General features: G+C 45.5%; 51 protein-coding genes and 1 pseudogene (1 of these 52 cut by a window edge). 35 read left to right on the top strand and 17 right to left on the bottom strand.

Annotation, left to right across the window (positions count from 1 at the left end):
- On the bottom strand, nucleotides 1–1,207 hold a 1,207-nt coding region (locus QUB26_RS08435; protein WP_333317485.1), incomplete at its 3' end, for a class I SAM-dependent methyltransferase.
- Nucleotides 1,208–1,864: 657 nt separating this feature from the next.
- Here QUB26_RS08435 and QUB26_RS08430 point away from each other — a divergent pair.
- Complete coding sequence (locus tag QUB26_RS08430; RefSeq protein ID WP_333317483.1) at nucleotides 1,865–4,642, top strand: phycobilisome rod-core linker polypeptide; 2,778 nt, start codon at nucleotides 1,865–1,867, stop codon at nucleotides 4,640–4,642.
- 26 nt (nucleotides 4,643–4,668) lie between these two features.
- Here the strand turns inward: QUB26_RS08430 and QUB26_RS08425 are convergent, their stop codons facing one another.
- Nucleotides 4,669–4,875 (bottom strand): hypothetical protein, encoded by a 207-nt coding sequence (locus tag QUB26_RS08425; RefSeq protein WP_333317481.1) that lies wholly within the window; start codon nucleotides 4,873–4,875, stop codon nucleotides 4,669–4,671.
- Nucleotides 4,876–5,867: 992 nt separating this feature from the next.
- Here QUB26_RS08425 and QUB26_RS08420 point away from each other — a divergent pair.
- The 3 genes from QUB26_RS08420 to QUB26_RS08410 all read left to right on the top strand — a co-directional run bounded on the left by QUB26_RS08420 (nucleotide 5,868) and on the right by QUB26_RS08410 (nucleotide 8,946).
- On the top strand, nucleotides 5,868–7,232 hold the full coding sequence (locus QUB26_RS08420; protein WP_333317479.1) for a P-loop NTPase fold protein: 1,365 nt from the start codon (nucleotides 5,868–5,870) through the stop codon (nucleotides 7,230–7,232).
- Nucleotides 7,233–7,328: 96 nt separating this feature from the next.
- Entirely contained in the window at nucleotides 7,329–8,408 is a 1,080-nt protein-coding gene (locus tag QUB26_RS08415) for a shikimate dehydrogenase (protein ID WP_333236663.1), read from the top strand.
- Between the two features lie 106 nt (nucleotides 8,409–8,514).
- On the top strand, nucleotides 8,515–8,946 hold the full coding sequence (locus tag QUB26_RS08410) for a hypothetical protein (RefSeq protein ID WP_333236665.1): 432 nt from the start codon (nucleotides 8,515–8,517) through the stop codon (nucleotides 8,944–8,946).
- Between the two features lie 224 nt (nucleotides 8,947–9,170).
- Here QUB26_RS08410 and QUB26_RS08405 read toward each other — a convergent pair whose 3' ends face one another.
- The 3 genes from QUB26_RS08405 to QUB26_RS08395 form a co-directional block, all read right to left on the bottom strand.
- A complete protein-coding gene (locus QUB26_RS08405; RefSeq protein WP_333236668.1) occupies nucleotides 9,171–9,458 on the bottom strand; it encodes a YggT family protein in 288 nt (95 codons plus the stop codon).
- Nucleotides 9,459–9,688: 230 nt separating this feature from the next.
- A complete protein-coding gene (locus QUB26_RS08400; RefSeq protein ID WP_333054510.1) occupies nucleotides 9,689–10,012 on the bottom strand; it encodes a hypothetical protein in 324 nt (107 codons plus the stop codon).
- A gap of 172 nt (nucleotides 10,013–10,184) precedes the next feature.
- Entirely contained in the window at nucleotides 10,185–10,553 is a 369-nt protein-coding gene (locus tag QUB26_RS08395) for a YkgJ family cysteine cluster protein (RefSeq protein WP_333236670.1), read from the bottom strand.
- A 380-nt stretch (nucleotides 10,554–10,933) separates the two neighbouring features.
- Between QUB26_RS08395 and psb30 the strand changes: the two genes are divergently transcribed.
- Nucleotides 10,934–11,044, top strand: a complete 111-nt coding sequence (psb30, locus tag QUB26_RS08390) for a photosystem II reaction center protein Ycf12/Psb30 (RefSeq protein WP_445251452.1) — start codon at nucleotides 10,934–10,936, stop codon at nucleotides 11,042–11,044.
- A 106-nt stretch (nucleotides 11,045–11,150) separates the two neighbouring features.
- Here the strand turns inward: psb30 and QUB26_RS08385 are convergent, their stop codons facing one another.
- Nucleotides 11,151–13,271, bottom strand: coding sequence for a DHH family phosphoesterase (locus tag QUB26_RS08385; protein ID WP_333236673.1), 2,121 nt, complete (start codon nucleotides 13,269–13,271; stop codon nucleotides 11,151–11,153).
- Between the two features lie 375 nt (nucleotides 13,272–13,646).
- On the opposite strand from QUB26_RS08385, the gene QUB26_RS08380 reads away from it, so the two are divergent.
- Nucleotides 13,647–14,552, top strand: a complete 906-nt coding sequence (locus tag QUB26_RS08380) for a bestrophin family ion channel (protein WP_333236675.1) — start codon at nucleotides 13,647–13,649, stop codon at nucleotides 14,550–14,552.
- Between the two features lie 73 nt (nucleotides 14,553–14,625).
- On the opposite strand, the gene lnt is transcribed toward QUB26_RS08380, so the two are convergent.
- The 3 genes from lnt to QUB26_RS08365 form a co-directional block, all read right to left on the bottom strand.
- The gene (gene lnt / locus QUB26_RS08375; protein ID WP_333236845.1) at nucleotides 14,626–16,341 is read right to left on the bottom strand and encodes an apolipoprotein N-acyltransferase; all 1,716 of its coding nucleotides are present in this window, start codon (nucleotides 16,339–16,341) and stop codon (nucleotides 14,626–14,628) included.
- A 281-nt stretch (nucleotides 16,342–16,622) separates the two neighbouring features.
- Complete coding sequence (psbA, locus tag QUB26_RS08370) at nucleotides 16,623–17,705, bottom strand: photosystem II q(b) protein (protein WP_333236677.1); 1,083 nt, start codon at nucleotides 17,703–17,705, stop codon at nucleotides 16,623–16,625.
- Between the two features lie 674 nt (nucleotides 17,706–18,379).
- Nucleotides 18,380–18,727 carry a histidine triad nucleotide-binding protein gene (locus QUB26_RS08365; protein ID WP_172188364.1) on the bottom strand — a complete coding sequence of 116 codons (348 nt, stop codon included), beginning with the start codon at nucleotides 18,725–18,727 and terminating at the stop codon, nucleotides 18,380–18,382.
- A gap of 219 nt (nucleotides 18,728–18,946) precedes the next feature.
- Between QUB26_RS08365 and QUB26_RS08360 the strand changes: the two genes are divergently transcribed.
- Nucleotides 18,947–20,476: a YifB family Mg chelatase-like AAA ATPase gene (locus tag QUB26_RS08360; RefSeq protein ID WP_333236679.1), complete on the top strand. Its 1,530-nt coding sequence runs from the start codon at nucleotides 18,947–18,949 to the stop codon at nucleotides 20,474–20,476.
- A gap of 1,095 nt (nucleotides 20,477–21,571) precedes the next feature.
- The gene (locus tag QUB26_RS08355) at nucleotides 21,572–22,957 is read left to right on the top strand and encodes a hypothetical protein (protein WP_333236681.1); all 1,386 of its coding nucleotides are present in this window, start codon (nucleotides 21,572–21,574) and stop codon (nucleotides 22,955–22,957) included.
- Between the two features lie 431 nt (nucleotides 22,958–23,388).
- Here QUB26_RS08355 and QUB26_RS08350 read toward each other — a convergent pair whose 3' ends face one another.
- Nucleotides 23,389–24,225, bottom strand: coding sequence for a hypothetical protein (locus tag QUB26_RS08350; protein ID WP_333236683.1), 837 nt, complete (start codon nucleotides 24,223–24,225; stop codon nucleotides 23,389–23,391).
- Nucleotides 24,226–24,752: 527 nt separating this feature from the next.
- Nucleotides 24,753–25,742, bottom strand: a complete 990-nt coding sequence (gene moaA / locus QUB26_RS08345; protein WP_333236686.1) for a GTP 3',8-cyclase MoaA — start codon at nucleotides 25,740–25,742, stop codon at nucleotides 24,753–24,755.
- A gap of 172 nt (nucleotides 25,743–25,914) precedes the next feature.
- Between moaA and QUB26_RS08340 the strand changes: the two genes are divergently transcribed.
- From QUB26_RS08340 to QUB26_RS08300, 9 genes are all read left to right on the top strand, one after another.
- Nucleotides 25,915–26,364: a nitrate reductase associated protein gene (locus QUB26_RS08340; RefSeq protein ID WP_333236688.1), complete on the top strand. Its 450-nt coding sequence runs from the start codon at nucleotides 25,915–25,917 to the stop codon at nucleotides 26,362–26,364.
- 328 nt (nucleotides 26,365–26,692) lie between these two features.
- The gene (locus tag QUB26_RS08335; protein WP_333102792.1) at nucleotides 26,693–27,154 is read left to right on the top strand and encodes an ATP synthase subunit I; all 462 of its coding nucleotides are present in this window, start codon (nucleotides 26,693–26,695) and stop codon (nucleotides 27,152–27,154) included.
- 55 nt (nucleotides 27,155–27,209) lie between these two features.
- Nucleotides 27,210–27,968, top strand: a complete 759-nt coding sequence (gene atpB / locus QUB26_RS08330; protein WP_242717111.1) for a F0F1 ATP synthase subunit A — start codon at nucleotides 27,210–27,212, stop codon at nucleotides 27,966–27,968.
- A 128-nt stretch (nucleotides 27,969–28,096) separates the two neighbouring features.
- On the top strand, nucleotides 28,097–28,342 hold the full coding sequence (gene atpE, locus QUB26_RS08325) for an ATP synthase F0 subunit C (protein ID WP_242717122.1): 246 nt from the start codon (nucleotides 28,097–28,099) through the stop codon (nucleotides 28,340–28,342).
- A 97-nt stretch (nucleotides 28,343–28,439) separates the two neighbouring features.
- A complete protein-coding gene (locus QUB26_RS08320) occupies nucleotides 28,440–28,925 on the top strand; it encodes a F0F1 ATP synthase subunit B' (RefSeq protein WP_006631106.1) in 486 nt (161 codons plus the stop codon).
- An 87-nt stretch (nucleotides 28,926–29,012) separates the two neighbouring features.
- A complete protein-coding gene (locus QUB26_RS08315) occupies nucleotides 29,013–29,540 on the top strand; it encodes a F0F1 ATP synthase subunit B (RefSeq protein ID WP_333317476.1) in 528 nt (175 codons plus the stop codon).
- A 3-nt stretch (nucleotides 29,541–29,543) separates the two neighbouring features.
- On the top strand, nucleotides 29,544–30,089 hold the full coding sequence (gene atpH / locus QUB26_RS08310) for an ATP synthase F1 subunit delta (RefSeq protein ID WP_333037345.1): 546 nt from the start codon (nucleotides 29,544–29,546) through the stop codon (nucleotides 30,087–30,089).
- A 136-nt stretch (nucleotides 30,090–30,225) separates the two neighbouring features.
- Nucleotides 30,226–31,743: a F0F1 ATP synthase subunit alpha gene (gene atpA / locus QUB26_RS08305; protein ID WP_333317474.1), complete on the top strand. Its 1,518-nt coding sequence runs from the start codon at nucleotides 30,226–30,228 to the stop codon at nucleotides 31,741–31,743.
- A 302-nt stretch (nucleotides 31,744–32,045) separates the two neighbouring features.
- The gene (locus QUB26_RS08300; RefSeq protein WP_006631110.1) at nucleotides 32,046–32,996 is read left to right on the top strand and encodes a F0F1 ATP synthase subunit gamma; all 951 of its coding nucleotides are present in this window, start codon (nucleotides 32,046–32,048) and stop codon (nucleotides 32,994–32,996) included.
- A 293-nt stretch (nucleotides 32,997–33,289) separates the two neighbouring features.
- On the opposite strand, the gene QUB26_RS08295 is transcribed toward QUB26_RS08300, so the two are convergent.
- The gene (locus tag QUB26_RS08295; RefSeq protein WP_333317471.1) at nucleotides 33,290–33,601 is read right to left on the bottom strand and encodes a DUF2442 domain-containing protein; all 312 of its coding nucleotides are present in this window, start codon (nucleotides 33,599–33,601) and stop codon (nucleotides 33,290–33,292) included.
- A pseudogene (locus QUB26_RS08290) lies at nucleotides 33,582–33,665 on the bottom strand (hypothetical protein); the annotation flags it as partial. The gene QUB26_RS08295 and the pseudogene QUB26_RS08290, both read right to left, overlap by 20 nt.
- 261 nt (nucleotides 33,666–33,926) lie before the next feature.
- Between QUB26_RS08290 and QUB26_RS08285 the strand changes: the two are divergent.
- A complete protein-coding gene (locus tag QUB26_RS08285) occupies nucleotides 33,927–34,301 on the top strand; it encodes a hypothetical protein (RefSeq protein WP_333317469.1) in 375 nt (124 codons plus the stop codon).
- 65 nt (nucleotides 34,302–34,366) lie between these two features.
- Here the strand turns inward: QUB26_RS08285 and QUB26_RS08280 are convergent, their stop codons facing one another.
- The gene (locus tag QUB26_RS08280) at nucleotides 34,367–34,579 is read right to left on the bottom strand and encodes a helix-turn-helix domain-containing protein (RefSeq protein ID WP_194009260.1); all 213 of its coding nucleotides are present in this window, start codon (nucleotides 34,577–34,579) and stop codon (nucleotides 34,367–34,369) included.
- A 52-nt stretch (nucleotides 34,580–34,631) separates the two neighbouring features.
- Nucleotides 34,632–34,844 carry a helix-turn-helix domain-containing protein gene (locus QUB26_RS08275; RefSeq protein WP_333268841.1) on the bottom strand — a complete coding sequence of 71 codons (213 nt, stop codon included), beginning with the start codon at nucleotides 34,842–34,844 and terminating at the stop codon, nucleotides 34,632–34,634.
- Nucleotides 34,845–35,043: 199 nt separating this feature from the next.
- On the opposite strand from QUB26_RS08275, the gene QUB26_RS08270 reads away from it, so the two are divergent.
- The 17 genes from QUB26_RS08270 (at nucleotide 35,044) to QUB26_RS08190 (ending at nucleotide 48,660) form a co-directional block, all read left to right on the top strand.
- Complete coding sequence (locus QUB26_RS08270) at nucleotides 35,044–35,487, top strand: hypothetical protein (protein WP_333317467.1); 444 nt, start codon at nucleotides 35,044–35,046, stop codon at nucleotides 35,485–35,487.
- Nucleotides 35,488–35,561: 74 nt separating this feature from the next.
- A complete protein-coding gene (locus QUB26_RS08265) occupies nucleotides 35,562–35,834 on the top strand; it encodes a hypothetical protein (RefSeq protein ID WP_333317465.1) in 273 nt (90 codons plus the stop codon).
- Nucleotides 35,835–36,162: 328 nt separating this feature from the next.
- Nucleotides 36,163–38,265, top strand: coding sequence for a hypothetical protein (locus QUB26_RS08260; RefSeq protein WP_333317463.1), 2,103 nt, complete (start codon nucleotides 36,163–36,165; stop codon nucleotides 38,263–38,265).
- Nucleotides 38,253–40,322, top strand: coding sequence for an FtsK/SpoIIIE domain-containing protein (locus QUB26_RS08255; protein WP_333317461.1), 2,070 nt, complete (start codon nucleotides 38,253–38,255; stop codon nucleotides 40,320–40,322). Before QUB26_RS08260 ends, QUB26_RS08255 begins: the two co-directional genes overlap by 13 nt.
- Before the next feature lie 30 nt (nucleotides 40,323–40,352).
- A complete protein-coding gene (locus QUB26_RS08250; protein WP_333317459.1) occupies nucleotides 40,353–40,571 on the top strand; it encodes a hypothetical protein in 219 nt (72 codons plus the stop codon).
- 10 nt (nucleotides 40,572–40,581) lie between these two features.
- Nucleotides 40,582–41,523, top strand: coding sequence for a hypothetical protein (locus tag QUB26_RS08245; protein WP_333317457.1), 942 nt, complete (start codon nucleotides 40,582–40,584; stop codon nucleotides 41,521–41,523).
- A gap of 8 nt (nucleotides 41,524–41,531) precedes the next feature.
- The gene (locus tag QUB26_RS08240; RefSeq protein WP_333317454.1) at nucleotides 41,532–41,921 is read left to right on the top strand and encodes an EndoU domain-containing protein; all 390 of its coding nucleotides are present in this window, start codon (nucleotides 41,532–41,534) and stop codon (nucleotides 41,919–41,921) included.
- A gap of 19 nt (nucleotides 41,922–41,940) precedes the next feature.
- The gene (locus QUB26_RS08235) at nucleotides 41,941–42,207 is read left to right on the top strand and encodes a MafI family immunity protein (RefSeq protein ID WP_333317452.1); all 267 of its coding nucleotides are present in this window, start codon (nucleotides 41,941–41,943) and stop codon (nucleotides 42,205–42,207) included.
- Nucleotides 42,208–42,234: 27 nt separating this feature from the next.
- A complete protein-coding gene (locus QUB26_RS08230) occupies nucleotides 42,235–42,618 on the top strand; it encodes a hypothetical protein (RefSeq protein WP_333317450.1) in 384 nt (127 codons plus the stop codon).
- Nucleotides 42,619–42,673: 55 nt separating this feature from the next.
- The gene (locus QUB26_RS08225; protein WP_333317448.1) at nucleotides 42,674–43,213 is read left to right on the top strand and encodes a Uma2 family endonuclease; all 540 of its coding nucleotides are present in this window, start codon (nucleotides 42,674–42,676) and stop codon (nucleotides 43,211–43,213) included.
- 230 nt (nucleotides 43,214–43,443) lie between these two features.
- On the top strand, nucleotides 43,444–43,941 hold the full coding sequence (locus QUB26_RS08220; RefSeq protein ID WP_333317446.1) for a DUF29 domain-containing protein: 498 nt from the start codon (nucleotides 43,444–43,446) through the stop codon (nucleotides 43,939–43,941).
- 163 nt (nucleotides 43,942–44,104) lie between these two features.
- Nucleotides 44,105–45,286, top strand: coding sequence for a GTPase (locus QUB26_RS08215; RefSeq protein WP_333317444.1), 1,182 nt, complete (start codon nucleotides 44,105–44,107; stop codon nucleotides 45,284–45,286).
- Between the two features lie 154 nt (nucleotides 45,287–45,440).
- On the top strand, nucleotides 45,441–45,986 hold the full coding sequence (locus tag QUB26_RS08210; RefSeq protein WP_333317442.1) for a Uma2 family endonuclease: 546 nt from the start codon (nucleotides 45,441–45,443) through the stop codon (nucleotides 45,984–45,986).
- Between the two features lie 244 nt (nucleotides 45,987–46,230).
- A complete protein-coding gene (locus tag QUB26_RS08205) occupies nucleotides 46,231–46,548 on the top strand; it encodes a 2Fe-2S iron-sulfur cluster-binding protein (RefSeq protein WP_333069026.1) in 318 nt (105 codons plus the stop codon).
- A gap of 57 nt (nucleotides 46,549–46,605) precedes the next feature.
- Nucleotides 46,606–46,797, top strand: a complete 192-nt coding sequence (locus QUB26_RS08200; RefSeq protein WP_333145037.1) for a hypothetical protein — start codon at nucleotides 46,606–46,608, stop codon at nucleotides 46,795–46,797.
- On the top strand, nucleotides 46,794–48,035 hold the full coding sequence (locus tag QUB26_RS08195; protein WP_333317440.1) for a DUF3326 domain-containing protein: 1,242 nt from the start codon (nucleotides 46,794–46,796) through the stop codon (nucleotides 48,033–48,035). The genes QUB26_RS08200 and QUB26_RS08195 overlap by 4 nt, the downstream gene beginning before the upstream one ends.
- 31 nt (nucleotides 48,036–48,066) lie before the next feature.
- Nucleotides 48,067–48,660: a CPBP family intramembrane glutamic endopeptidase gene (locus QUB26_RS08190; RefSeq protein WP_333317438.1), complete on the top strand. Its 594-nt coding sequence runs from the start codon at nucleotides 48,067–48,069 to the stop codon at nucleotides 48,658–48,660.
- Nucleotides 48,661–48,883: 223 nt separating this feature from the next.
- On the opposite strand, the gene QUB26_RS08185 is transcribed toward QUB26_RS08190, so the two are convergent.
- Entirely contained in the window at nucleotides 48,884–49,288 is a 405-nt protein-coding gene (locus QUB26_RS08185) for a TIGR02588 family protein (RefSeq protein ID WP_333317436.1), read from the bottom strand.
- Nucleotides 49,285–49,428 carry the 3' end of a TIGR02587 family membrane protein gene (locus tag QUB26_RS08180; protein ID WP_333317434.1) on the bottom strand. Its footprint extends 714 nt past the window's final position, so the window shows 144 of its 858 coding nt (coding positions 715–858); its start codon lies off the right edge, out of view; its stop codon occupies nucleotides 49,285–49,287. Before QUB26_RS08180 ends, QUB26_RS08185 begins: the two co-directional genes overlap by 4 nt.

Below are 49,428 nucleotides of genomic sequence, written 5' to 3'. Positions count from 1 at the left end.
TCGATCGCACTTCATCCAATCCCATCTCCACATTCCCCAAAATCTCCCCAACAGTCTTCTCTCCTTTACCTTGCCCAGGCGAGGTTCCCTCTTTCTCCCCCCCTTGGCAAGGGGGGGCTGGGGGGGGTACACAACCTTGCAAAAACTCAAATTCCCCACTTGACAAATTGAGCAATTGGTAATTGCAATCAAACACTTGTTGACTAGGCCAACCGTGCATACAACCACTCAACTCTGGAATTGCCGCCAAAAGTGCCCGATCGTCCGACCAATCAATTTTATTAACAGGCTTTTTGCCCAAGAAAAACTCGTAATGAGTGATTTCCGTATCCAACAATTCAATTAATCGATAAAGCTCCCGTTCCGTCAAACCCTGAGCTCTTTCTATCAATTCCGGTGCTTTGCCCAAAAGTCTTTCTAACTGCCAATATCCCGGATTTGAAAAACCGATAAATTCCAATCCCGAAGCATCAATTAACTCGAACAAAGTCTCTATATTGTAGTCAATTTCCTGCGGGTGAACGTACATATCAGCAAAACATTCGTCCCGCTGATTTTCTCCTGCCCAACGCTGTTTTTCGTACTTGACAATACGGTTGTTTTCTGGTAAAGAAGCAAAGATTTGACGACCGACTTTCACACCATCGGGATAGTCACCTTTTTTCGGGCCTTGAAGAAGTGCGATCGCCCTTTGCATCAATTGAATTTCCCAGCGTCCGAGCTCAGCATACACAAAAATGTGCATCAAACCGCCCTGGGCCAACTTCGCCGCCAGCGCTTGAATGCCCCGGATCGGATCGGGTAAGTGGTGCAGCACGCCCACGCAGTTAATCAAATCAAACTCGCCCTCTAACTCGGCGGCATCGTACAAGCTGAGGTGGCGAAAATCAGCTTCGCGCGCTCCTGAGCGCCGACAGCGTTCTTGTGCTACTTTCAAAGCACCTTCACTCAGGTCGATCGCCGTTACCGAAGCTTCGGGATTGAGGTGAATCAGATAATCGGTGCTCGAACCTGTGCCGCAGCCAGCATCTAAAATCCGAATATCGAGTTTTCGCGGCTTTTGGCCGGTGCAAAAATTGTAAGCATCAGGCCAACTCCAGCGCCAGTTGTACCCAGGGGGCGGTTCATCTGACAAAGGATCGGGCGGGAAAGGGAAAGTATCGTACAGCCGCCGCACGGCAGCACTGATATCGGGTGTAGTATCCATAGGTGACATTTGTTGGGCTTGGGGATTCGGGATTGGACTGACAACTGACCGCTGACCACTGACCGACAGCAATTTGATCCGCGCCCCCCGGATTTATCGGTGGGGTCGATTCTTCAATCTAAAATCTAAAATCTAAAATCTAAAATCGGTTGACAGCTTCTGCGTAATAAAACTTATCATTTTTTCTCATATAAGCTCTCTTAAATCTATACAATAAATCTCGACAGGCTTTTTAACAAACGAGGACTGTCAATAGCCCACCGCTGAACTGTCGGGTAAAGCGGAGGCGTCTTTCCGTAGAAAGTCAAAAGCCCCGAAACAGGCAGAAGAAAATTTTTGATTTTCTTTTCCTTTAATTCAAGGCACTGGCTGCAATCGCCCAAAGGCAACTCTCCTGCCGAGTCTTTTTTTCCACGGGTATACCGACGGATCGCAGCGGAGGGAGTACCCCGTGCCTGCCTTCGGATCGGACATTTACCCGCAGGCAGAAAGATGAAACCAAAACATTTTAATCTAAGAAAGTAAGCGCGCCCGAACCTCGTGACAGGTAAAGGCAAAAAGTAAACAAAGCAAAAATACCTACTTTGACCTGCATGAGAAGGCAAGGTTAGTCTGGTTAAATGCTGCAACGATTTAGATAGGGAGCGAAAGAGTCTAATGACTGTAAAAGCAAGTGGTGGAAGCTCGGTTGCGCGTCCGCAACTATATCAAACTGTACCGGTCGCAACAATTTCGCAAGCAGAACAGCAAGACCGCTTTCTACAGCGGGGCGAACTCAGCGAACTGGCAAGTTATTTCAGTTCCGGGGCTCTTCGGATCGATATCTCTGCGACGCTGACCCAAAACTCGGAACTGATAGTATCCCGCGCAGCCAACCGGATTTTTACCGGCGGTTCCCCGCTGGCATTTTTGGAAAGACCACAAGAACCTGCGATGGCTGTAGCAGGCGCGGCTCGCGGCGGATCGGGCAATGTCTCTGAAGGCATGAAACTGGGAACTGTTACCTACGTTGAAGGTCGCGCAGGCGGCGGCAACGGCGGTGGCGGTGGCGGTGGTTTCTTGGGGCTAGGAAATCTATTTTCTGGCAACGGTGGCGGCTACAGCGGCCCAATCCCAGCAGGATTTCAGCCGATCAATGTCTCGCGCTACGGCCCGGGCAACATGACCAAATCTCTGCGGGATTTGAGCTGGTTTTTGCGTTACATCACCTACGCAATTGTCGCTGGCGACCCGAACATTATTTCGGTGAACGTGCGCGGATTGCGGGAAATCATCGAAAATGCTTGCTCTTCAGCGGCCACAATTGTGGCAATGCAGGAAATGAAGGCTGCATCTTTGGGATATTTCAAAAACAATGCAGAGGCCGCTGCGATCGTCGGACAGTATTTCGACGTAGCAATTACCGAATTCAAAGCTCCCACACCTTCAGACAAGGTGCGGCAGCGCGAAAGCAACGACCAGCAAGGCTTGCAACTGCCCCAAATCTACTTCAACGCAGCCGAGCGGCGATCGAAATTCGTCATGAAAACCGGTCTGTCTTCGGCAGAAAAGCTAGAAGTAATCAAAGCAGCTTACCGCCAAGTATTCGAGCGCGACATTAGCCGCGCATACAGCCAAAGCATTTCTGACTTGGAATCCAAGGTCAAAAATGGCGAAATCTCGATGAAAGAGTTTATTCGCCGCCTTGGCAAATCTCCTCTGTACCGTCAGCAATTCTACGAGCCGTTTGTCAACAGCCGCGCTGTAGAACTTGCCGCCCGCCACTTCTTGGGCCGCGGTTTGAGCTCGCGGGAGGAATTTAGCAAGTATTTTGCGATCGTCAGCAAAGGCGGCCTGCCAGCCCTCGTAGACGCGATGGTCTATTCGCAAGAATATTCCGATTACTTCGGCGAAGAAACAGTGCCTTACCTACGCGGTTTGGGCCAAGAAGCTCAGGAGTGTCGCAACTGGGGCCCGCAAATTGATTTGTTCAATTTCAGCGCTCCGTTCCGCAAGGTTCCTCAGTTCATCACCTTGTTTGCTGGCTACACCCAGCCTCTGCCAGACCAGCACGTTTACGGTGTTGGCAATGACCCCTTAGAAATTCAGTTCGGCGCGATTTTCCCGAAAGAAACTCGCAACCCCAAGAGCCGTCCGGCTCCCTTCGGCAAAGACACCCGCCGTATCCTGATCCGTCAAGGTGCGGGGATTGACAATCAGTTGAGCAATCCGGCGGCTCGCGGTGCTGCTCCTGGTTCTCTGGGCCCCAAGGTCTTTAAATTAGACCAGTTACCGAGCAACTATGTTGCTTCCAAGAAAACTGCCCGCGGTGCCTCCAGCAGCTACAGCAATGCTTCCAGTGTCAAATTTACCGAAAGTTCCACCCAAGCGGTGATTCGGGCTGCTTACCTGCAAGTGTTCGGTCGCGACGTGTTCGACGGCCAGCGCCAAAAGGTGGCGGAAATTAAGCTGGAAAACGGCGAGATTCCGATGCGCGAGTTTATTCGGATGTTGGCGAAGTCTGATGTGTTCCGCAATATGTACTGGAGCAAGCTCTACGTTTGTAAGGCGATCGAGTACATTCACCGCCGACTCCTGGGACGCCCTACCTATGGCCGCCAGGAAATGAACGCTTACTTTGACATTTGCGCTAAGAAGGGTTTCTACGCGCTAGTCGATAGCATCATGGACAGCATGGAGTACAACGAAGCTTTCGGGGAAGATACAGTGCCCTACGAGCGCTATGTGACTCCCGGTGGTTTGTCGATGCGGACGATGCGATCGGGTTCCGTCGCTGAGCAAAATGTCCAAGCTAAGACTCCTGAAACTCCTCGATTTATTGAACTCGGCACTGCGCTCGATCGGGGCGATTTCGAGTTACAAAATAGCCTCGCTCAAGGTGTCAGCAAGCGGCGCGAACAAACTAAGGTGTTCAAGCTGACGACTACTTCGGACAAAGTAGCTTTGAAAACTTTAATTCAAGCTGCTTACCGTCAAGTTTTTGAACGCGACTTGAATCCCTACGTTGTGAAGAATGAATTCACGGCGCTGGAAAGCAAACTGGGCAACAATGAAATCAATCTCAAGGAGTTCATTGAGGCTTTGGGCTGCTCGTCGCTGTACGTCAAACAGTTCTACGCACCTTATCCCAATACTAAGGTAATTGAGTTGGGAACCAAGCACTTCTTGGGCCGTGCTCCCCGCAATCAAGCGGAGATTCGGACGTACAACCAAATCTTGGCAAGTAAAGGGATTAAGGGCTTTATCAACGCGATGTTGAACAGCGTTGAATATGCTGAGGCTTTTGGTGAGGATACTGTTCCTTACCGCCGCTTCCCGACTCTACCGGCTGCTAATTTCCCGAATACTGAAAGACTGTACAACCAGTTGACTAAGCAGAATGGTGAAATTGTGGTTCCGAGTTTTGAGCCTGTGGCTGCTACTGACAGAAGCTAACAACAAACTGCAAGAAAGTTGATTTTCTAGGTTGACAAAAATCCCTCGCTATGGTAATGCTGTAGCGGGGGATTTTTGGTGATGTTACGCTGTTGATCGATCTGCGAGTCCCATAGTCCGAGAGGGATTGAAATCCCCGGCGGACTGAAAGCAAAACCCGATCGCCCCAAAAGTGCGATCGGGGTCGATCGATGAGTCCGAGAATCCGACAGGGATTTCAATCCCTGTCTCATAGCTGAAGTCCACTTAAGTGGACTAAATTGAACCACAGTTTGATGAGACTGAGAAATTTGATAACGGGCAGGCAAGCGTGAGAAATGGTTGGCAATTCAGTATGGTCTCTGACTGTACTGAGTATATTTAGGATTTGAATAATCAAACTAACTGCCACTCAAGAATACCAAACTACAAAGTATAGGACGAAAAGAATATGGGTTTGTTGATCTAAGCTGTTGTGCATTTAATTTGTATGTTAACGGCGGGCTTTCGGCCCCAACCCCTACTCCCCACAAGAAAAAAATTTTATTTTACTATGCAATTTAAATGCGGATTAGCTGATTGATTTCGCTAATCTTAGGATTAGTAATTACAGCCATGATTAATCGGTTAATGGGGATATAGCAACCGCCTTGGCGGTTTCTATACTAGCGTGTTTTTTTTATTCAAACTGACAACAAGTATTTTTTGTATCCGAGGCGGAATATAGATAATTTATCGGACAATTCAGCATAGAAAACACAATATATTGGTTTATGAAGTCGGGGCGGGAACTTGCACCCGCCCTTTATATATTCGGTTAACCGTACTCAAATAGCCACTTTAACGCGAGAACATTACCGCCCACTCTTCGTCGTTGATTTCAATATACAAAATTGCGATCGGCACAGACAGAGCGATTGCCTAGTTATCGGGTATTAGTGATTTCCCTTCATTCCCTATAGGCAAAAATTAGGTATAATTGGTTAGCGCGTATTATGATAAAAGTTTAAAAAAAGAATAGCCAGGGAGGGAAGAACCCAAACCCGATAGTGATGAGTCATTACCCATCTAAAATCTAAAATCTAAAATCTAAAATCTAAAATCTAAAATCTAAAATTGTATGAGCTACATCAAGATATTGACCGCAAAATAAAACAGCACAATAAACGGGCCACTTGTTCGGATTAGTAAAGTAGCGAAACGAATAAGGAATTAGGGCATAATGTTGTGAAAGATGGAACAGGGTATGGAACTAAATTTACAGAAATTTTATAGCGCCTGCAATCCCAGCTACACCCTGGCAGTAGCAAATCAACAAGACCGACAATACTATATCGATTTCTCTTCAGTGCGGGGCGGCACGATCGTAGAACAATTGGAGCGCACCATCAGCCGTCTGTCCCCGGATGCACCTACCTGTCAATTATTCACCGGTCACATCGGCTCTGGTAAATCAACTGAATTGCTGCGGCTACAAGCTCAATTGCAGCAACAAGGATTTCATGTTGTTTATTTTGAGTCGAGTAAAGACTTAGACATGGCAGATGTAGATATCACTGACATTTTGTTGAGCGTTGCTCGTCAGGTGAGCGAAAGCATTGAGAAAATGAAAATCAAGCTGCAACCGAGGGGTTTTAAAGCTTTGCTCAAAGGGGTTGCTGATGTTTTTCAAACTCAAATAGACTTGAGCGCTGAAGCTAATGTCCCTGGTTTTGGGGAAATAAATGCCAGCACGGAGGGAGAATTTTCTCTGTCTTTGGGAATTGGGAAAATTACTGCTAAGGCGAAAGATGCTCCGAATCTGCGATCGGAGTTGAGGCAATATTTGGAGCCCCGAACTAACGTAATTTTAGATGCGCTTAATAAGGAGTTGCTGGAGCCGGCTAATCAAGAACTCAAACGCCAAGGGAAACAAGGACTTGTAGTAATTATCGACAATCTCGATCGCATACACCTGTGCGCGAAACCGACGGGGCGACTGCAGCCGGAATATCTGTTTGTCGATCGCGGCGAACAGTTGGCAAGACTAAATTGCCACGTCGTGTATACAATTCCTTTGGTGCTGATTTTCTCTAACGATTTGGGCCAGTTGACCAATCGATTTGGGGTAGATCCGAAGGTTTTGCCGATGGTGCCGGTGCAGTTTAGCGACGGTTCTGAGTGCTCTGAGGGTGTGGAATTGCTGCGGCAAATGGTTCTGGCGCGGGCTTTTCCCACCGTGCATCCTTCACAGCGCTATGCTTTGGTGGGCAAAGTTTTCGACTCTGCGGAAACTCTCGATCGCCTGTGTCGAGTTAGCGGTGGTCATGTCCGCAATTTGCTGCAACTACTGTATGGCTGTCTGCAGAAACAAGACCCTCCTCTGTCGCGGGAAACTTTGGAAAATGTGATCGTCCAGCGCCGCCACCAGCTTACTTTGGCGATCGAACCTGATGAGTGGCAATTGCTGCGCCAAGTATCCGTTACCAAAACTGTGAACGGGGAAACTAAATACCAAATATTGCTGCGGAGTCTCTGGGTTTTTGAATACCGTTACGGCGAAGATTATTGGTTTGATGTCAATCCGATTTTGGCTGACGCCAAAGAGTTTCGGGAAACAGTTGAGAGTTGAGAGTTGACAGTTGACAGTTGATGGTTGAGAGTTGATGGTTGATGGTTGAGAGTTATCTCCGCCTAATCATAAACAGTCAACAGTCAACTAACAAAAATGATTAAAGGCACGACTAAACTGTTAGGAGTAATTGGTCATCCCGTCGAACATTCTTTGTCGCCGGCGATGCACAATGCTGCTATTTCCCACTTGGGAGTCGATTTTGTTTACTTGCCGTTTCCGGTAAAACCAGGGGATTTAAAAGCTGCTCTTGCAGGATTTGCGGCGATCGGCGTTCGGGGATTTAGCATCACGATTCCCCACAAACAAGCAATCTTACCGCTGTTGTCAGAAGTTTCCCCGATCGCCCGATCGATCGGCGCAGTCAATACCGTATACCTGACTGACAAAGGTTGGTGCGGTACAAATACAGACGTTGAAGGCTTTCTCGCGCCCCTGCAAACCCCCCCAACCCCCCCTTGCCAAGGGGGGGCTAAAGACGCGATTTCTCCCTTAGAAACGGGAAATAGGGCTGTCGAATCCTGTCCCCCCCCTTACCAAGGGGGGGCTAGGGGGGGTTCCGATGGGAGTCAGAAAGTAGAAGCGATTTCTCCCTTAGAAACGGGAAATAGGGCTGTCGAATCCTGTCCCCCCCCTTACCAAGGGGGGGCTAGGGGGGCTTCCGATTGGAGTCAGAAAGTAGCGGTAATTTTGGGGAATGGCGGGGCGGCGAGAGCTGTTGTGGCTGGATGCGCTCAATTGGGATGTGCAGAGATTCACGTTGTCGGCCGCAACGAACAAAATTTAGCGGAATTTCAGCAGAGTTGGGTCAATTCTCCGATGCCCGTGCAGAATTTGCAGGTGCATACTTGGGATAATTTGTCAAGCTTAATCTCGCAGGCAGATTTGCTGGTGAACACGACGCCTGTGGGGATGTATCCGCAGGGGGAAAAGTCGCCGGTTGCGGCTGGTGAGATCGATCGAATTTCCGCAGGTGCGATCGTCTATGATTTAATTTACACCCCTAATCCTACCCAGTTTCTCAAAGATGCACAGCTTCGGGGAGCGCGAGCTATTGACGGACTTGAAATGCTAGTTCAACAAGGAGCAGCCGCCTTAAAAATTTGGCTAGATAAAGAATCCGTCCCAGTGGATGTGATGCGCCAAGCTTTGCGACAGCATTTAGGTCTAGACTAATGCCATTGCTTCAAAAAGTGCTGTAGTTTTCCGAATTCATATAAGTAGAAATTTGAGGCTGAATTCGCGCTAAGCTGAGAATTAAAATATACTTACCCCGCCATTTATGAAATTTCGAGCTATCAGCCTTTTTTTTGCTACTTGCCTAATCGGAATTTTTAGTTTGGTATTCACTCCACCTGCTTGGGCTCTGACCCCGATTAAACTTTCCGACCTTTCTTATCGCGAATGTCCAGCCGAAATGGGAGAAGGAACAGTCACCAGTGGCAGTTCTATGGAAGCTACCTGCTTTTTGATTACTGGGAAAGCTGAAAATAGCACCGGCAAACCAGTTGTCAATGCCGATATTTTCGGCCGCATTTATGATGCTGACGACAATCCGGTGATGCAAAACCGGACTCGCTTGGGTTCTATAGAAGAAGTTCCTCCCGGAGTTAGCGATTTTCAGCTCAGAATTTCGGTTGCCGCCAATCAACGAACACCTTTGAAGCTCAAGCAATTTAAAGCTACAGGTTTTACTGGCGTGGTTCGCCGCTAACGAAACTATTTGAGATTTTAGATTGGCTGCCCGTGAAATTGCGATGCAGTTTTCGATTTTCGATTGTTGAGTGGCCGGCAATTTCTCATTTCTAATTTACGATTAACTCCCCAGCTTTTCAACCGGGGAGTTAATCTAAAAATGTCAAATCTAAAATTTAGTTGCCGGCAGCTAGGTCGGCCAAACAATTTACGCTCGATGCTTAAAAACTTAAGCTTTTCAAACTACAAGGATGTTTGCAAGCTGGTCAAAAGACCAATCAAAAATTCCGAGCCGAACTGAAGTACAAAAAACGCAATCAGCGGGGAAAAGTCAATCCCTCCCAAGGGGGGGATAATCGAGCGGAATAGATTGAGGTAAGGGTCTGTTAACTGACTCAAAATTGAAAACGGGGGGTCGTACCAATTGATGTTAGGGAACCAACTTAACAGCACCCGAATAATCATCAGGGCTACATAGATTTGCAGAAATGTGGACAGCGTGGTTGCCAAAAGGCCTATGGAATAACTCATATATTCTCGTTGAAGTTTGAGTAAAGTTTACAGACACTTTAACTTAAAGTTTAGCATAGGTGGGGGAGAGGGGGAGCATGAGGCTGTTTACGGGCGGGCTAGAAGAGTAACGGCCCACAATAAAATTCACTCTTGGCTTCACAGGCCCGAAAGGCCTGTTAAGCGAGAATGGTGCAAGATGTCAGTAGCCCCCATCGATCGGCCAGACTAATCTAAAATTTTAAAGGGATTCAGGAGTCTTGGGCGATCGAACCCTCGCTGCCCGACGCCGGCGCGTTGCCGTTTACGTCGCCGAGTTGCAGCCGCACGTCATCTATTGCCTGATTGAGCTGGGCAATTTTATCTTCTAAACTCAGCCTTGCTACTTCCATCCCTTCGGCTTCGAGTTGGCTGGCTTTCCTCTGGCGGATCTTTCTTGTCTTTGCTTCTGAAGGTTCACTCAGCAAAGCTTCAGCAGCGCGCCGCGACAGCACCGCGCCCAAAACGGCACCCACCAAGCCGCCAACTGCGGCTCCGGCAATAAATCCCCCCGTAAAACCCTCTCGATTGCTCATGGCTCAACTCAACAGCGCGATATTTCTTTGATTTGTTTATTTTGACACTCTCCCGGTGAGAAACCGGCAGACCATCGTTCGATTTTAGAATTTAGACTTTTGATTAAAGAATTGAGATGGCGATATCGAAAATGAGCCGAAGGGACAAAAGCCCAAAGGCGCATCAAGTTCGTTAGTTGTCAGGTAAGGCGAGAATTCCGACTTCCGAGTTAAAGCGGATCATTTCCAAAGATCGATCGCCATACAAATCTTCAATGTGTTCCAAGCAGCACTCGATCGCGAAATCGTTCAATTCCGTCGGCTCAACGCCGTACATTTCCTCAAACACCTCTGAGTCTACCCGACAAAAGCGCGGTCGATCGGCATAAATTCCGCATTCTCGCGTCGTTCTGTCAAAATTGATACACCAACCGTCATCTCCGACTAAGCTCAAATAGAGCGCTAATTCGTCTTCAGATAAATACTCGTCTAAGTCAGGGCGCTCTGTTGGGTCGAGGTAACAACAAGCACCGCACTGCTTTACACAACGCCAAGTAGCCATAGTTTGATTTTAGATTTTAGATTTTAGATTTTAGATTTTAGATTCGGAGCATTATGTAGAAAATGCCAAACTTTAGGAGATTTGCGCTCTTCAAGTATATCAATTGCCAGCGCCGGAGGCCCATATCCCGAAGGGGCGGTTGGATTTGAGATTTGAGATTTGAGATTGGGGGGAGTTTCCGGGAAGGGGCATCAAGTCCCTGGTTTGCTGTCACTGAGAGGTCGATCGTAGTTTACATTTTGTTGAATTTTGTAAAGTTCCTTAAAAAATATGGTCGATCGCCCGGTAAAATCAGAAGCGGATTTTCTAATGCAACAATCTAGACTTAATCACTACAGTCAGGAGGACAAATGGACTTTATAACCGATCTTTTCAGTGGTATGGGTGGTGTAGACTACCAACTCATTGTTCAGGTAGCTTTACTCGCAGCCGTCGTGCTTTCTGGCCCGATCGTGATTTTTCTCTTGGCAGCTAAAGGCGGCGACCTGTAATTATAGCACGCTAGGCGGCGATCGATAGTTGGGAGTTTTGAGTTTCACATTATGCAAAATTCACAACGCTCGATCGCCAAATTTCCCAGCAGCACGAGCTTTCTTATCAAATACCAAGGGCGTGTTTAGCAGTTTGAATCAAATTCTCAAAAAAAGGTAGAGATACATCGACTTCTCTAGCATCTTTGCGGGAGTTACCTAACAAACCGATGTTTTGTCCGGGTGCAACAGCCAAAACTTGTCCTTGAGAGTTGCGAATTCTCAATTCCTCGATCGAGCCGGCGGGAGACAGACTGCAAGAATAAGTGCGATCGCAATAATCAAACTCAACTTTTCCGAACCTCGGCGGCCTGGAACTAGCAGCATTTGCCGGTAGCCGAACGCCCAACAATTCTAACTCAACCGATGTCTTGCCATTAAAACTATTTTCCCGCAATCGGTAAGCAATATCAACCCGCCGAGGCAAAGGAAAATATTCCCCCCAACGCCAAGCAATCGCCTTCACACTAGCCGATACATTTCCATCTTGACTTGCAGTTAGTTTAACGTGACCTCCTTTACCAACAATTTTCTGTTCAGTTATGCAAACATTAGGCGTCCAAAATACAGGAGCCTTATTTTCAATCCCGCAAGGTTCCAGAGCATCAATTTGTCGGTAAAGGTCAAGATTAATCTCAGCCAAATCTGCTCGCACGTCAACTGAAACCAGCGGTTTTAAGTGTTCCGGCTGCAAACATTGATTGGCAAAAATTGACAGTTGATTGCGGAATTCTTCGAGATTATCAGCCGGCATAGAAAAACCGCCAGCCGCTTTGTGTCCGCCAAATTTAGTTAATAAATCCGCGCAAAAATTCAGCCCGTCAAATACATTAAACTCAGGAATTCCCCTCGCCGAACCTCTGATAATTTTATGGGCAACCGCCCCTACAGCCTCGTTTTCGCCAGCCTCATCCTCAAAAGTACCGATAAACACAGGCACGCCGTAGCGTTCCACTAACCGAGAAGCCACAATCCCGATCACACCGTGGTGCCAACCGGGTTGCACGACAACTAAAACTCGTTCTTGCTGCAAGTCAATCGCCATTTCCTCGCACCAAGCAATTGCTTCCTGCTCAATTTCCTGGCACAACTCCTGCCTGCGCTGATTGATTTGTTCGCACTGCATCGCGTTTTTGAGAGCCAATTCGCGATCGTCCGTAGTCAGCAACTCTATCACAATTTGAGGGTCAGCCAGCCGCCCCACAGCATTAATCCGGGGGCCAAGCCTAAAACCAATATCTTCAGGCTTTAACGAATTTTGAGTAGGGGCGGTGCCCCCGTGCCCGCCCTTGAGTTTTGAGTTGAGAATAGATGAACTTTCCGCACTTCCAGGCTGCACTCCCGCCACCTGAATCAAAGCCTGAATACCCGCCAATTGCGAGTGAGGCAACAGCCGCAAACCCCGCTTTACCCAGCGCCGATTAACTCCAGTCAAAGGTGCTAAATCCGCAATAGTTCCCAAGGTAAATAACTCCAGCAGCGGATTCACCAACCCCCCAACTTTCTGCATATCCTGAGCCAAAGTAATAGCCAAAACATAAGCCACGCCTACCCCAGCCAAACCGCGATAAGGTGAAGATTCCGCGATTAATTTCGGGTTGAGAATAGCATCAGCCGGCGGCAGTTTTGGCGGCAAATCATGGTGGTCTGTAATAATAACTTTGACACCGAGTTCTCGTGCTCTGGCAACCGGGCCGTAGGCTGCAATTCCGTTGTCAACCGTGAGAATGAGAGCGACACCTTCCGAGTGAAATTCTTCTACAATGCGATCGTTAATCCCATAGCCTTCTCGCATCCGGCTCGGAATAGCATAATCCACATTCGCGCCCAGCAGCCTCAGAGCTCGTAGCAACAAAGCCGTGCTCGTCATCCCGTCAGCATCGTAGTCGCCGCAAATCGCAATTTTTTGCCCTCCCGAAATCGCCTCCCGCAACAATTTGACACTCGCAGCCAAATCGGGAAACTCATCCATTGGCGCGGGCAAAACCAGAGATTCCGGTTCGATAAACCCTTGCACTTCTTTCAGAGAATCGATGCCCCGGTTAATCAGCACCTGTGCCAGCAAAGGCGACAAACCAATTTCGGCGGCAAACTGTTCGGCTTGCTGCGCTTGAGGCGAATAAATTTGCCACCGTTGGTTTGGCAATCGGTGAAAATGCGGGGGCACAGATGTCGGTAGCTCTTGCACGGAAGCTGAGGTTTAAAGATACATGATTAATCTTACCGAATTAAGTGCCTCAGTCAATCAATTTTAGATTTTAGGTTTTAGGTTTTAGATTTTAGATTGATGCTGATGAGTTTTTTGGGTAAAATCCAAAGGTTGTTTGTAGGAAAGCTTTTTTCGGAAGCTCTCACCGCACCCAAATAGGGATCAAAGCCCTGCCCACAGTCATGGAGACCAAAAAATTTTAGACCAAAGTTTAAACGCCCCAGATTTATCTGTGGAGTCAATCTAAAATCTCGAATCTCAAATCGACTGGTGGGAGCCGAAGAAATAAGTGTAGCAGGCAGTTGTGCCGCCCGTGCTAGGGCGAGGCTAATTTAATTTAATGAGGAGACTTGCATGAGTGACGATCGACCACCTTGGTTTAAAATGGCATTACAGGTTCGGGGGTCTGTCATTCTCTCAATTTTGCCCCGCGTTTTGCTGTGCGGCGGCTTTGGAGTTTTTATTTCCCTACTGCACTTTTTTAAGTGGCCAGTTTCCTTACCAATTTTGTCGAGTATTGTACCCAGTATAGTCCTGGGTCTACTATTAGTTTTTCGTACAAATACAGCCTACGAAAGATTTTGGGACGGTCGAAAAATGTGGGGAACTTTAGTCAACAACGTCCGCAATTTGGCGCGCCAAATCTGGGTAGCAATTGAGGAAAAAGACCCGCAGGATATCGAACTCAAAAAGTCAGTCCTGCGCCTGTTACCCGCCTTTGCAGTGGCCCTAAAACTGCACTTGCGGCAAGAATCAGTCAATCCAGAGTTGGAGCCGTTAATGTCCCCAGCGCACTACCAAAAGCTCAAATCAATGAACAATCCGCCTCTAGAAATTGCCTTTTGGATTGAGGATTACTTGCACGAGCAGTACGAGCGCAATTGCCTCGATGTTTATCAGTTAACTGGTATGAATGAGTTGCTCAACTCTATGATTGATGTATTAGGTGGCTGCGAGCGGATTTTGAAGACGCCTATCCCTTTGGCTTACGCGATTCACCTGAAACAACTATTGTTGCTTTACTGTTTAGCCCTCCCCTTTCAAATGGTGAAAGATTTGGGTTGGGGAACCGGCTTAGTTGTGGCTTTAATTAGTTTTACTTTGTTCGGCATCGAAGAAATCGGCATTGAAATAGAAAATCCCTTCGGGCACGATGACAATGATTTGCCTTTGGACAATATTTGTGCTGCCATGCAGCGCAATATCGACGATTTAATTTCTTTATCTCCTAGCGTTCACGAACACGTGAAAGATAAGTAGAGTCATTCGATTTTAGATTTTAGATTTTAGATTTTAGATTGGTACATAAAATCTAAAATCTAAAAGCTTCGGATTAATTTTTTTTAACAATCAACCGCATTAACCCCGCTAATACTAACAATACAGGTGTCAGCCAATCTCCCCACCGCACGTAAAAAGTCCGAGTTTGCCGCCGATAAATAGTAGCATCTCGGACTTCATAGGTATTAATCCCAGACTTCCAAACCGTCTCGCCGCGAGGATTTACAAAAGCAGAGTAACCCGTATTAGTTGCGATAACTGCCCATCTATCCGTCTCAATGGCCCGCATCACATCTAGAGCATGATGTTGATCCAACATGGGCGGTTTGTAGTGGGCATTGTTGGAAGCTGTGAGCATAAATTCGCCTCCATTCGCCGCCTGATATCGGAAAATTTCCGCAAAGGCCGAATCGTAACAAATTCCGACAATGGCGCGGCCAAACGGCGTATCAAACAATTGTTGAGAATTGCCGGGTACTAAATGAGCATCTAAGGGCGAAAGTCGATTAATAATCCCGCCTAAGATTTCGTAAAAAGGGATATATTCGCCTAAAGGCACTAGCTTTAGTTTATCGTAGCGACCGACAATTTCTCCAGTGCGATCGATCGCCAATAAGCTGTTAGTGATACTATTGTCTTGCTGGCCGAAGCCTCCCACCCAAGCCACAACGCCGCGTTCGAGAATAGCTTGGTAAAAAGAAAGAGTAGAACGTTGATACTCGTTTGTCCAGATAAAAGGCAAAGCTGTCTCTGGAATTAACACAGCATCGACTTTCCTGTCTGCTAACTGTTTGTACCCAGTGGTGTAACCTTCCAAAGCGCGCCCCCAACCCGCTGAGTCAAACTTAATCTCGTTAGGAATATTGCCTTGAATAATGCCAATTTTTAATGAGGTTCCCGCCTCTTGATACAAAGGGCGATTGTACAAACTCCAGCCTGCAATATGCAAAATTAAACACAAACTCGCAGGCAAAATATAAGCAATCCAATTCTTCCTTGTTCCTTGTTCCTTGTTCCTTCTTCCTTCAATAAAAGCTTCTGCGATTAAGCCATTTACTGCTACAATAGCGGCTGTTACTGCGCTGGGCCCGGAGAGTTGACCGAGGTGCAATATTGCTAAATTGTGGGGGCTTTGCGTGTAAGATAGTGATGTCCACCACAGCGAACCTGTACTCCAAATACTTTCTAAGGCACACCACAAAGCTGTGCCAATTAAAACGCGAGTTAATGCTGAAAATTTAGAGCTACCCCCCCCAGCCCCCCCTTGTAAAGGGGGGGAGTTAAGAAGAATAAGATCGGAGCTACCCCCCCCAGCCCCCCCTTGTAAAGGGGGGGAGTTAAGAATAAGATCGGAGCTACCCCCCCCAGCCCCCCCTTGTAAAGGGGGGGAGTTAAGAATAAGATTTTGATTTTTTCGGGGTAAAGTTAGGGAGTTGAGAATTACAAATAGCCACGCCCAAACGGCGACTAAGGCTGCTCCCCAGAGGGTGATGAATGCCCAGCAAAAAAGTGCGATCGCCAGACTCGGCCACCAAGGAACTCCCAACCAAGTCATCGGGTGAATTCCCATAATCCAAGATAAAGCTAATCCGTGATAGCCAATTCCCCACAGTGAAGGAAGAAGGAAGAAGGAAGAAGGAAGAAGGAAGAATTTTTGTTTTTGTTCTTCTATTTTTGGCTTTTGATAACTGACAACCAAAATCCACAGGGGAGCTAATGCTACCCAAGCTAATAGCCAAGCATTTACTGGTGCGGTTGTCAATGCCATCAAAATGCCGCTGAAAAGTGCGATCGCCCAGGCTAATGTTTTGGATTTATGAACCACGAGTTTTTCAAATTTGTGCCTGTTAAATATCGCCACTTTGATGATTGCCAAAAATAATAATTCTTAATCAATATATCAGATCGATCGGGAAGTTCGGCAAGGCGCAGTTTATGGGATTTAACGGATTTAACGAATTTAACAGAAAAAAAGCTCTCAAATTCTACTTGCCAAAACAAAAAGCGCCCCTATTTCTAGGAGCGCTTTTTGTGAATCAAAAGCTAAATTTAGCCGTTGATGGAAGGAGCAACCATTGCTACTGGGGTGACTTCACCGGCGGCCAAGTCGAGGGGGAAGTTGTGAGCGTTGCGCTCGTGCATTACTTCCATACCCAGGTTAGCGCGGTTGATGACATCAGCCCAAGTATTGATCACGCGACCTTGCGAGTCGATAATCGATTGGTTGAAGTTGAAACCGTTGAGGTTAAACGCCATCGTGGAAATACCCAAAGCGGTAAACCAGATGCCGACAACTGGCCATGCACCTAACAAGAAGTGCAGAGAACGGCTGTTGTTAAAGCTGGCGTATTGGAAGATTAACCGACCGAAGTAGCCGTGGGCTGCAACGATGTTGTAGGTTTCTTCTTCTTGACCGAATTTGTAACCGTAGTTCAAAGATTCAGTTTCGGTTGTTTCGCGAACCAAGCTAGAGGTAACAAGAGAACCGTGCATGGCGGAGAACAGAGCACCGCCGAAGACACCAGCAACTCCCAGCATATGGAAGGGGTGCATCAGGATGTTGTGCTCGGCTTGGAACACGATCATGAAGTTGAATGTACCGGAGATACCCAAGGGCATACCGTCAGAAAAGCTGCCTTGTCCGATCGGGTAAATCAAGAATACTGCGGTTGCTGCTGCAACAGGTGCAGAGTAAGCGACGCATATCCAAGGACGCATACCTAAACGGTAGGACAATTCCCATTCACGACCCATGTAGCAGAAAATGCCAATCAGGAAGTGAAATACTACCAATTGGTAGGGGCCGCCGTTGTACAACCATTCGTCTAAGGAAGCTGCTTCCCAGATGGGATAGAAGTGCAAGCCTATAGCATTCGATGAAGGAACAACAGCACCAGTAATGATGTTGTTGCCGTACATCAAGGAACCTGCTACTGGTTCGCGGATGCCGTCGATGTCCACAGGAGGAGCAGCGATGAAGGCGATGATGTAGCAGATGGTGGCACTCAGCAAGGTAGGAATCATCAAGACGCCGAACCAACCCACATAAATGCGGTTTTCAGTGCTTGTGACCCATTCACAAAAGCGTTCCCAAACGTTGCCGCTTTCGCGACGCTGTACGGTTGTTGTCATTTGGTTTATGATGGCTTAATTGAATTTTCAAGGTTCATTGTGGGGATGTCCCACGCTTATATTAGTAACACCATTCACTAAAGTTTGCCAAGGGATTTTTGCTGACAATTTAAATATTTTACAAACATTTACAAAAATTGGATTCTTGGTAAATATTTGTAGTTTTTTACAAAGCAATATTACCCACATAACAGGTTAAATATAGCGACCTGAAGAACTGAATCTCTTGTCTGTAGCTTGGTTCAGCAGTTCGATCTAATTATTTTTGTTCAGGTCGATTTTCTTTCTCTTTAAATATCTGTTAATTAGGTCGTGAAGAGATGATTTTTAATATTTATTTACATATCATCGGTGGATTCTGCGAGGGTAAATTTGTATCGGGAGAATACTGAAAATCTGGTTTTTAGTGCGATCGGGCTGCATTAGACAAGATTGCAACAGTTCTTTTAATTAAATTTTAGGACGGGCTAGAAGCCCATCCCACAAGAAAAAAAATTTGTGGGATGGGCTTCTAGCCCGTCCTAATTATTTTTGCAATTCAAGTCTATTCTCAATAATCTCCAATCAACCGGGTTTATTGACGAAAAAAGAAACCCGGTTTCTGAGGCGCTTGGCAATAGACATCAACCGGGTTTCTGAGGACAAGTCCGCAAGTTCTGCGTCAAAATTAGGCTTTAGCCTGGGGGCCACTTCATCTGGCGACCGCCGAGAATGTGAAGGTGCAGGTGGTCTACAGTTTGGCCGCCGTCGCTGCCGCTATTAATGACGACGCGATAGCCGTTGCTAAGTCCGAGTTGTTCTGCTACCCGTTTGACAGTCAGCAGCAAGTGTCCCATGAGAGCATGATCTTCTGACTCGGCATCGGCTAATTTGGCAATAGGCTGTTTGGGAATGACGAGGATGTGGACGGGTGCTTGCGGATGGATATCTCGGAACGCGAGGGCCAAGTCGTCTTCATAAACGATGTCTGCGGGAATCTCTTTGCGGATGATTTTGCTGAAAAGCGTTTCTTGAGTTGTCATGGGTGTTAACGAGGGAAGTTCGGCAACGGATTCTGTAACGGATGTAACGGATGTAACGGATGTTGGGAAGAGGTTCGAGGGAAGACCCAGCAGGAGAGAAGGAAGAGGAGAAAAAGAAGAGGCAAGGAAAAGTTTTTCTTGCCTCTCCCGATATTCATTAGTCATTGTTAATCATAATAGATCATGAATCAAGGACAGGCAAATTAAGGATAAAGAAAAATGCTTGCTAGGGTTTGGAGTGCATCGATCGTTGGAATTGACGCGGTAAAGGTGGGTGTTGAGGCTGATGTGTCAGGGGGGCTACCGAAAATTGTGGTTGTGGGGTTGCCCGATTCTGCGGTGCAAGAAGCTAAAGAAAGGGTTAAGGCTACGCTGAAAAATTCGGGATATGCTTTTCCGATGCGGAGTATTGTGATTAATTTGACTCCGGCGGATTTGCGGAAGGAGGGGCCGAGTTTTGATTTGCCGATCGCCATTGGGATTTTGGCAGCATCCGAACAAGTCAGCGCTGAACTTTTGGGAGATTATTTGTTTTTAGGGGAACTTTCTTTAGATGGGAGTTTGCGGCCTGTGGCTGGGGTTTTGCCGATCGCCGCTGCTGCTAAAAAAATGGGTATTTCAGGATTGGTTGTACCGGCTGGTAACGCGCAGGAAGCGGCTTTGGTGCACGGAATATCTGTTTATGGTTTTGAAAATATTTTTGCAGTTACTGATTTTTTGAACAATCCTGAAGTTTATTCGCCTGTAGAAGTAAACGGTCGAGAAGAGTTAGCAAAAACGCGGTTTTCGGGTCTAGATTTAAAGGATGTAAAGGGGCAAATTCACGCGCGGCGGGCTTTGGAAATTGCGGCTGCGGGGGGACACAATTTAATTTTTGTGGGGCCGCCAGGGAGCGGTAAGACGATGTTGGCGAGGCGTTTGCCGGGTATTTTGCCGCCGCTGACTTTTGATGAAGCTTTGGATGTGACTCAAATTCATTCGGTGGCTGGGTTATTGAAGGATAAGGGAAGCTTGGTGGGCGATCGACCTTTTCGCAGTCCTCACCATTCGGCATCTGGCCCTTCTCTTGTCGGTGGCGGCAGTTTTCCGCGTCCGGGTGAAATTTCTTTAGCACATCGCGGCATACTTTTTCTGGATGAATTAACTGAGTTTAAAAGAGATGTTTTGGAGTTTTTGCGGCAACCGCTGGAAGATGGTTATGTGACCATTTCTAGAACTAGACAATCGGTGATGTTTCCGGCTCAATTCACTTTAGTTGCGAGTACGAATCCTTGCGCTTGCGGTTATTACGGCGACTCGATTCAACAGTGTACTTGTTCGCCGCAAAAGAGGGAGCAATATTGGGCAAAACTTTCCGGGCCTTTGATGGATCGGATTGATTTGCAAGTGGCCGTTAATCGTTTGAAACCGGAAGAAATTACGCGACAGCCGACGGGGGAAGAGTCGGAACCGGTGCGGGTGAGGGTGCAGCGGGCGCGAGAGCTCGCAACTCGCCGTTTTCAGTCGGAATCTAGTTTGCGCTGCAATGCGGAAATGCAAAGCAGTCACATTAACACATGGTGTCAGTTGGATGATGCTTCTCGGAATTTATTGGAGATGGCGATTCGGAAGTTGGGGCTGTCGGCGAGGGCTAGCGATCGCATTTTGAAGGTTGCTAGAACTATTGCTGATTTGTCGGGGGATGAAAGCTTGAAAACGAATCATGTGGCGGAGGCGGTGCAGTATCGGACGATCGATCGAATGCAGTAAGTCAATCGATTTTAGATTTTAGATTTTAGATTTTAGAGGCGACCCCACGGATAAATGCTCTTTCTTGAGGATTTTCGATTTTCGATTTGGGATTGATTCCACGGATAAATCACGTGGCGGGTACCACCTTTGAAATTCGCTTGTCAGCAGCGGCTCAAAAGACACAATCCCCCGATCCCCGACTTCTTAAAAAAGTTGGGTATTTAACAGTTGATTCGGCGATTTAAATTGCTTCTAAACATACGAAGTCGCAGCAGAGGGGGACGAAGGGATTAAGGGGGTATTGAAGCTCGATTGATGTTGTCCCATTATTTAATTGAGCCACTGAAACGCCCCGATGTTCCCATGTTTATTGTCTGATTTTGTGCTGCATGGTGCCAGTATCACTTGTGACCGAAAGCATCCAGGATACCCGCCACGTGATTCATCCGTGGAGAAATCAAAAACGTGTATCCGATAAGCAAGCCCCCGAATTTATCTCGCGCAAGTCAATGCTTCAATCTAAAATCTAAAATCTAAAATCTAAAATCGATTGACAGTTGCGTAAGTTCTGTTAGTGTTAGATTGGGGGAGGTCACAGCAAACCAAGGCAGCAGTTAAAGTGGCGAGCGAGGAAGCTTTAGACCAACTGCCCGAAAGCTAATCAACTGAAGTGTATCAGCGCAAATATCAAGAGGTTTATCAGCACGTCTAGGACTCTTATTCTGAGGCCACACGCAGTATTTAGACCACCGCAGCTTGAAGCTGGTGTCAATGCCACCCACCCACAGCTTTTGTCAAAAACCCCTCATAATTTCATCAAAAATTCATCAAGTTTATACCCCCTTTTTGTCATTTTTACTGTAATTTATGATACCGATCGCCCAAGTTGCCCGAATCTCCACAACGGCCGAATTTTTAATATTTAATTTCTCGCTCTCCCTCTCCCTCCTTCTCCCTCGCTCTTCCTCCTTCTTTCTCTTTCCCTCGCCCCCTCTCTCTGTTTCACCCTAAAATTTGAAATTTTTGAGTGACGAATTATGGCACGATCGCAGCGCGTTTTGATACCATGCAATCAAGCGCAAGACAATCAGGGAATGCACTGGAGGTGTGTAAATGGAGCTTTTGGCAGAACAAAAACGGTGCTTGGATTGCTTGGTAAGCTCGATCGAGCAATTGGGAGGTCGAGTAGACATTCCAAAGCTGGAGCAGATAGCTGAGCTAATTATTCAAACGATGAGAGGGCCTTGGCGCTACTTTCACACGTCGGAACACATTTTTGAGGTCGGGGGGTCAGTCGATCCGATCGAGGTGCTGGCTGCACTGTTTCACGACCTCGTGTACGTGCAAGTCGATCAGGGCGTTAGTTTCAATATTAGCAGCGCCCTTTGTCCTTTTGTCAAAGAGGTGCGATCGCAGTTAGTTATTAGAGATGAAACCGAACTGCCCGACGATGCCATGTATCACCTAGTGGCCTCAGTATTTGGGTTTATTCCCGGCAAGACTCTCTCTCCGTTTGCCGGTCAAAACGAATTTTTGAGTGCCGTTATTGCTGCCAAATCTTTGGAGCCTTTTTTGCCAGCTAGTACGATCGCTGAGATCACAGCTTGCATCGAAGCTACTATCCCTTTTCGTCCCGTTTCGCCCAGTGGTTTGAGCGCGATCGAACTTTTGTACCAGCGTTTAGCAAGTGCAAATCGCGATTTTAACTTGGGATGGAGCGATGCCCAAACCTTAGAAATTGTCAAGCGTGCAGTCAGGTTAGCAAATAGAGATGTCGAGAATTTTGCATCTCCAAATTCCTCTAATTTCTTAGACAATACCTGGAATTTGATGCCAGAAACCAACCACGAATTGACCAATGTTAATTCCTATACTGTTGCCGGATATCGCAGGTCTCTGCAAAAAATGGAAGGATTTTTGAACTTCCTCAAACCCGAGCTGGTTTTCCAGCAGTTTATGCAAGAGCCGGACGATGCAACCTACGCTAACCTGATTGCCCGAACTCGCAAAAATATCGAAGTTGCTAAACTTTATCTGGGTATCAAGCTAATTACCATCGCCATTTTAGAAGCTCTTTCCTACCGCTTGGGGCGCGATATTCCGCTTTCTACTATGATGGGAGAATTGCGCGCACCCGGATTTAAGACCTCAGTTTTGGAGGATTACTTGCCCAACAAACAGATTGCCTACCCATTAGAAACTCAGTTGGAAAAAGAGGTTTTAAATTTGTTAGCAATAGGACGAAATCAAGAATCTCCCTATGATATTAAAAACTCTCCCGTAGCTACGTTTATTATCAAATCTATCGGTTTTGCTGAAACTGAAAACTTTTTGAAGAAAGCTCAAGAGTTTTTTGCCGGTCATATTTCCTCGGAAGAGTTTCTCTCTTACTGTTCTCCCGATGTCATCGAGACCATCTCCTCCGGGGTGATGAAACTATTTGACAGCAGAAAGACGGCTTTAGGGAAAGTTAAATTAGTTCACCAAACAGTTTCTTAGGATAGCTTGGCAAAATCTTAAAACGTTTTCCATCGCAGAAACCTGGTTTCTTGAGTTCAGCCACAATGTGCGGTTAGTCTGAGATGTTGCATTATTCTCGCTTAACAGGCTTTCGAGCCTGTTCCACAACAAGTGCATTTTCTTGTGGGGAGTAGGGGTTGGGCAGGATATCCCGCCTATAGCAGGCTTATTGATAATGGTGCAAGATTTCACTTTAAACCCTAAAAAAAGTCCTCTTTAACTAATATGTTGCACCATTCTCAATAAGCCTTTTATGAACAGGCTTTTCGGCCTGTTCCACAAGAAAATTTATATTTTGTGGAACAGGCATCTTGCCTGTTCTTGAGAATGGTGCCAGATATCAGCTTTAAAGGACTTTAGCTATGAGTCTGGGGTTTGAACCCCTGGCGGACTAATTCGACATCAAACTTTTATTGTGGTGAACCAGTCGCACCCTCTGCGCCGGAGTTGCTATCAGGTACAGCCGTATCTGTCGGATTAGAATCGCTCCGGCTTTCGGTATTAGTTTCGCCGCTGGTACCTGCTCCAGAAGCACCATCATTTTGAGTTGGAGATGGAGTAGCTGAACTCTCAGGTGCTGGAGTTGTTGGAGTGGAATCTGGCTCATTCTGCGGAGTCGGAACCGTAGTATTGGTATTATTTGACGGCGAAGATGGAGACGGCGCTGCTTCCTGAGCGGGTGCATCTTGCTGCTGTGAATTTGGAATTGTAATATTGATATTGGGAGCCGGACTTGCTTGAGGAGCCGGACTTGCCTGTTGAGCTGGACTTGGTTGAGGATCAGGCGTAGCGTTTTGAGCTGGACTTGGTTGAACCGGAACAACCCTTTCAATGATCGTTTTTTCTCTCTCTATAGTCCGAGTCGGAGCAGGTGTTGCTGAAGGTTGATTCGCTTTCGGTACAACAATCACAGGAGCAGAAGCAGGAGTAGGAGCCTCCTCACTCCGATTGAAGTAATATACACTGCCCAGAACTAAGCCTGCCAAAGAAGCAAGAAGAATTCCTAACAGTAACCCGCGACCAGCATTCTCATTATCGCGGACTTCTTGGACTCCAACTTGGCGGTGATTTTCCGCCATTTGACCCTGTACATAACCTTGGTGATGAGCTGCTTCTTTAGAAGCCTTCCCCGTTGTACTCGGAACACTTGTAGTGGTTCGCGTTGTACTGACGTGACCGTTAGTTGCATCAGTGTGAACTTCTTGATGAATTTCACGGCTAGAGCTATTTTCTTCGTTAGGTTTCATAATTATCTTCGCCACAACTATTCAAAAAGTATTTGTCTGTAGGAGATGCTCTGGTTGGAAAACTTGAGCTAAGCTGTTGAGCATTTAAATCACTTATTTCGATTTACTGTCAAGATTCAGGTGTAAGCGTTGGGTGTTTGGCTCATGAGTTTAAATGCTTAACAGCTTTTAGCTTAGGGAGTTTAGAGAACTTTTGGTTTTTCCTTCATTTGTATCCAATGTAACTCGTTAAGGTATTAACCAGGCTCTACCCTCAGAGTGATTTCCAAGTCCCCAAAGGCATAGAATTAGCCGTACTTCAACAAAGAATATCGGCTAAATGAGTTATTTATAATGCTTACTGTGCAAGCATATAGCCATCCTAAATGAGTAGTTATTTTTTACGACTCCTGCAAGGATTGCTATAGTAGTTGTAGGTTGAGTTGAGGAACGAAACCCAAGTTGTTACTTTCAGAGAGAGTTAGGTTTTGCTTCGCTCAACCCAACCTACGAATAAGTATATAAATGACCGATCGCACTAAAGATAATTAGCCACCGATTTGAGACATGGTGCGGCTGTAATTTCCTTGAGTAGTTCCCGAATCCCGCTGCTTGAAATTAATCTCCGGTTTCATCTCTAATATGTGCCGCACTCGATCGCGCAATTCAACCGTAGACACCCCATTCCGCAAAGCAGTTTTCAAGTCAATTTGCCCGGTTTCGTTCAGCAGACAAGGCCGCAGCCACCCGTCAGCAGACAAACGCATCCGGTTGCAGCGATCGCAAAAACACTCGGACATTTGGCTGATAAATCCTAAAGTGCCCTTCGCCCCCGGAATTTGAAACACATCCGCCGGCCCATTTCCGCGAACACCCGACTCCGCTAACCCGTATTTGTCGCTAATTTGTTGCCGCAATTCGGCTGAGGCTACCCAACCCTTATCGCCAAATAAATCCCCATTGCCAATTGGCATAAACTCAATAAATCGAACGTGCCAATTCCGGTTAATTGTTAACGCCGCTAAATCCAATATTTCGCCGTCATTCACACCGGGAATTACCACAACATTCAGTTTCAGCGGGTCAAATCCAGCTTGATAAGCCGCTTGAATTCCCTCCCAAACCTGCGTCCATCGCGATCGTCCCCGACTACCAATTATCTTATCAAAAGTCTCTGGTTCCAAGGAATCCAAACTAATATTAATCCGGCGCAAACCAGCATTGTAGAGATTTTCCGCCATTCCCGCCAGCAAAAAGCCATTAGTTGTCATTGACAAATCTCGCGTTTCCGGCATCGAGGCGATCGACCTTACCAAATCCACCACCCCAGGCCGCAGCAGCGGTTCCCCACCTGTCAAGCGAAACTTGGTAAATCCCACGGGTATAAAAACTTCGCGCAGCAGAGTTAGCAATTCCGAGTGAGTTAACAACTGCTGCTGCAATACATAGTCCAACTCGCTACCTTCTGGCATACAGTAGAGACAGCGGAAGTTGCAGCGGTCTATCAAGCTAATCCGAAGGTAGTCTACGGTATCCATGTCAATAGTTTGTAATATTATTTAATTATAAATGCTGACTCGATTTTCTGCAATTATTGAGGACAATGCACCTGCATCAAATTCTTTTCACCTTCCCCATCCTCTCTTACTCTGCGCCCTCTGTGGCCTCTGCGGTTAATAAAAAAAATCTCATTCACAAATTTGTATATCTATGTTCTTTGAATTTGAAGCTGACTTTGTAGAAGCCCTGCGCTGCATTCCGATGCAAGTACGTCTCAAATTAGATACTTGCGGCATTAAATTGAAGTTGCAGGATTGGAATCACTTTACTCAAGCAGAACGTCAAACTCTTGTAGATAAACCTTGCTCGACAAGTGCAGAAATTCAAGATTACCGAGAACAGCTAAACCAAGTATTAATTCAACAGACAGGCAAACCGGGAACTGATTTGGCTGTTGATGAAAATCCCCCCTGGATGGATGCTGCAACTGTACCGGAGTCTGTTTCTGCAAAAGCGCAAGAGTTCGGCGTGACAATTTCTTTGGCACAGTGGGCGAGTTTGCAGCCTCTACAGCGATTTGCTTTGATTAAGCTTAGTCGATCGAGCCACGAGAATAAAAATTTCATTCCGGCGCTTCAAGAGTTTAAGGTTATTGAATGAGATCAAGTTTTAATTGACTTTGAGGGCGCAGAGGCAGACAAGGGAGAGTTACCTCATCGATTCGGGCGATCGTCCTCTGTCCATATCTCACTTAGTGAGACTTACTTAGTGAGACAAGTGAGAACAAAGTATAAAAAAGTGGGCCTGGCGGTGGGAAAGGTAGCGTGAGGTCGATCGGACATTTAACGGCTTGAGGTTTCCGAAGCGCCCGACACCAAATTCCGACAAGTATGATTAATTTAATTTTAAGTATTGTTACCGCAGCGTGGTATTATTTTTCTGAGTTTGCAAAGCACTCGCCTGCTACCTGCATTAGTTTCTGAGCTTCGTGAACACGCAAAACACACCCACCGAACCCACACCAGCAACGGAGGATATTCCTCAAGCTGGCACAGTCTCAACAGTCTCGACAGTCTCGTCCGAGACAACGAATCCCATGCAAGACTTTTATCGCCTCCAACAAGAGTTGTTGGCGTACACCCTTGCGTTTACGGCGATTATTTTTATCTCCGTTTGGATTTTTTACTCGCTCAATATTGCCCTGAATTATTTGCTTGGGGCGAGCACAGGTGTGGTTTACTTAAAGATGTTGGCTAGAGACGTTGAACGAATCGGCAGCCAAAATCAACGCATCAGCAAGACAAGGCTCGGTTTGTTTTTCGCGGTGATGATAGTAGGAACACAGTGGAATCAGCTACAGATTTTACCGATATTTTTGGGATTTCTGACTTACAAAGCTGCGCTGATGGTTTACGTGATCCGAAGTGCATTAGCACTAGACTACAGGTAAGTCAGGCAATTCGAGCAAAACTCAACTCATCGATTTGTATGGGGAAGCCCGTTGAATGGCAATGCTTGACGTTCTAAACACCTTTAATCGTTTCCCCCTCGCCAAATTGGAAGTTGGCCAGCAGTTGTACTGGCAACTCGGCAATCTGAAAGTGCACGGGCAGGTTTTTCTAACCTCGTGGTTTGTAATTGCCGTTTTAGTCGTAGTTTCGATTTTAGGAACCAGCAAAATCCAGCGAATTCCCAGCGGAATGCAAAATTTTATGGAGTATGCGCTGGAATTTATTCGGGACTTGGCTAAAAACCAAATTGGGGAAAAAGAATATCGCCCTTGGGTACCGTTTATTGGTACATTATTTCTGTTCATCTTTGTGTCAAACTGGTCTGGCGCTCTAATTCCTTGGAAGCTGATTAAGCTGCCATCAGGTGAATTGGGAGCTCCTACCGCTGACATCAACACCACGGTAGCATTTGCACTGCTGACTTCTCTAGCATATTTTTATGCAGGTCTCAGCAAAAGCGGCTTGGGGTATTTCGCCCACTATGTTGAACCGGTGCCTTTCATGTTGCCGTTCAAAATCATAGAAGATTTCACTAAGCCTCTGTCCCTGAGTTTCCGTTTGTTTGGCAACATTCTTGCGGACGAATTGGTGGTCGGAGTGCTAGTGTTGCTAGTGCCTTTATTTGTTCCTCTGCCAGTGATGGTTCTGGGACTATTTACGAGTGCAATTCAAGCTTTGATTTTTGCTACCTTAGCCGCCGCCTACATTGGTGAAGCTCTAGAAGGCGGTCACGGCGAAGAACACCACGATTAACTAACGATAAACGGCGAAGCATGAGGGAGGAAAAAATAAATTTCTGAACTTAAACTTTCTGCCGTAAAATCGGACAATTCTCTAGACTTTCTGTTCTCAATTTTGTACTTTAGATAAGGAAAATCATCATGGACTCAACAGTTGCTGCCGCTTCCGTAATTGCCGCCGCTTTGGCAGTAGGTTTAGCCGCAATCGGCCCTGGCATTGGTCAAGGTAATGCAGCAGGTCAGGCTGTAGAAGGGATTGCCCGTCAGCCGGAAGCAGAAGGTAAAATTCGCGGCACCTTGCTGTTGAGTTTGGCGTTCATGGAAGCGCTCACAATTTACGGTTTGGTCGTAGCCCTAGTGCTGCTGTTTGCCAACCCCTTCGCATAATAATTGGAAATTTTAGATTTGAGGTTTTGGCGATTCTAATCCAAAATCTCAAATCTAAAATCGATTAAGCGAATTAGATGGAAGCCGTCAAAAAATCATGATGCACTGGACAGTATTACTAGCAGTTGAAGAAGCGGCTAAGGAAGGGGGACTGTTTGATATAGATGCTACGCTGCCTCTGATGGCGGTGCAGTTTTTAATTCTAGTCGCAGTCTTGAATGTAATTTTTTACAAGCCGCTCAGCAAGTCAATTGACGATCGCGCCGATTACATTCGCAACACTCAAGTCTCCGCCCAAGAACGCTTGGCAAAAGCTCAGCAACTAGCGCAGCAGTACGAGCAAAAACTGGGAGAAACTCGCAAACAGTCTCAATCAGTAATTGCTGCTGCTCAAGCTGATGCCCAAAAAATTGGGGCAGCCAAAGTAGCTGAGGCTCAACAAGAAGCTCAAGTCGCGCGAGAAAAGGCTGGGCAAGAAATAGAGCAGCAAAAGCAAGAAGCAATGCGCTCACTAGAACAACAAGTAGACGCGCTCAGCGGCCAAATTCTCGAAAAGCTATTAGGGCAGTCGCTGGCCAAATAGCGAGACCGAAGAGTTTTAGATTTTTGATGGAATCTTAAATCTAAAATCGCTTCACCCAATCTGCACGCGCAATTATGGAAGAGTATCATGGGGACTGTTTTATTGCTAGCCACAGAAGCTAGCGGCGAAGGTGGTTTCGGTTTAAATTTCGATATTTTAGAAACCAACCTGATTAACCTGGTCATTATTATTGCAGTGCTGTTTTATTTCGGGCGCGGATTTGTAGGTAAAATCCTGACTGAGAGGCGTTCGGGCATCCAAGAGGCGATTCAAGATGCAGAAAAACGCCAAAAAGATGCAGCAGCAGCTCTAGCAGAGCAACAGCAAAAATTGACTCAAGCGCAAGCAGAAGCCGAACGAATTCGTGCCGCTGCTGAAGAAACTGCCAAGAAAGCAAAAGAAACAATTCTAGCTCAGGCAGCGCAAGACGTTGAACGCATGAGAGCAACAGCAGGTCAAGAGTTGGAAGCGGAGCGGGAAAGAGCGATCGCCCAACTGCGATCGGCGGTTGTATCTCTGGCATTAGCAAAGGTGGAAAGCCAGCTAAAAACTAGCTTGGACGACAGCGCTCAACACCAATTAATCGATCGCAGCATTGCGTTACTGGGAGGCTAAAACGTGAGTACAGTCAGCACAGAAGTCTTACAGCCTTACGCATCTGCCTTGATGTCACTGGCTCAGTCCAACAATCTCTCAGAGAAGTTTGGCGAAGATATTCGTTCCTTACTGAGCCTGCTAGAAGGTTCGGAAGACTTGCGTCAATTTTTAGCCAATCCGCTGGTAAAACCGGATGCTAAAAAAGCTGTGATTCAGCAAATAGCGGGTGAAGAAATGAGCCCATTGATGCACAGCTTTCTGAAGCTATTAGTAGACAAAGGAAGAATTCTTTTTTTAGAAGGAATTGGCAAACAATACTTGGCAAGGCTCCGAGAACTCAACCAAACAGTATTGGCTGAAGTTACATCGGCAGTCCCGCTTTCAGACGCTCAACAGCAGACTGTGCGCGAGAAAGTGCAGGCGATGACCAGCGCTAGTCAAGTAGAAATTGAAACCAAAATAGACGCAGATTTAATCGGCGGTGTGGTAATCAAAGTAGGCTCTCAAGTAATTGATGCCAGCCTGCGGGGACAATTGCGCCGTCTGGGAATTCGCTTGAATTCCTGATAGTTAATAGCTGATGACTATTAGCTAATTTAATTAGCAGTTAACGGTTGGTAGTTTTGAACAACTGATAACTGACCCTTCGACTACGCTCAGGGCATCGCAACTGACAACAAACAACTGACAACAAACAACTGACATGGCAGCAATCAGACCTGACGAAATTAGCAGCATTATTCGCCAGCAAATTGAGCAGTACGACCAAGATGTAAAAGTCTCTAACGTCGGTACTGTTCTGCAAGTAGGCGACGGCATTGCCCGGATTTATGGCTTGGATAAAGCCATGTCTGGGGAATTGCTAGAATTTGCCGACGGCACCGTGGGCATTGCACTGAACCTCGAACAAGATAACGTGGGTGCAGTGTTGATGGGCCAAGGCCTCGGCATTCAAGAAGGTTCGGCAGTTACTGCTACTGGCAGAATTGCTGAAGTCCCCGTGGGTGAAGCAATGTTGGGACGGGTAGTTGATGCTTTGGCCCGTCCGATTGACGGCAAAGGAGAAATTAAAACTACTGAATCTCGCTTGATTGAATCTCCGGCACCGGGGATTGTTTCTCGCCGTTCTGTTTACGAACCCATGCAAACAGGAATTACCGCTATTGATGCGATGATTCCGGTGGGAAGAGGACAACGGGAACTGATTATCGGTGACAGACAAACCGGTAAAACTGCGATCGCGATCGACACGATTATTAACCAAAAATCGGAAAACGTGATCTGCGTTTACGTGGCGATCGGTCAAAAAGCTTCTACAGTAGCTAACATCGTCAACGTCCTGCAAGAAAAGGGCGCGATGGACTACACGATCGTAGTAGCAGCAAACGCTAGCGACCCCGCAACCCTGCAATACTTGGCTCCCTACACAGGTGCTAGCTTAGCCGAGTATTTCATGTACAAAGGCAGGCACACTTTGGTCATTTACGATGACCTTTCCAAACAAGCACAAGCTTACCGCCAAATGTCTCTGTTGCTGCGCCGTCCTCCCGGTCGCGAAGCTTATCCCGGAGACGTGTTTTACCTGCACTCTCGCTTGCTAGAACGCGCTGCTAAATTGAGCGACGATTTGGGCGAAGGCAGCATGACTGCTTTGCCAATTATCGAAACCCAAGCGGGTGACGTTTCTGCTTACATTCCGACGAACGTAATTTCGATTACCGACGGTCAAATCTTCCTTTCTTCTGACTTGTTTAACTCTGGTTTGCGTCCGGCTGTAAACCCCGGTATTTCTGTATCGCGGGTAGGTTCAGCGGCTCAAACTAAAGCAATGAAAAAAGTAGCCGGTAAGGTGAAATTGGAATTGGCGCAGTTTGAAGAACTGGCAGCATTTTCTCAGTTTGCTTCTGACTTGGATAAAGCTACTCAGAATCAATTGTCGCGGGGTCAACGCTTGCGGGAACTGTTGAAACAGGACCAAAGTTCGCCTCTGCCGATGAACGAACAAGTGGCTATAATCTATGCCGGTATTAACGGCTATATGGATGACATCCCAGTGGAAAAAGTCAGCAAGTTTACTGTTGGTTTGCGCGACTATTTGCGGACTAGCAAGCCGCAGTACGGCGAAATTGTTCAAGGCGGAAAAGCCTTGACTGATGAAGCTGAAAAGCTGCTGAAAGAAGGCATCACAGAATACAAGCAAACTTTCTTGGTTTCTGCGTAATTAGTCATTAGTCATCAGTCATTAGTCATGGGTCATTAGTTAAGTCACAGATCCCCCCTAGCCCCCCTTAATAAGGGGGGGACAAGAGCGTTCAAAATTCCCCTTTTTAAGGGGGGAGACTAGAAGCACTCAAAGTCCCCCTTATTAAGGGGGATTTAGGGGGATCGAGACTTCGAGACACAGGGTTTCACTCTTAAGTTGACACCAATGGTTAATGCCGTATCCCTACCGTAGCTAAGCTTAAAAATTGATGGCTGGGAACTAAGAACTCAGAATAAAAACTAAGAAAAAAGGAGAAAATTATGGCAAATCTGAAAACTATTCGCGATCGCATTAAGTCGGTCAAGAACACTAAAAAGATTACAGAAGCGATGCGTTTGGTGGCCGCTGCAAAGGTGCGCCGCGCTCAAGAACAGGTGACTGCTACTCGGCCTTTTGCCGATCGACTGGCAGAGGTATTGTACGGTTTGGCGGAACGCTTGCAGTTTGAAAACCTGGATTTGCCGCTGCTGAAAAAACGCGAAGTGCGATCGGTGGGACTGTTGGTAGTTTCGGGCGATCGGGGTTTGTGCGGCGGCTACAACAGCAACATCATCAGATACGCCGAAAATCGCGCTAAGGAAATCAAAGCTGAAGGCTTAGACTACAAATACGTGTTGGTAGGACGCAAAGCTACTCAGTATTTCCAGCGCCGCGAACAGCCGATTGATGCTACTTACGCTAACTTAGAACAAATTCCCACAGCACCGGAAGCGGCACAAATTGCTGACGAATTGCTTTCCTTGTTCCTGTCGGGAACTGTGGACAGAGTTGAGCTAATTTACACCAAGTTTGTGTCGCTAATTAGTTCGCGTCCGGTAATTCAAACTTTGCTGCCCCTCGACCCCCAAGGTTTGGAAACTCCCGATGATGAAATCTTCCGCTTGACATCGCAAGGCGGACAGTTTCAAGTATCCCGCGAGAAGGTTGCTTCACCTACGAAGAGCTTGCCCAGAGACATGATTTTCGAGCAAGACCCGGCGCAAATTCTGGAGGCTCTTTTGCCCTTGTATTTGAACAACCAATTGCTGCGGGCTTTGCAAGAGTCTGCTGCTAGCGAGTTGGCGGCGCGGATGACGGCGATGAACAATGCTAGTGAGAATGCTAGCGATTTGATCGGTAGTTTGACGCTGACTTATAACAAGGCGCGGCAAGCGGCAATTACTCAGGAAATCCTGGAAGTTTGCGGCGGTGCTGAGGCTTTGAACGGTTAGGTTAGGGTTGACAATTTGTTGATTTTATGGTAGGCGTCTGGGGAAACTCAGGCGCTTTTTTTTAACAGTTAGATCCTTGATAATATCAGGTTCGGTTAAATAGATATAATTCCTGTAGGGGCGGGTTCACCAATAATAATTGGCTAAAACCGACAATCTCATAAACCCGCCCGGCCGGTTCTTATCAGCAATTAACCAAACTTGATATAATTCGGCGGTTGAAACCGCTTCTTGTCAAACGAAGTCCGCCTGCGCGGACTAAGAAATAAGGAGGATTATTAAAGCCAGGTTTGTTAGTAGACTATCTTCCCGCGTTCCTCTAACCACCGCTGAAATGACTTCTGACTTTCTCCAGATGGTTTACCGAGAATGATATTTTTGATGCTAATGTCTTCGTCAATATCAGGCCAGTGGATTCCATCATTTCCACCAATAAATCGCCAATTATTGCGTTCGTTTGGTGTGCTATGCAATAGCCGAGGATACCAAGCTAAAGGAACAGAAATAGTACGACCATCGGATAGATCGACTGTTAGGGAGTCGTCTGTAACAACTACGTTTTGTGCTTGGGGGATTTCTAGCAACTCAACCATTAAAGAAGTCATTCCAACCTGCTAATAATTGCTGTTGATGTTCTTCAACAAGTTTCTGAATGCCATTGATTTCTGTACGATTGAAGCCTTTATTATTTTGAAGGCGAACTGGACTAAGCCAAAACTTAGCTTCTTATCGATCGCGCTCAACGTGAACGTGGGGTGGTTCATCCCGATCGCCCGCATAGCAGAAGAAACGGTATGGGCCGACTCGGAGTAACGTAGGCATTCAGACTTATTAATCACAAACTGACTTCTCTATTTTAACCGATGCACGAGCTTTCATCTCTGATATAGTCGAAGTATTGAACGGGATTGTGCGATCGTCTTTAAAAAAATGGCAAAAAAAATCTGGATTGTCTACAAAACCGAAAGCATGAGTGCTCCGGGCTGGGAAGAACGTCAGCTTATGCCGAGGGGCAGTCTAACTAATATACTTTGGGAAAATTGGACTTGGGAAGAAAACCCAGAAATTCCTCAAGTAGGGGACAAAACCCGCGATTATGAAAATCTATCTGACCCCGGTAATGGAGTCACCCACGGGAAAGATGGAGATTGGGTAGTTACTCGCGTTCAGCAGTTTTTTGCTTCCGATACTGAGGAGCGAATTGTGGTGTGTTACTGTTCTTACCAACCTGTTACATCTGATTGGGAAGCGCTACAACAAAGCGAGTCTGTCAATCAGATGCTAGCAACTGTCGAGCAATATTGAGTTAGATAAAAGTTCGATCGCGTCTGGAGTAATTCAGACGCTTTGTTTGAATCTAAATATGTCCGCTACTCTTTGACGACCTCAACCAAATCTTCCACCATCACGTCAAAAGTACGTGCCAACTTCAGCAGACAAGTAAAATCAACCATTGCCATTCCCGGAGAACGTGAATAGGTGCTGAGTGTGCTGTAAATGACTCCCGATCGCTCAGAAACCTCTTTGATCGTCCAGCCTTTCTCAGCAGCAAATTCTTTAACCCGCAATCTAATTAAACCCATTGACAGACTACTAGATTTAGTTTTTAAGAATTTTATCGTAAAGGTTGATCGACTATTCCTGCACTATGTCGTACAAATCTTCAATCATCACATCGAATGTTCTGGCTAACTTGTGCAAAGCCGTCACGTCAATCGTTGCTAATCCGGGCGATCGCGCGTAGGTTCTCAGGGAACTGTACACCACTCCAGAGCGATCTGACACTTCTTTGAGCGTCCAACCCTTCTCGTCCGCAAATTCTCGAATCCGCAATTTAATTAAGCCCATAAGCTCTTGACAGATGATCTATATAGGTCAGATAATAATTTTATCGTAAAAAGCGATCGCCCCTAGGCCTGGAAAACTCAAGGACGATCGCTTATCAAAGTTCAAATCCCATCAACTGGGATTTATTAACCATCTGAAATTCCCATCAAGTGGGATGTACCAACCATTGAAAATTCCCATCAAGTGGGATGTACCAACTATGTTAGCAAGCTTTCGACCAAAATCAACCCCCAGACACAGATTGAGCCGGTTTGTCACGAAAGAGGCGATCGCGCGGCTGCTGAAAATCAAGGTAGAACAAATATATCGCTTCGAGTGCTGGGCGCATATCCTGTACGTGCACGCTAAAGGCATGAGTCGGTTTGTGAGTTATGCCGACTTTCCGCCTGTTTTGGGAGTGGAATCGCCCTCTGGTTTAGATTTTGGTTATTGGAAGCGCCGGATGGCGAGTCAGAAACAGAGACACGCGCCGGATTTTTGGGTGGATTTTTATGCGGATAGATTTCACAAAGCTGTTTCTGTTTCTGAATTGTTGGAGTGGGGGGAAATGGTGCGGGTGATTAAATTGATGTTGGGGGCGATCGCCCTGGAGTCGCTGCGAAAGGTTTATGCACAAGAGAAATCTCTGCTGGAACATTTCTAAGAAGAGCGATCGGCTAAAAATAGCGGGCAAGAGTCGTAAAATATTGATTGAAAACAGGTAAAGGAAGAAGAACAATGACAACCGAACGCTGGAACGATGAAATGGTGGATGATTTGGCTTCCACTGTAGAGCAAACGACTCGGAATGTCGATATGCTGGTAGGTGCTGTCAATGCTCTTTTAGAAAGAGACTCACAGCGGGATGAAGAAATGCGGCGGCGGGATGAAGAAACGCGGCGGCGGGATGAGGATTTTCAACAGTACAAAATAGAAAATGACCAGCGATTTAATATTTTGCTCGAAGAAGTCAGATTTTTAATCAGAAAGCTGGGAGAGAATCAAGGATAGATTAGCAAGTAAAGTTTGCCATCTATTCATCTGTTCAAAAGCGGCTAATATAGCACGTCTAAGTCATTTGTGAAATTTCTTTCTTACCCCCTCGCCTTGCTAAGGAGAGGGTTGAGGTGGGGTAAAAACTTTACTACTCATTTATACCCGCTGTAGCGTGCCTGCGTAAGTCCTGTCAATCTTAAAATTTGATTAATTTAATGAATTTGGGGAACTCAGGCATTTTTCGGTAGCTACATATACAAGTTGCTTTTTTCCTCATAGCAAGCTAAACTTTAAGGCATACAATTTTTTCCATGCGCTTCCCCCTCTATCCCTTGTTAAGCCCATGAGTAACGTTTCAAACATTCCAGGTGAAGGCGGTCTCCCAGATCGTTTCAGAAATGTGGGAGATCAAATCCAGAAATACTTCGATTTGGCCGACAAAAACCCCGATCGGGCTGTTCCTTTCTTCGCCAACATCTGGGAAACTCAAGGATCGCTAACGACGCGGGCTCTGGCGCTGCAAGGTTTGGGTCGTGCAGCACAACACGGTCACGTCAAGCAGGCTCTAGCTGACTGGGATGTGCTTAAAGATATCGCCAAGGAAGTCAAGGGAAAAGGGGAAGTTAGCAGCGATTTGACTCGATGGGCGGCGGCGAAAGCCCTGGAAGACATTGGATATTCTCTGAGGGATTTACAACATCTAGAAGGGGGCGGTTTCACTGAACCTCTCGATCGCATACGCCGGGAAATTCGCGATCGTAAGCTGGCGGAAATCAACAGAATTCAGCGCCTCAACACCAGAAGGGAAACAACGGCAGAATATGATAGAAACCTAGAATTTTGGCTGTACGGGCCGGTTGAGGAGTTATTCGCTGGTAACGATCACTCTCCGAATTATCAAGAGTTAGTAAAAGATGTCATTCGCGAGTTACACGGGCGCGGGGTGTATTTGGGATTGATATCGCCCAATCTACTGGTACAGGCGGAGGCGCTACTTCAAGCTGGGTCGATTTTTAAAGAATCTGCTGAGATTGAGAATTTTCTCTATCCGTTTTTGGAAGATTTTTTGCATAACCCCAACCAGGAAATATCATTTAGAATTAATGCTGCGGAGATTATCCATACAGCAAGTGATTTAAACAGAAAGCTGAAAACATTGAGCAAGTTGTTGTTGGAAGAAAAAAATCCAAAATTGCAGGAGTGGGCGCTGGGGAAAACTCAGCCATTATTTAAACTATCTGCTCAGATTGAGGAATATCTCTATGGGCTGTTGGAAGAGTTTTTGCATAACTCCAGCCATGAAACATCATTGAGAATTCATGCTGCGGAAATTATCAATACAGCAACGGATTTAAACAGAAGGCTGAAAACATTGCTCCAGTTGTTGTTGGAAAATACAGAGTTGCGGAATGCTGCGGTGAGGCTGTTGACTCCATACAAGCAGGAGTTAGCTAGAGTAGAGTCTGATGCTGATACAGTTTTGGATGCGCTGATTTTTGACTATCGCTTAAATCAACCTGAACCCAAAGATTTAACAATTTCACAGATGGAAAATTCTATTTCATCAGCAAGTCAGGATCACAAGGAAATTTCAGCGATATTTACAATTGCTATAGCAGTATCGGAATCACTAGCGCGACGATACGGGCGATCAGGCTCAGTGTTGAAACAATTTTTGGAAAATAAGCAGGATGAATACGTGTCAGCGATTGAAAGTTGGTTACAAGTCTTAAGATATCAAATTTCTGAAACTGAACTAGAACAAAGAAAAGTTCAATATAATCAAGCTTTGATAAACGAAACAATTGATTTGATGAGTGAAAGAAATAGTTACCAAATTATGTATCATTATTATATAGACGAAAGAGGCAATATTACTTCCTATAATTCAAAGGTAAAAAATACATATGTTTGGCCTTTTCCTATTCCTGAAAAACTGTGTATTCTCGACCAAAGCATTGTACTTTCCAGTACAATTTCTTATACTTATAACCAAATCTGCCAAATTAAAAGAGATTTAAAATCAATAAACGTTTATTTACTAAGATTCGCAATTGAAGCAAAAAAAGACGAAACTGCACAAAGAGGATTATTAGATTATGATTCATCTTATGATTTATCTTATTATGATTATTATTCATCTAATTTATTTGATTTTGACGAATTACCAGACCATGAAAAATCATTATTGGTGATATTATTAATAGTAGATATTATTATGTTATGGACTATAGTTGTTATTTTTTTTGCTAACCATCAATGGTCATGGTTTGCCACATTATTAATAGTGATAAATCTAGGAATAATGGTCAAAATATATCAACGATGTTTCAAAAAACACCAGGCAGCGAAAAAAGAACACCAGACAAGGAAAAAAGAATTTGAGAAAACAATTGAAAACATACAGTCTATTCTCTACAAGTTAAATACTCAATGGCAAGAATAAATAATCAATCATATCTTCTGGGCTTAGAAATTGCTCCTAAGCGGACTATTCACGATAACACTCGCCCAACTGAACTCCGTAAGAGCCTCCAACAAACCCAACAACAGCTAATCCGCCGCCTCGGTACCAACCTAACAATTTCCCTCCGCTACATCTATGACCCGAATCAATCCCCCAAACTCAAAACATACCTCCTAATCAATCAACCCCACAATACCCAAACCGAAGAAAATTCCCAACAAATCCTTAGCCTCCTCACCAAAGGCAAATTAAGCGAATTCTTCACCCTCACCCCTCAACCCAACCTTAGCATCTGCCAAAACTTAGACTGGGTGCAAATTATTGGCGAAATACTCAAACATGAGGAATTAATCGAACCCCAAAATTACTACCTACCTCACCTCTTCGAGGCCAATCCCACCAATGATATGTCAGCAGTCTGCGATGTCATCCACCGCTTAGACAGCAAGCTAATTTTAGAAATCACCCTCCAAACCCATGACAACCCCAATCAAAAATCCTGGGTAAATGCCATCAACCAAATGCTCGCTCAATTAGAAAAAATCAACGCCAGCGGCACAAAAGACAACCTTCTATCTGTGACATTAGCACTCTATCAAAAATACCAACAATCATATCCCAGCAGTGACTTATTCCAATATAGTATCAAAGCCTTAGCAGAAAATTGGGGCGATGCTTCCGTCGTCCTCAGTACCCTCATCGAGCACGCCACCAAAGAAATCCCTCACGGTAAACAACCCCGAATTGTCAAAGTCAACAAAAGCAACCCCGCATTTTCCGAAAGCTTGGAAGCCACAAAAAAAGTAGAAATTTCCACCGCCATTGAGTGGGAAGGCTGGCAAAAAGACATTGATCAAATGTTAATTAAAAATGCCATAGAACCACAAAAAAAAGGTATAAAAAAACTCAGTAACTCTTCTGGAAATCTCCCAGATAAACCATCATTCAGTGCTCCCAACGCACCATTGTTGACAGGTGACATCAATTCGGAACCCAATCAAAATCTACCAAAACCCTATGATGCAGTGTTAGGCGGTTCAGCTTTAGCGAAGTTGTCATCAACTCCGCCACCATCTCGGATAGTTGATCTGAAACCATTGCATCGGTTAGCGAGTGCTCAAGAAATCACTGGATTTTTCCGCATTGCAGTTTCCCAAGAAATTACTATTGAAAGTATGACAGAAAAAATCTTGCCCGTTGCTAATGCTGAAGACTTATTCACTTATTACAAAAGTCTTCTGGAACAGGATTATGAGACTTACCGAGATTGCTACATAGTCGGCGTTAATGACGAAGGAAATCCGGTAATATCAAGCTGGGGAGAAACACCTCATCGCTTAGTTGCTGGCGTACCAGGTGCAGGTAAAACTAACTTTCTGAATTGGGTAATTTTCCAGTTTCTCTATGGTAATCCCACAGGAAAAATCTATATTGCCGATTTTGCCGGAGTTGACTTTAACTTTTTGGCAAAGCACTTCCCAGATAATGTGGAAATTATCACAACCGTAGAAGAATGTCAAAAATTAGTTGAAAAAATTCATACTGAGGAGTATCAAAGACGTATCAAGTTACTGAAAGAAGCTGAAGTCCAGAATATTCAACAGTTAAGAGAAGAGGGGGTTGAGATTCAGCGCACGCTTTGGATTATTGATGAAGCAGCAGACATAGCACTTGCGCCCAGTAAATTAAAAGAAACGATTCAGACGAGATTAATTGAGTATGCGCGTAAGGGACGTAAATGCGGTCTTCACGTCATTTACTGCACTCAAAAACCATCAACTACTATCATTACACCACAGGTGCTTGAATCCTGCGAAGAAAAAGTCGTTTTCCGAGTAAGTTTAGCAGCCAGTGAAGCTATTATAGAAACTAGCCAAGCTGCGAAAATCTCAAAAGAAGCTCGTGGTCGGGCTGTTTTAATGCTAGTTGGAGGTGATGACAATAATTATGTAAATACTCCTTATATTCAAGTTCCTGTAGGCAAGAAAGTCTTAGTAGAAGATACGCTATGGCGTTATCTAGCTACTAAATCGTAAAATGTTTTTATCTATGATCGAGGTATCTAAATGAGTCTCAAAGCTGAAATTGAAGAATTCCAATCCATGATTAACAGAATAGTAGAGTCTCTCGAAGAAGTTAGTAGCTCATCAGCAACTATTGGTGAGACGGGAACGGATGAATTAAGCAACAAATTATCAAGTTTAATGGATGGCACTGAGGAGGTATCTAGCGAACTCAGAACAGCGATGGAAATGCTTGAAGGAATTAAATCCCGTTGGGGTTAAGGAGTAAAATATGACACTCAGAGACGACATCGAACAATGGCGGAGTAAAATCGCCCAACTACTAGAAGCGATGGATGAAGTTCGTGCTTGCGCCGATCGACTCTCTGAGTGTTATGCTTCTGAGTTAGGGTGGCAGTTTTCGACTCTACTAGAAATGTGTGAGGAAAACTTAAGTCAAGTTGAACGTTTAAGAGAGGAATTGGAAGAGATACAAAGCCGGTGGGGTTTTGGTACGATGAGGAATCAAAGTTTTTTGTCTTCAATCACTCATCCAACAACTAAATTGGCTAATACGACTGTTAATGATACTTCTATTCAAGATGCGATCGCCAAAAGCGAGATTTTTTTGACAACAGCTATTGCATCAGGTGTACCCACATGGCTAGCCCTCGAACTCGCTAACCTTCCGGGTGATTCTTGGATGTTATATGAAAATCCCAACGCGACAGAAAGACTCACTGATTTAACCCAAAATCCCGCCAGTGACTATTATCAAAAAAAACCGAGTACGCAACTACAAGGCGATCAAGGAGAATTAGCCTTATTAAAAATGCTGTTAGATTCTGACGATACAGAGAATCTTCTGTCAAGTTTACGAATCAAACCTAAACTTAATTTTGAAAATGGCAAAGATTACTGTAAACCAGATTTTTATCTAACATCTCACCGTTTAATTTGTGATGCAAAAGCCTATAAACCTAGTTCCATTAATGGCATTAAGACAGCAGCCAAGAAATATGTTAACTATCTTCAGGAAAATGGAGGAGGTGAAGTCAAATTTTATGTACCTAGAGATACTTATGCTAAATGTCAGCACCAAATAAATCGACTTCAATCTCAAGAAAACGGGGTCAATGTTACCATCCATCCTATGACCATTGATTATGAACATATACTTTGGAAAAAAGAATTAATTTATACTTATCTTAAGTCTTTGCTAAAGTTTAAGTAACTCCTTCTATGAGCAACTATTCTTCAGGCAATATTCCCAGTGGAGTTGATGTCAACAATCTATCTCAAATCAACCCTCAGCAACGGACACACATTCTCGATAGTGACACAACAGGAGGCGGTCACGGCCCTGGTAGAGGAATTTCTGGTAAAAGTGAATTTCCCCCGCGCTGGAGCGACGAGCAGATAATGAATTATATTTCGGAGGTGATTCAAGACCCTAATTCTATCTGGTTCCAGCAAAATGGAAAGGCGGGTGCTAAATACACTAAGACAGGAAATCCAGTGAAATGGCAGATTGATGGAACTAGAGATGGTGTTAACATAAGGGTAATTGTAGAACCAGATGGCAGAGGTGTCATCACAGCTTTTCCGACTAATATATCGCCCAACCCGTAATAATTAAGGAGATAGACTCATGTTTGACTATAAAATTGTGGTAAAGAAACTTAATGAAGTCCTTGCCCAACTTAAGGAAGTTTTTTCGGGCGCTCAAATAGAATTCCTTCAATCTTACATCAATGCGGGCGAGTGGAATTTGGCGTTAGAGACTTTGTGCGATATTCTCCTTGAAGAAGAAATTTCCATTGATTTAAAGGCTTATGAACTATTGCAAGAAGTGGGAAATATTTTGAACATGGAACGAGAAACTTGGGAGATGTTAAAAGTGCAGGTAACTCCTTGAGATGAGTTTCAATAAAGGAGGTTTTTTATGTCTCGCACACTAGATATTTTTGTAGACTTTCCACAGGACATCGAACATTTAATCAAAGAATTAGAGTTTATATTGGCTCTTAAATTAGAGCTGGTTTCTGATGGCATTGACCACTGGTATGAGTTTCGTGACTCAACAATCACTCTTACAGTAGGAAAGCATGATTTTGAAAATGATAAAGAGTTCAACTTTGAAGAATACCCTTACAACCTATCAATCAGAGCGCTGAACATCTCGAATGAACTTGAGAGAAAAAAGTGGCGAGATGAGTTTGCTAGTTATGTTTTCCACAAGTTGAAAACTACCGAAAGGTATCGTTTAATGCTGGTGGATGACTTACAAGTGAAGTTAGAGGAGTTTGCGCCATTGGTGAAGGTTTGATCGAACATCATACAGGCAAGTTCTGAAACCGATTTGTAAAAACGAGGAAATGACTATGGTCACTGCTACTGCCGCACAGAAGCATTTTACTCTAGAAGAGTTCATGGCTCATCCCCCCGACCAGATGGAATGGGTGGACGGACAACTTGTGGAGAAAAATGGAGCCACGCTCAAGCATGGTAAAATTCAATCAAGCCTGGGTTGTGCTTGGGCTAATTACATGATTTCCAGCAAACAAGGAGGAGAAGTTTATATTTCACCACCTTGCCGCACTAACCAACAAATTCGCCGCCCCGATGTCGCTTATCTCACACCCGAATTAGTTGCACAATTTGGCAATCTTGCCACTTTACCCCAAAGTTTCCCCCTAATTGCCGAAATAGTTTCCCCCACCGATATCGCTGAAGATGTCTTTCTCAAAGCACAGGAATATTTAGAATCTAGCTGTCAGGAAGTTTGGCTAGTTTTTCCCGAAAGTCATTTAATATTTGTCATGACTCAAAATCAAATATTGACATTTCGATCCGGCGATACCGCCAGCACCCAACAAATCCTGATCGGTTTTAGCATTGATGTCGATCGCTTGCTAGCTTAAACTAAATTATGAAATCCGAAACTCAGTAGGTTGGGTTGAGTTTACGAAACCCAACAATTTCTGGGATTTGTTGGGCGGAGCATTTAGCGGAGGGTTCGCTGTCGCGGTTCCTGAGCCCTTCGACTACGCGGTTCCTGAGCGTAGTCGAAGGGCAGGATAAACTCCGTCGAAGGGCTACGCAACTACTACAATATTCTTAGGTTGATGACCAAGAAATGGAGTCAAACAAAATGACAACTATCCAATCAATAACAACTGCAATAACATCCCTTTATGAACAGGATTTTTATCTGTGGTTACAGACAACCATCAACTTATTAAAAGAGGGAAAGTTTTCTGAAATAGATTTAGAGAACTTACTAGAGGAACTGGAAAGTATGGGGAGAAGCGATAAAAATGCTTTAAAAAGTAATTTGAGGGTACTTTTAATGCACTTACTTAAGTATAAACATCAGCCAGAAAAACGAACAAAGAGTTGGGTGTACACCATTCGTGAACATCGTAAACGCATCCGAGATACCTTCAAAACAAGTCCAAGTTTATATCGTTTTTTTGAAGAGATTTTTAATGAATCTTATCAAGATGCTAGGGAATTAGCCGCAGATGAAACAGGTTTATCTATTGCGATATTTCCCCCAGAGTCTCCATTTACTGGAGAAGAAGTTCTTAATCCTGATTTTTTACCGCCTGACAGCGAGCCGCCTGAAAATCCTGAAAATATTGAATAATTAAATCAGATATCCTTTCCAGTGCTTCTGAAATCAAATTGCTACAATATATTTAATACTCCCCTGTCCCCCTCAGCTCGGACTTGGTTTATAGAGCCTCCGAATTCTATTCGGTGGTATTTAATCCAGATTCGATATCCCACCATTATCGGAGCAAACCGCCATGTCAGACGACTTTTCCTTAGACGAGCTTTTAAATAGAAGTTACTACGCCTTCAAAGACGCAGAAAACCAAGTGGGACAGTGCAATGTTTTAGTCATCGGCAAAACCGGCGTCGGCAAAAGTACCCTAATAAATTCCGTTTTTCGCCAACGCTTAGCAGAAACCGGAGTCGGCCGCCCCATCACTCAAGGCATTCGCCAATATACCAAACCGAATTGCCCAATTACAGTCTACGATACTCCCGGACTCGAACTCAACGCCGAACAAATTAAAGTTATTCAATTAAACGTTGCTAAACTAATTGAAGACCAAAGACTCCTGCACCCCAAAGAACACATTCACGTCATCTGGTACTGCATCAATCACGGTGCAAATAGAATAGAATCTGTGGAGGACAACTGGCTAAAAGAAATGGAAGTCAAAGATGTACCAGTGATTTTAGTTTTGACTCAAACTACATCTAAAAAGCCCAGCGAGTTTTTCAAGCAACTGGAACACATGAATTTGCCAGTCAGTCAAATCATCCCTGTGATGGCTGAACCGGAAGAAATTGATGATGATTATACAGTAAAATCTCACGGTTTAGATAAGTTGGTAGATGCAACTTTTCAACTGCTGCCGGAAGTAGCTAAAAAAGCTTTTGTTAAAGAACAAATTGCAAATATTGCGCTCAAATCCGATATGGCATTTAAGTATCTAAGTGCTTATGTTGCAGGTTCTGCAATTGTCGGTGCGACTCCTGTACCGTTTGCTGATGCGCCGATTTTGATGACCATGCAAACGGCAATGATTGCTAATATTACTGTGATTTTTGGAATGCCCTTTGATAAGGGGTTTATTTCGGCGATGCTGTCTGCTATTAGCGGCGCTGGGGGAGTTACTGCTGTTGGCAGAAGTATTGTTACTAATTTGATTAAAATGATTCCTGGTGCGGGTACTGTTGTCGGCGGTGCTATCTCCGGTGCAACTGCAGCAACTCTCACGCTTGCCCTCGGTTTGGCTTACATTGAAGTGCTTAAAGCTTATATGAAAGCTCAAATTAATGGGGAACAACTTTCTTTGCAGCAGTTGACAAGGATGTTTGTGGATTTTTATAAGGATTATGCTAGTTCTGGGCGTAAAACTTTGAAGGATGAGAAACCGGATCAACCTAAACCTCCCAATCAAATTAATATTGAGTAAATTGGGTATTGGGCATAGGGCATGGGGCATAGGGCATAGGGCATAGGGCATAGGTTATTTGTTAGTTCCAATTCCCAATTACCCATTACCAATTCCCAATTACCCATTACCAATTGATTGCTACAATATGAGTGAATTCTGCAAAAGAGAGTAAATGGCTATGGTAATGGCTGCCGTTTTATCAGAAAATGTTTCTCTAGAAGACTTCATGGCTAATCCCCCCGACGATATGGAATGGGTGGACGGGCAAATCGCGGAGAAAAATGGCATGACGGTAAAACACAGTCGTATCCAATCTAGACTAGATTATTGTTGGAGAAGTTATAAGATATCTAGCGGACAAGGCGGCGAAGTTTATGTCGAAGTTCCTTGTCGTACTAACAGGCGAGTGCGCCGTGCTGATGTAGCTTATCTGACTCCTGAATTAGTCTCACAATATGGTGATGTTCCTACTTTGCCTCAAAGTCCGCCGTTAATTGCTGAAATAGTTTCTCCTACTGATATTGCGGAAGAAATATTTCTGAAAGCACAAGAATATTTAGATTCGGGTTGTCTGGAAGCTTGGATTGTTTTTCCAGAAAGTCGCTGGATATTGATAATGACTCAAACTCAAAAGTTAACTTTTAACCTGGGCTCTACAGTCAGCACTCAGCTAGTGCTGCCGGGTTTTAGTGTTGCGGTTGATGAGTTGTTGGCTTGAAGGCAAAAAATTAATTAGGTATAAGTGCTTTGTGGCAGAGTTCCGCCGTGAGGTGTGTAATAATTTGTGAAAAAGTCATTGACAAAATGCCGATCGCTCGCCCAGCCAATTAATAAAAAAAATTATTAATAAAAACAGCAGTTGTAAATTTGCACAAAAGCACAAACAGCGGTAAAATACTGATTGCTTTGTTTCCAAATCTAGCGTAAATTCCAATTGGGGAATTAAAACCAATAATTGAAATATGTCTAAGACTTACACTGTTGAATTGATCCACCAAGGCTCTACCTATACCGTAGAAGTACCCGAAGATAAACAAATTCTCCGCGCCGCTAACGACGCCGGCATTGAGTTGCCGAGTTCTTGCAATGCGGGGGTTTGTACTACCTGTGCTGGTAAAATTATTGAAGGTAAGGTCGATCAAGCTGATGGTATGGGCGTTAGTCCCGATCTTCAGGCAGAAGGTTATGTGTTGCTGTGTGTTGCTTATCCCCGATCGAACTTGAAGATAGAAACAGAAAAAGAAGACATTGTGTACGATCGCCAATTCGGTAAATCCTAGCACTAAGCTAAAATTGACCTAAGTACCGTTAGCGGTAAAACCACTATGGATCGCCCTATGACCACCCATTTCATTTCCGCAGAAGTTGACCTCCACGATACCGCCGAGCAACTGCACTCGGCTATTGAAATTGAACTGCAAAAGTACGGCGAACCCCTGCGGTGGGCAGTCACAGACGTGGATGTCGATCGGCAAAAGGCTGTGGTAGAAGGCTACGTGCTCGTGGAAGCATCCCCCGCAACACCGTGAACCCCCGCCCTTTGACAGTGGTTTTGATAGTCCCCACAGGCGTTGGAGCATCGATTGGTGGGTTTGCAGGAGATGCGCTGCCGGTGGCTAGGGCGATCGCCCAAATTTCAGACACCCTGATCACTCACCCCAACGTCCTCAACGGCGCTCAACTTTATTGGCCGATACCTAACGCTCTCTACGTTGAAGGTTACGCCCTTGACAAATTTGCTGCCGGATGCTGGGGACTGCAACCGGTACATCAAAATCGTATCGGCTTAATCCTAGATTCCGCGATCGAACCAGACTTGCAGTTGCGCCACTTGCAAGCCGTTGATGCAGCGAGAGCTACATTGGGTTTGAATATAACTGATTGTGTTTTAACCGATCGCCCCCTGCAAGTAGAATTGCGTATTTCTGACTCCGGGGCATCCTGGGGGACGATCGGCAATCCCGACAGTTTATTGCGCGCTGCAGAAAAATTAATCAAACAAGCAAGAGTAGAGGCGATCGCAGTTGTAGCGAGATTTCCCGACGATGAAGGCAGCCTCGCCCTCGAAAACTACCGCCGCGGCAAAGGAGTTGACCCCCTCGCCGGCGCCGAAGCTGTGATCAGCCACCTCGTCGTCAGGACGTTTAAAATCCCCTGCGCCCACGCCCCCGCCCTGTCTGCACTTCCCCTCGATCCGCACCTGTCCCCGCGATCGGCCGCTGAGGAAATCGGCTATACTTTCCTACCTTGCGTGCTTGCGGGCCTGGGCAAAGCTCCCCAATTTGTCACTCCTACTGTGGGACAGGCATCTTGCCTGTCACAGTTTGTCACTCCTGCTGTGGGACAGGCATCTTGCCTGTCGCAGGTATTGGGCGGGCAAGATGCCCGCAGGCAGGTATTGGGCGGGCATCTTGCCCAACCCCTACTCCCCACAAGAGAGAAATTCTATGCAAACAGGCGAGATTTCGAGTCCCAGGGTTTGTGGGCAGATCGAGTCGATGCGGTGGTGATACCCGCCACAGCCTGCGGTGGCAGTGCTATTCTGAGTTTGAGCGGGCGATCGTCCGTACAAATCATCGCTGTCGGGGACAACAAAACCCAGATGCAGGCGACTCCAGAAAAACTCGGAATCAAAGCTTTGCAGGTAAACTCATATTTAGAGGCGATCGGAGTTTTGGTCGCTTTGCGAGCCGGCATCAGTCCAGCTTCCTTGGGTGCAGACATCTCCTCCCTGCGTTGTTTGTCTGACTCAACAAAACAAATCTAAAATCTCAAACCTCAAATATAAAAGTGATTAAGTGGCAGAAAAAATTCCCGAAAACCCTGAAATTGAACCCTTGACGCGCACCCAAGTTTTAGTAGCAATGGGCGTGACAGCAATTATGTTGCTGGCGGTAGCTAAATTGTGGTTGCTATTTGGATCGGTATCGCTTTTGCCAGTCAAATTGATAGGAATCGACTTGCTCAACGGATGTGCGATCGGATTGGCAATTACAGGCGGCAGTGCGATCGTTTATCAACTCTGGCCGGGTTATCGCCGGAGTGCGGATGTTTACTTGGAAGTAGTGCTAAAACCTTTGTTTTGGCCGGATTTAATTTGGCTGGGACTGCTACCGGGACTTAGCGAAGAATTGCTATTCCGAGGCGTGATGCTGTCTGCTTTAGGACTGAATGTTACCAGTTTAGTTTTATCGAGTTTTTGTTTCGGTATTCTGCACTTGGGAGGCATGGATCAGTGGCCTTATGCTGTTTGGGCAACGGCTGTCGGATTGCTGTTGGGTTACAGCGTTTTAGCTACTGGGAATTTGTTAGTGCCAATTACCGCTCATATCTGCACAAATTTGATTTCTAGCTGTGTTTGGAAGTGGGAACACAATCTCGTGAAGCGTTAGCTCGATCGTAATTCCAAAGTGATTGAAATCGCGCCTGCGCGGAATATATAGCAATAAATGCCAACGCGCAAGGGGGTTTTGAGATTGAACGAACCGCGAAGACGCTTTCATGCGCGTTCGGCGAAGCCATTTCCGTTCCCCGCAGGGGTTCGGTGAAGGGTAGGGTAGGAAGAGGAAGAGTTCACAGAGGTGAAAAGGTTTTAACCGCCGATTTTTATCTGTGTTAAGGCAGTTTGTAACTGCTCGATCGCACAATCAACTCACCTTGACTGGGGTTACGGCTGAAAATAAAAGCTCCTTCTTGAGTTTCACCGCTTGACAAAAAATCAATTTGTTGATCGCCGGATTCTACAACTTCACCATTGACGCGCAATTCGGCAATAATTTGCACTGATTCGGCTGTTTCGCCGCCCGTATTAGTTACTGCAAACGGCACGTAAAATTGCCCTTGAGTTTCGCGAACAGGCGTGTTCCGAGTGACAGAAATAACCGGAGGTTCCTGCTTTTTAGTCACCCAGTTGTAGAGTACGAGTCCGATGAGGATAGAAAGGATCGAACAGGCGATCGCAAATGTCACCCATTCAGCAGGAGATCTTTTTGGTTGCGGTTCGTTATTACTTTCACTCATACCGCCAACCGCCCCGCCGCGCCGCCAACAGCCGCCGGCAATCCCAATACTAACGTATAGTTCAACCAAATCGACCACGGGTCGTCAAAAGTAAGTTTGTGGAAGAAAAACATCATAAATGCAGAAGCCGCCAGGGACAC

Origin of the sequence: Microcoleus sp. B4-C1 (assembly GCF_036705285.1) — a bacterium.
Classification (GTDB): Bacteria; Cyanobacteriota; Cyanobacteriia; order Cyanobacteriales; family Microcoleaceae; genus Microcoleus.
Note: the sequence above shows the minus strand (reverse complement) of the source record. Positions and strands in the feature narration are given on the sequence as shown.

What these genes read in the sequence shown, in the direction of transcription:
- QUB26_RS08430 (WP_333317483.1), top strand. Translation starts at nt 1,865, where the DNA reads ATGACTGTAAAAGCAAGTGGTGGAAGCTCGGTTGCGCGTCCGCAACTA.
- QUB26_RS08425 (WP_333317481.1), bottom strand. Translation starts at nt 4,875, where the DNA reads ATGAGACAGGGATTGAAATCCCTGTCGGATTCTCGGACTCATCGATCG.
- QUB26_RS08420 (WP_333317479.1), top strand. Translation starts at nt 5,868, where the DNA reads ATGGAACTAAATTTACAGAAATTTTATAGCGCCTGCAATCCCAGCTAC.
- QUB26_RS08415 (WP_333236663.1), top strand. Translation starts at nt 7,329, where the DNA reads ATGATTAAAGGCACGACTAAACTGTTAGGAGTAATTGGTCATCCCGTC.
- QUB26_RS08410 (WP_333236665.1), top strand. Translation starts at nt 8,515, where the DNA reads ATGAAATTTCGAGCTATCAGCCTTTTTTTTGCTACTTGCCTAATCGGA.
- QUB26_RS08405 (WP_333236668.1), bottom strand. Translation starts at nt 9,458, where the DNA reads ATGAGTTATTCCATAGGCCTTTTGGCAACCACGCTGTCCACATTTCTG.
- QUB26_RS08400 (WP_333054510.1), bottom strand. Translation starts at nt 10,012, where the DNA reads ATGAGCAATCGAGAGGGTTTTACGGGGGGATTTATTGCCGGAGCCGCA.
- QUB26_RS08395 (WP_333236670.1), bottom strand. Translation starts at nt 10,553, where the DNA reads ATGGCTACTTGGCGTTGTGTAAAGCAGTGCGGTGCTTGTTGTTACCTC.
- psb30 (WP_445251452.1), top strand. Translation starts at nt 10,934, where the DNA reads ATGGGTGGTGTAGACTACCAACTCATTGTTCAGGTAGCTTTACTCGCA.
- QUB26_RS08380 (WP_333236675.1), top strand. Translation starts at nt 13,647, where the DNA reads ATGAGTGACGATCGACCACCTTGGTTTAAAATGGCATTACAGGTTCGG.
- lnt (WP_333236845.1), bottom strand. Translation starts at nt 16,341, where the DNA reads ATGGCATTGACAACCGCACCAGTAAATGCTTGGCTATTAGCTTGGGTA.
- psbA (WP_333236677.1), bottom strand. Translation starts at nt 17,705, where the DNA reads ATGACAACAACCGTACAGCGTCGCGAAAGCGGCAACGTTTGGGAACGC.
- QUB26_RS08365 (WP_172188364.1), bottom strand. Translation starts at nt 18,727, where the DNA reads ATGACAACTCAAGAAACGCTTTTCAGCAAAATCATCCGCAAAGAGATT.
- QUB26_RS08360 (WP_333236679.1), top strand. Translation starts at nt 18,947, where the DNA reads ATGCTTGCTAGGGTTTGGAGTGCATCGATCGTTGGAATTGACGCGGTA.
- QUB26_RS08355 (WP_333236681.1), top strand. Translation starts at nt 21,572, where the DNA reads ATGGAGCTTTTGGCAGAACAAAAACGGTGCTTGGATTGCTTGGTAAGC.
- QUB26_RS08350 (WP_333236683.1), bottom strand. Translation starts at nt 24,225, where the DNA reads ATGAAACCTAACGAAGAAAATAGCTCTAGCCGTGAAATTCATCAAGAA.
- moaA (WP_333236686.1), bottom strand. Translation starts at nt 25,742, where the DNA reads ATGGATACCGTAGACTACCTTCGGATTAGCTTGATAGACCGCTGCAAC.
- QUB26_RS08340 (WP_333236688.1), top strand. Translation starts at nt 25,915, where the DNA reads ATGTTCTTTGAATTTGAAGCTGACTTTGTAGAAGCCCTGCGCTGCATT.
- atpB (WP_242717111.1), top strand. Translation starts at nt 27,210, where the DNA reads ATGGCAATGCTTGACGTTCTAAACACCTTTAATCGTTTCCCCCTCGCC.
- atpE (WP_242717122.1), top strand. Translation starts at nt 28,097, where the DNA reads ATGGACTCAACAGTTGCTGCCGCTTCCGTAATTGCCGCCGCTTTGGCA.
- QUB26_RS08320 (WP_006631106.1), top strand. Translation starts at nt 28,440, where the DNA reads ATGATGCACTGGACAGTATTACTAGCAGTTGAAGAAGCGGCTAAGGAA.
- QUB26_RS08315 (WP_333317476.1), top strand. Translation starts at nt 29,013, where the DNA reads ATGGGGACTGTTTTATTGCTAGCCACAGAAGCTAGCGGCGAAGGTGGT.
- atpA (WP_333317474.1), top strand. Translation starts at nt 30,226, where the DNA reads ATGGCAGCAATCAGACCTGACGAAATTAGCAGCATTATTCGCCAGCAA.
- QUB26_RS08300 (WP_006631110.1), top strand. Translation starts at nt 32,046, where the DNA reads ATGGCAAATCTGAAAACTATTCGCGATCGCATTAAGTCGGTCAAGAAC.
- QUB26_RS08295 (WP_333317471.1), bottom strand. Translation starts at nt 33,601, where the DNA reads ATGACTTCTTTAATGGTTGAGTTGCTAGAAATCCCCCAAGCACAAAAC.
- QUB26_RS08285 (WP_333317469.1), top strand. Translation starts at nt 33,927, where the DNA reads ATGGCAAAAAAAATCTGGATTGTCTACAAAACCGAAAGCATGAGTGCT.
- QUB26_RS08280 (WP_194009260.1), bottom strand. Translation starts at nt 34,579, where the DNA reads ATGGGTTTAATTAGATTGCGGGTTAAAGAATTTGCTGCTGAGAAAGGC.
- QUB26_RS08275 (WP_333268841.1), bottom strand. Translation starts at nt 34,844, where the DNA reads ATGGGCTTAATTAAATTGCGGATTCGAGAATTTGCGGACGAGAAGGGT.
- QUB26_RS08270 (WP_333317467.1), top strand. Translation starts at nt 35,044, where the DNA reads ATGTTAGCAAGCTTTCGACCAAAATCAACCCCCAGACACAGATTGAGC.
- QUB26_RS08265 (WP_333317465.1), top strand. Translation starts at nt 35,562, where the DNA reads ATGACAACCGAACGCTGGAACGATGAAATGGTGGATGATTTGGCTTCC.
- QUB26_RS08260 (WP_333317463.1), top strand. Translation starts at nt 36,163, where the DNA reads ATGAGTAACGTTTCAAACATTCCAGGTGAAGGCGGTCTCCCAGATCGT.
- QUB26_RS08255 (WP_333317461.1), top strand. Translation starts at nt 38,253, where the DNA reads ATGGCAAGAATAAATAATCAATCATATCTTCTGGGCTTAGAAATTGCT.
- QUB26_RS08250 (WP_333317459.1), top strand. Translation starts at nt 40,353, where the DNA reads ATGAGTCTCAAAGCTGAAATTGAAGAATTCCAATCCATGATTAACAGA.
- QUB26_RS08245 (WP_333317457.1), top strand. Translation starts at nt 40,582, where the DNA reads ATGACACTCAGAGACGACATCGAACAATGGCGGAGTAAAATCGCCCAA.
- QUB26_RS08240 (WP_333317454.1), top strand. Translation starts at nt 41,532, where the DNA reads ATGAGCAACTATTCTTCAGGCAATATTCCCAGTGGAGTTGATGTCAAC.
- QUB26_RS08235 (WP_333317452.1), top strand. Translation starts at nt 41,941, where the DNA reads ATGTTTGACTATAAAATTGTGGTAAAGAAACTTAATGAAGTCCTTGCC.
- QUB26_RS08230 (WP_333317450.1), top strand. Translation starts at nt 42,235, where the DNA reads ATGTCTCGCACACTAGATATTTTTGTAGACTTTCCACAGGACATCGAA.
- QUB26_RS08225 (WP_333317448.1), top strand. Translation starts at nt 42,674, where the DNA reads ATGGTCACTGCTACTGCCGCACAGAAGCATTTTACTCTAGAAGAGTTC.
- QUB26_RS08220 (WP_333317446.1), top strand. Translation starts at nt 43,444, where the DNA reads ATGACAACTATCCAATCAATAACAACTGCAATAACATCCCTTTATGAA.
- QUB26_RS08215 (WP_333317444.1), top strand. Translation starts at nt 44,105, where the DNA reads ATGTCAGACGACTTTTCCTTAGACGAGCTTTTAAATAGAAGTTACTAC.
- QUB26_RS08210 (WP_333317442.1), top strand. Translation starts at nt 45,441, where the DNA reads ATGGCTATGGTAATGGCTGCCGTTTTATCAGAAAATGTTTCTCTAGAA.
- QUB26_RS08205 (WP_333069026.1), top strand. Translation starts at nt 46,231, where the DNA reads ATGTCTAAGACTTACACTGTTGAATTGATCCACCAAGGCTCTACCTAT.
- QUB26_RS08200 (WP_333145037.1), top strand. Translation starts at nt 46,606, where the DNA reads ATGACCACCCATTTCATTTCCGCAGAAGTTGACCTCCACGATACCGCC.
- QUB26_RS08185 (WP_333317436.1), bottom strand. Translation starts at nt 49,288, where the DNA reads ATGAGTGAAAGTAATAACGAACCGCAACCAAAAAGATCTCCTGCTGAA.